Genomic DNA, 57153 nt, shown 5'->3' on the forward strand with positions numbered 1-57153 from the left:
GCGACAAGTACAAATCTCGCCCGCAATAGAGATTAACTGTGGGAGCTGTCGAGCCCCGGCGAGGCTGCGAAGGCGGCGGTACTGGCGATATCCAAGGTGCCTGACCCACCGCTTTCGCAGCCTCGCTGAAGCTCGACGGCTCCCACAGGGGATCGGGGTTGTTGGTCAGGGTCAGCTACCCGCCAGGCAACTTGGGGTGCCGGCGACCAGGGCATCGATTGCGCAACGCGTCTTCGCCGGCATGTGTGCGGCCGTGGGCCAAATCACATGGATCGGCGCAGGCTGGTCGCGGTGGCTCGGCAGGACCGCTTGCAGTTGGCCGCGCAGCACATAGTGCGCAATCAACCAACTCGGCAACCAGGCCAGGCCCACGCCGGCGATAGCGGCATCGGCCACGGCCTGGAGGTCGTCCAGCACCAACGGCGATGTCATCCCCGAGCGATACAAATTGTTGCAACGGTAGGCAATGCCTCGGTGGCTGGCGAGGTCATCAATACACTCAATTGGCCCCACACGTTGCAAGTACGCCGGTGAGGCGGCCAACCCCACGGACTGCTCGCCCAAACGGCGTGCGCTCAGGCGGTCGGTGTCCGGCAGCGGGCCAATGCGCACGGCCACGTCGAAGCCTTCCTGTGCCAGGTCTATCAGCCGGTCAGAGAACGAGATCTCGATCTCTAATTGTGGATAACGGTCCATCAAGCCCCACAAAGCAGGCGCCGCGTAGTGGTGACCAAACGCCAGCGGCAGGCTCGCCCTTAACCGCCCACGCGGCTGTTGCCGGCCACTCTCCAGCACCGACTCGGCGGCTTCCAACTCGGCCAGTGCGCGCAAGCAATGCTCGTAGTACGCCTGCCCGTCTTCGGTCAGACGCTGGCGGCGGGTGGAACGCTGCAACAGGCAGGTGCCCAGGCGGGCTTCCAGTCGCGCCAAGCCTTTACCCACCGCAGAGCGCGTGAGGTTGAGCCGTTCGGCGGCCTCGGTCAGGTTGCCGCTTTCGACGATCTGCAGAAAGAGTTCAACGCCATCAAAACGCGGAGTGGCCATGATTCTATTGTCGCTCTTGATTCCCTTATCAAAGGAAAACTTATCACGAATAAGGAAATCTGTTCCCGCGAGAATAGGGTTTCACTCAACCGTAAGGAACACCCCCATGCCGCCCGCCGCCGCTGTATCGGCCGTCAGCGCTCCGCGCACCGCCAGAGATAGCCTTGCCCTCACCGCCGTCTGCCTCGTCGCCCTGATGTTCGGCCTGGAAATCTCCAGCGTGCCGGTCATCCTTCCCACCCTGGAACAGCAACTGGGCACAGGTTTTCAGGATGCCCAATGGATCATGAATGCTTACACCCTGGCCTGCACCAGCGTGTTGATGGCAGCCGGCACACTGGCTGATCGCTTTGGCCGGCGACGCATGCTGGTGCTGTGCTTATGGGTGTTTGGCCTGGCCTCGCTGGCATGTGGCATGGCAAACAATGCTTCCACGCTGATCGCAGCGCGTTTTGTTCAGGGCGTGATCGCGGGCGTGGGACTTGGCTTCGGACCGATGGTAGGGGCGTTGATTCTGGCAATCGCGGACTGGCGCTGGGTGTTCCTGGTACACGCGCCGCTGACATTGTTGACCTTGGTACTGCTGCGTATCAGCGTGCAGGAGTCGCGCGACCCGGCCGGCCATCGTCTGGATATTGCGGGCATGCTGACCCTGACACTGTCGGTGTTCGCCCTGGTCTACTTCATCACTCAGGGCAGCGAGCATGGTTTCGGCTCACCGGCCATGCTGGGCTGGGCGGGCTTGTCGCTGATGGCGCTGCTGCTGTTCATCGCTGTCGAGCGCCGCAGCGCTCACCCGATGTTCGATTTCTCGGTGTTTCGTATTCAGCGCTTCAACGGCGCCTTGATGGGTTCGGTTGGCATGAACTTCAGCTTCTGGCCGTTCATGATCTACCTGCCGCTCTACTTCCAGGCGGGCCTGGGCTACGACACCATGACCACCGGCGGCGCCCTGCTCGCCTATACCTTGCCCACCTTGCTGGTGCCGCCGCTGGCTGAACGCCTGGCCCTGCGCTATGGCGCCGACCGCATCATCCCGTTGGGCCTGGGCATGATGGGTGCGGGTTTTATGGCCATGGCGGCGGCCAATGGCGCCGAACATCCGAGCGTCGTACTCGTGCTTTTCAGCTGCGTGACGGCTGGCGTGGGGCTGGCACTGACCAACTCACCGACCACCAACACCACCACCGGCTCCGTCTCGGCCGACCGCGCGGGCATGGCCTCGGGCATTGACCTGAGTGCGCGACTGATCACGCTGGCACTTAACATCGCGCTGATGGGCCTGGTGCTGTTGCTCGGCATCGGTCATCACCTCTCTGGCCTGTTGCCCCATACCACGGCCCTGGATTGGCCCGCGATCAGCCAGAACATCGCTGCAGGCAAGTTGGACACGCCGATGCTCGCACCCGCAGATGCCCAGGCGGCCCTGCGCCATGGCGCCGGTTGGGCGATGCTTTTTGCCGGCATAGGCGCTTGTGGATTGGCGTTGTTGAGCAGGTATTTCTTCCGACGCGGCAGCTAAACAAAAACGGGCCTGCAGATGCAGGCCCGTTTGATTGGATTGAAAAAACACTCAGCTATCAGCCGTTAAGCGCAGCCTGTTCGTTTTCCAGAAATTCCTCTTCGAGTTCGGCCTCATCGGCCTTGGTATCAGGCAGAGCTTGCCCAGCGGCGCGTGGTTTGCCGCGTAACTTTCCGTACAGATGCTCCAGCGCATGCTCAAGCTTGGTGGCTGCGCCATCAATTGCCTGTTCCAGGGTGTCCGCCTTGTGCAATACCGACAGTGGTTGATGGCCCTTTGGCCGTGCTTCCAGGCGGCAACTCAAATCGTGGGGACCAGGCTTATCGCCATTCTCGTCTTTCAGGTAGACCTCGACGCGGGTCAGGTCTTCTTCGTAACGTTCGAGCGTGCTCTCAATGGTAGTACGTACCCACTCCTCCAGTCGGATGCTGCTTTCAATATGGTTATCGCTATTGACTTGGATTTGCATAGTTCTTCCCTTATTTCAGCTAGCTCGCAGGAGGTCACAAACTGCAACACCGGGGTGGTGAAACCATGACCTCTTGTTTACACAATTGAGCACTCAGAAGAACAATTCAACCCCTTTGCAAAGATAAATTCCATATTACGAATTAAGCCTGACGACGAGCAAAAACGCTGTTAGGGTGGGGAGTTAGTTACATCTTCTTACGCTTAGCCAACCTTATAATTGCCCCTCTCCCAACGGGTGCAATCCGCGAAAAATCCCCGCTTCCTCCACCAGCCAGTCATGCACCGCGCGTACGCCCGGATGGCTCAGCGCGCCCGGCGCGTACAGCAGCACGTAGCGTTTGTGGTTTGGCACCGCGACGCCGAACGGCACGATCAAAGTGCCACGCTCCAGTTCGTCATTGAGCAAGGTTCGCCGTGCAATCGCCACGCCCATGCCGGCAATGGCGGCCTCGATGGTCAGGTGATTGCGGTTGAACGTGTGCCCACGCCGTACATCGGCGTGGTGGTAGCCGATGGCATTCAAGTAAAACTCCCACTCAGCGTATTCATAACTCCCACGCCAGGCGGTGATGTCGTGCAACAGCGGAAAATGCACCAGGTCGGCCGGGCCATGCAGTGGCGGACGCCCACGCAGCAAGCTGGGCGCGCACACCGGGAAAATCTGCTCATCGAGCAAGGCTGTGGATAACAGCCCGGGATAGCTGCCGTCGTTCAAGTCGATGGCCAAGTCGAAATCGCCCTCATGCAGGGCGACGCTGCTGTCTTCCGCGACCATGCGCAGTTGAATATCCGGAAACCGTTGCTGCAGACGCGGCAAACGCGGGGTCAGCCACTTACCGAGAAACGACGGAATGGAACGCAAGCGCAAGGTGCCGCTGATCATTCCCGCGTCCAGCCGCTGCAACTCGGCATCAATGCTGCCGTAGGCCTCGCCCACCGTCGCCGCCAGCCGCTGCCCCTCGGCGCTCAGCTCTACGCCGCGCGCGCGTCGGTGAAACAGACGAAACCCCAAACGCTCTTCCAACTGGCGGATCTGTTGGCTCACCGCCCCCGGTGTGATGTGCAGTTCTTCGGCGCATCGGGTGAACGACAAATGCCGCGCCGCACAGGAAAAAACGTGCAACCAGACATACGTCTGGCCATGAAGGGGCCGAGTCATAGGGTTTAGTCCTGCTAAAGGGTGTCTTAGGATAATTCGTTGGTCAGTGCCGTTCCAGAGGCTCAGTATCGCGCCAATTCCGCTCGTCCTACAAAACATGGCAGCGATTCCTACTCCATTGCTTGTAAGGCTTTAGCATGGCTATCAGCGTTTTCGATCTATTCAAGGTGGGCATCGGCCCGTCCAGCTCTCATACCGTCGGCCCGATGCGGGCGGCGGCGACCTTTGCCCAGGCCCTCACCGACCAACAATTGGTGAGCCAAACACGCCGTGTCGAGGTGCGCCTGTACGGTTCGCTGTCTGCCACCGGTGTCGGCCACGCCACCGACCGCGCCTGCGTGATGGGGCTGATGGGCGAATGGCCAGACAAAGTCGATCCCACCTCGATCAATGCACGTATCCAGCAACTGCGCGAAACCGGCCAACTGCTGCTCGCAGGTAAGCAGGCCATTGCCTTCAACTGGCACACCGACCTCCTGCTGCTGGAAGAAAGCCTGCCGTACCACCCCAACGCCATGTCCCTGCACGCCTATGGCGACAACGGCCCACTGAGCGAACAGACCTATTACTCGGTGGGCGGTGGTTTCATCATCGAAGCGGCCGAAGCCGCTTCCGGCATTGCGCCGACCAGCGATGTTGAATTGCCCTACGACTTTTCCAGCGCCGTCGAACTGCTGGCCTTGTGCAACAAGCACGGTCTGCGGGTTTCCGAACTGATGATGGCCAACGAACGCGCGTGGCGCAGCGATGAGGACATCCGCAGCGGCCTGCTGCACATCTGGTCAGTCATGCGCGAATGCGTGGAGCAAGGCCTGCGCGATGAAGGCATCTTGCCGGGTGGCCTGGACGTGCCACGCCGCGCGGCGAAATTGCACCGCAGCCTGTTGGAAATCGGCAAGCCGAATGTCATCACTTCAACATTGTCGGCAATGGAATGGGTCAACCTGTTTGCCCTCGCCGTCAACGAAGAAAACGCCGCTGGCGGGCGCATGGTCACTGCGCCAACCAATGGCGCGGCGGGGATCATCCCGGCGGTGCTGCATTACTACATGAAGTTCAACGCCGACGCGTCTGATGACGATGTAGTCAATTTCTTCCTGGCTGCCGCCGCCGTCGGCATCCTCTGCAAGAAAAACGCTTCGATCTCCGGCGCCGAAGTCGGCTGCCAGGGCGAAGTGGGTTCCGCCTGCGCGATGGCCGCTGCAGGTTTGGCCGATATCCTCGGCGCCACCCCGGAGCAGCTGGAAAACGCCGCCGAAATCGGCCTGGAACACAACCTCGGCCTGACCTGCGACCCGGTCGGCGGCCTGGTGCAAGTGCCGTGCATCGAGCGCAACGCCATCGCCGCGGTCACGGCAATCAATGCCACGCAAATGGCCCTGCGCGGTGACGGCAAACACTTCATTTCCCTCGACCGGGTGATCCGCACCATGCGCGACACCGGCGCCGACATGCATGACAAATACAAAGAAACTTCACGGGGCGGCCTGGCGGTCAGCTGGGTGGAGTGCTGATCGGAGCACTGCAACCCGTCCTAAACGTGAGCCCGCGCAAAAATAATAACGAGGCAATATCGATGACCGATGTACGTACACCTGCTGCTGAAAATCCCGCTGTCGCAATAGAGACCACCGCTACCAGAGGCTGGACCAAACACGACACCACCTGGATGCTGGGTCTCTACGGCACCGCCATCGGCGCGGGCACCTTGTTTCTGCCGATCAATGCTGGCGTCGGCGGCTTCTGGCCGCTGATCGTGCTGGCGCTGCTGGCTTTCCCGATGACCTTCTTCGCTCACCGTGGGCTGACGCGCTTTGTGCTGTCAGGCAAATCCGGCGACATCACCGACGTAGTCGAGGAACACTTCGGCGTCGGCGCCGGCAAGCTGATCACCTTGCTGTACTTCTTCGCCATCTTCCCGATTTTGCTGGTGTACAGCGTGGCGCTGACCAACACCCTGAGCAGCTTCATGGAACACCAGCTGCACATGGCCCCGCCGCCTCGGGCGATCCTCTCGCTGGTGCTGATCCTCGGCCTGATGGCCATTGTGCGCTGCGGCCAAGGCGTGATCGTCAAAGCCATGAGCGTGCTGGTGTACCCGTTCGTCGCTGCCCTGCTGTTGCTGGCCGTGAGCCTGATCCCCAACTGGAACGGCGCATTCTTCGCCTCCGCCAGCGAAGGCATGCCGCTGCCGATATTCTTTAAGACCCTATGGCTGGCGATCCCGGTGATGGTGTTTTCCTTCAACCATTCGCCGATCATTTCCGCCTTCGCTGTCGACCAGAAACGTGTGTACGGCGCCCAGGCCGAGCGCAAGAGCAGCGGCATCCTCGCCACTGCGCACGGCATGATGGTGCTGACCGTAATGTTTTTCTGCTTCAGTTGCGTGCTGGCCTTGTCGCCGGCTGACCTGGCGGCTGCCAAAGCGCAGAACATCTCGATCCTGTCGTACCTGGCAAACCATTTCCAGACGCCGGTGATCGCCTACGCCGCGCCGTTGATCGCGCTGGTGGCGATCACCAAATCATTCCTCGGCCATTACATCGGTGCCAGCGAAGGCTTCCAGGGCTTGATCGTCAAATCCCTGCGCGGGCGTAACCGTACGCTGTCGTCCAAAGGGCTGGAACGCTGCACCGCGCTGTTCATGGTGCTCACCTGCTGGGCCGTGGCCACGTTCAACCCGAGCATTTTGGGCATGATCGAAACCCTGGGCGGGCCAATCATCGCGTGCCTGCTGTTCCTGATGCCGATGTATGCGATCCGCCGCGTGCCTGCTCTGCGCCAGTATTCGGGCCAAGTGTCGAATGTGTTTGTGGTGGTGATCGGGCTGATTGCGCTGTCTGCGATCGTTTTCTCTGTGTTGCCCTGAAACAAAGCACTGACCTCAAGAACCACACAAAACAAATGTGGGAGCGGGCTTGCTCGCGAATGCGGCGTATCAGCCAATAGATACTTGGCTGGAGGACCGCATTCGCGAGCAAGCCCGCTCCCACATTGAGATTTCACTGGCTCTGGGCGCTATACGGCACGGCCCTTGCTGTACAGCTCTTGAGGAAAACGGACCTTGTGAAAACCTCAGCGACGGAGTGGCCGGTGGTCAGGCAACGCGAACTAATCCAGACACCGGTCGTCAATGACTGCATGTTCTTATCAGGCGGTAACGCACCATGGACAATCCTTTTCAGATCATCACCGACACCTTTACGCCCAAATACCGCGTCAACCTGAGCATCCAACGGCTGGATGGCAGCATCATGCTCACCCTCTCGAACGAGGATGGTGTGGTCGCCAAACGCATGATCAGCGCCGAACAGCGCAACGATCCGCAACGGCTCAAACGGCTGGTGCAAAGCATTCAATTCGGCATCGCCATCGAACAGGGCCACAGCGCCATGGAGATTCTGACGGTGATGACGGACGGCGACCATAAACTGCTGCAGCAACCGCCCGCTCGCGCCCTGCCCTTCAGCGTCGGGCTTTAAAGCTCGCCCTTCTCGGTTTCCAGGCTCGCCTCGCCTTTGCGACGCGGGCCTTCGACTTTCACCGAAGGAAATGCCGACGAGGCGTAGCGCACCACCAGAATCGAGAACGCCAACAGCAGAATCCCGCCGCACAGGTAGATGATGCCGATGTCCGGCGGGTTGTGGTGGGAAACGTTGGAGATCAGCAGGCGCGTGAGCGCGGTGATTGCCACGTAGATCAGGAAGCGCACCGGCATGTGGTTGGTCTTGAAATAAATCCCGACCATGGCACCTAATTCCAGGTAGATGAACAGCAGCAAAATGTCATCGATCTTGATGTGCCCGGTTTCCAGCATCCCCAGAAACTCCATCACCGCCGCCCAAGCGGTCACCGCACCAATGGCGAACAGCGCCAGGTAGTGGAATGTCTCGACAAACAAATTACCCAGCGACTCAGCCAGCCCATGGACGTTCTGGCGCAGTTTTTCGGCCCAGTTGATTTTCACGATGATGCTTCCTTAGGTCGGCTCGACCGGATAATGCGGTTTGGACGTGACGGTTGTTCTGCATGCAGAAAAAAGGCCAGACAGTAGAAGTTGAGATGGTGGCCGCGTGATATGAGACACAAGGTCGTCACAGGTAAGGCGCCAGCCTCGACTACGGGCGCCTCGCGGCAGTGCTCAATGCCTATTTCCCGACTACATTAAAAAACTGCTACCCAAACCCCGTGGTTTGGCTTACCCTTTTCGCTGTATATAAATACAGTAGTCGCAAAAGACAACTATCGTGAAGGCATGTGAGGTGGTGAATGGCCGTCGAAGTGGTATACCGCAGCAGCCGAGATCTGGAGCGTTTGTTCATGGATAAAGCCGAAGCTGACCGTCATGACAAAATGCTTGAACTCGCTGAGTTGCTGGCAGAAGTGTTGCAAAAAGCCGTGCCGTCCCTGAGCGAGCAGCAGGTGGAAGAAGCCGGGATCTATATGGCGAAGAATCGCGATGTATTTGCCAAGGCGTTCAAGAGCCAACCGGACGCATTGTCCGAGTTGCTGAACCCAACGGCGGAATAAAGCCCGAATTGAACAGGCCCTGAATCATTGATTCAGGGCCTTTTTAATGCCCGATTATGGGTAGAGCAAGCGTTCGGCCAGCTCATCTGCCACCCGGGCGGGCGAGCGTTTTTCGGCTTGGGCGTGGGCGAAGATTTCCGTCAGGCGCGTGCCGATGTTCGCCAGGTGCGCGGTGATGCTCGGCAGCTCGGCGCCGCTATGTTTAAGGGCGACGTAGATCAGGCCGCCGGAATTGATCACATAGTCCGGCGCGTAAAGGATGCCGCGCCCTTCCAACTGGTCGGCGATGTCCAGGGTGGTGAGTTGCGCGCTGGCCGAACCCGCCACGGCGGCGCAGCGTAACTGGCCAACGCTGTGTCGATTGAACACGGCGCCGACGCCGCAAGGCGCAAGAATGTCGCACGGCGTGCTGAGCAAGGCGTCATTGGCGATGGGGTGCGCGCCGAGCTGCTCCATGGCCAGTTGCACCTTGCCATTATCGATGTCGCTGACCAGCAGTTCGGCGCCGGCCGCGTGCAGTTGCTCGGCCAGTGCATAACCCACATTGCCCAGGCCCTGGACGGCCACGCGCAATCCTTCAAGGTTGTCGCTGCCCAGCCGGGCCATGGCGGCAGCGCGGATGCCGGTGAACACGCCCATGGCCGCATGCGGCGCCGGATCGCCCGCGGCAGTGGTGCTGGTGACGAAGCGGGTGTGCTGGGCGATGCAATCCATGTCTGCCACCGAGGTGCCGCTGTCGATGGAGGTGATGAAGCGGCCGTCGAGCTTTTCGATGCAACGGCCAAACGCTTCGAACAGCGCTGCGCGGCTTTCCACGTGTACGGGGCGGATGATGACCGCCGTGCCGCCGCCCACCGGCAAACCGGCCAGGGCAGCCTTGTAGCTCATGCCTTGAGCCAGGCGCGCGGCATCAGCCACGGCACTTTCATCGTCGGGGTATGAAAGGTAGCGACAACCGCCCAAGGCGGGGCCCAGGCGGCTGTTGTGAATGGCTATGACCGCCTTCAGCCCGGTCACCGGATCGACGCTCAGGTGCAGCGATTCAAGGCGGGTGCTGTGCATGAGAGCAAACATCGTCAAGCTCCCGAATCACTTCTGGTAGAGGCCCAAGTATAGGCTGACGGTAGGAAACTGCCGAAGTGCGCTGGAATAAGCCGAGCCAATTCACAGACCCCGCGACATAAGCAGGCCGGATATTTCTTAATCACTGGACGAAAATTCACAGCAAGGCTAAAACGGGGGCATCCGCCGGAGAACGCAATGAATCCCCGCACAGCCTTTTTCGCCTGCCTGGACCGTTCACCCCCAGCGCTGTTTGAAGCCGCGCTGTGGATTGCTGCCGAACACGACCCGGCCGTACAGCCGCTGTTGATCCTGCAAGAGCTGACCGTGCTGCAACAACAGGTCAGCGTGGGCATGCCCCTGTTGCCGGCGGATGAACTCGGCCAACCGCTGCTGCGGCGCCTGAATGACCTGGGCTTCGCTCAGGATGACTTCACCCCACTGCGCCCCGCCGCGGCCCTTCTCGACAAGGTGCTGCAACGTAAACGCGGGCAGCCGTTGGCGATGGGCCTGATTGCGCTGGAGATGGCCCGGCGCCTGGACATTCCGATGGTCGGTGTGAATTTTCCGGGGCATTTCCTGCTGCGCGTGCCCGGTGCCGATCACCTGCTGGACCCCTGCGGCGGGCGGCGTCTGTACCCCAATGATTGCCGTGAGTTGCTGCACCGCCAGTACGGCCCGAACCTCAAGTTACAGGCCGACCACTTGCTCTCCGCCGAGCCGCGCTCGATCCTGCAACGGTTGTCACGCAACCTGCGCCAACTGCACCTCTCCAACGACAACCCGCTGGCCGCCTTGATCGACGCCGAGCGCGTGCTGGAATTGGGCAACGCCAGCGCCGCCGATTATTTGGCTCGGGCCAGCCTGTACCAGCGCCTGGATTGCCCCAGCGCCGAGCGCTTCGACCTGGAGCACGCGTTGTTGCTCAGCGAAGACCCGATCCAGCGCCTGCGCCTGACCGAGCGGCTGGGGCACTTGCCGCCCAATTCAGTGGTGCATTGAACTGGTGATTGCGGCTTATATGGCTGGTCGTGGCGAGCGGGCTTGCCACAACACGCCATCACAACATCTACCCAGCCAACACCATCAGTGCTTGGCCGGTGCTTTGAGAATATCGCTGTGGAACGGCCCCTTCGCCGCAACTGATCCAGGCGAACGCACTTGAATGATCAACAGCGCTGCAATCACCGCCGGAATCGCGCAGAAGAAGAAAATCTGCTGCACCGGGATATGCATCGCCAACAGCATGCTGCCAAATAGCGGTCCCAGGATTGACCCGAATCGCCCCACGCCCAAAGCCCAGCCGGTGCCCGTGGCGCGCACATGCGCCGGGTAGAAATTGCTGGCGAAGGCATTGAGGGTCAGTTGCCCACCGATGATGCAGAACCCGGCCGCAAACACACAGGCCACCAGATAACGCGGGTTATCGTGATTCAAGCCGAGCAGAATGGTGCACACCGCAGCGGCGGCCAACACGCCGGACAACAGCCGCACTTTGCTTTTCAGGCGGTCTGCGAACCAGGCCATGCCGATTGCGCCCAAGGTGCCGGCGAACAGGAACATCGAGGTCACCAGGTTGGCTTCTTTCAACGCGAGGCCGCTTTCCAGCAACAGCGATGGCAACCAGCTGATCATGAAATACAGCAGGATCAGGCTGACAAAAAAGGTCGCCCAGATCAGCACGGTCGGGCGTGCGTAGCCGTTACGGAACAACTCCACCACCGTGAGCTTGCTGCCTTGCTCCTGGCGATTTTCTGCTTCATTCGAACGCGGCGCTTGCCAGTCGGGCAGCATGCGCGCCGTGACCTTTTGCAGGCGTGCGTACGGCGGTGCATCACGCAATAAACGTGGCAGCGATTCCGGCAGCAGCCACACAAGGAACGGGAACAGCAGCAATGGCGTCACACCACCCGCCAGGAAGACCGCCTGCCACCCGTAGCCTTCGATAAAGCCTGCCGCCACAAACCCGCCTGCTGCGCCGCCGAACGAGAAGCCACAGGCGGCCAAGGTCACCATCAAAGTGCGCATACGTGGCGGCGAATATTCCGACATCAACGCCATGGCACTCGGCATCGCTCCGCCCATACCGATGCCGCAGATAAACCGCGCAGCCATCAGCGTGGTCAGGGAGTTGGCGAACACCATCAGCACCGTGAGGCTGGCATAAATCAGCACACAGCCGAGCAAGATGCGGCGCACGCCAAAGCGGTCGGCCAGCGGCGTCACCAGCAACGAACCCAACGTCAGCCCAAGCAGGTTGGCGCTGAACACGGGACCGAAGGCGGCTTTTTCCAGGCTCCAATCCTTGGCCAAGGCCGGCACCACATAGCCCAGCACTTGGGCATCGTAGCCATCGGTCACCAGCAGCAGCGCCAGCAACAGAAGAATCAACCACTGATAGCGCGACACCGGACGGGCGTCGAGTGCCGCACGAAAGCTGGCAATCTGATTGTGCATCGCAAGGTACCTATTATTTTTATAAGAATGACGCCGAACAACTGTGGGAGCTGGCTTGCCTGCGATGCCGGAGTGTCAGTCAGAGAATAATCAACTGACAGACCGCTATCGCAGGCAAGCCAGCTCCCACAATGATTTAGGGTGTATCTGGGGTATCGGGTTGGTTGGCTGGGTGCGCCTGCACAAATGCCGGATGCTGCGCCGCCAGTGCCGCCACGCGCCCGATACGCGGGTAGGCGGTCAACGCCACCTTGAAGCGCTCCGCCGCGTACAGCTGCGGAATCAGAAACGCATCCGCCATCCCCGGCTGCTCGCCAAAGCAAAAACCTTTATCGCCAATCAACTGCTCGACCGCGCCCAAGCCCTGGCTGATCCAATGGCCGATCCACTCCAGCAATTGCGCCTCGTCATGCCCCCACTTGCGCAGCAGGTTCTGGGTGCTGGAGTTGTGCAGCGGATGAATATCGCAGCCGATGATCGACGCTACTGCACGCTCATGGGCACGGGTCGCCAAGTCCCTGGAAAGCAGCGGCGCCTGTGGATAACGCTCCTCCAGGTACTCGATGATTGCCGGCGACTGAATCAACAGTTCGCCTTCGTCCGTGCGCAACGCCGGCACGCGGCCCTGCGGGTTGATCGCCAGGTAGTCCGGCTGGCGATTGGCACCGCCCGGCGGCACCAGCAAATTGACCGGCACCGCGGTGACGTCCAGCCCCTTGAGCGCCAGGGCGATACGCACGCGGTATGACGAGGTGGAGCGGTAGTAAGTGTAGAGTTCCATCGCCCTGCCCTCTTAACGCGCCGCGACGACGATGCCACGGCACTCGCCGAACCCGATGGAGGCAAACCCTTCGCGGCTGCAACGCGCGCGCAGGATGATTTCGTCGCCGTCTTCGAGAAACTTACGGACCTCGCCCGAGGCCAGTTCAATCGGCTTTTTACCGCCTTCGGTAATCTCCAGCAGGCTGCCGAACTGCCCCGGCTGCGGCCCAGACAAGGTGCCCGAACCAAACAGATCACCGGCCTGCAATTGGCAGCCGTTGACGCTGTGGTGCGCAACCATTTGCGCCACAGTCCAGTACATGTGCTGGGTGTTGCTCAGGGTCAGGCGATGGGCCGGCAGGTTTTGCTCGCGCATCGCGGCGGTGGTCAGCAGCACTTCCAGTTCGATGTCGAAACCGCCTGCGGCCTGGTCACGCTTATCCAGCAGGTACGGCAGCGGTTGCGGATCGCCCTCGGGGCGTGCCGGTTGGGCTTTGCGGAACGGCTCCAAGGCTTCGGCCGTCACCACCCAGGGCGAAATGCTGGTGATGAAACTTTTCGACAGGAAAGGCCCCAGCGGCTGGTATTCCCAGGCCTGGATATCGCGCGCCGACCAGTCATTGAGCAGGCAGAAACCAGCGATGTGCTCAGCCGCATCGCCAATCGCGATCGCGTCGCCCATGGCATTGCCCTGGCCGATCCAGATGCCCAGTTCCAGTTCGTAATCCAGGCGCGCGCAAGGGCCAAACGTTGGCTCGGTTTGGCCGGCCGGCAGCGTCTGGCCTTTAGGCCGACGCACCTCGGTGCCCGACGGGCGGATGGTGGAGGCACGGCCGTGATAACCGATCGGCACGTATTTGTAGTTGGGCAGCAGAGGGTTGTCGGGACGGAACAATTTGCCGACGTTCTGCGCGTGTTCGATGCCGACGTAAAAGTCGGTGTAATCATTGATTTTTGCCGGCAAGTGCATCTGGCAATCAGCGGCGAAGTGCAGCACCTGCGCCTCACGGGTTTGCAGTTTGCTGCCTTCGGCAAGCAGCTCCAGCAGGCGTTCGCGCAAGGCCAAACGCGGGCCACGGCCAAGCTCGAAGAACGCATTCAACTGGCCGCCGACAGTCGCCTCGACCGCGCGGCGGGCTTCGCCGTCAAACTCATCCAGGGCCGCGTGCAGGTCGAGAATGCAGTCGCCAATCGCCACGCCGCTGCGCGGTGCCGAGCCATTGATACTGAACACGCCCAGCGGCAGGTTCTGCAGGGGAAAGTCCTGGTGACCGTTGGCGGAGGCCACCCAACTGCGGGCTAGGGTTGGTTGAGTCATGGGTTATCTCCGGTTCGGGTTGAAGGTGGCAGGCAGTGAGGCCCAGCACGCGTCGTAAGCGGGTTGCAGTTGCGGGCATTCCAGGGCGAACTGTGTGGGGCGCAGCACTTGGCTGGTCTCGAACATGAAGGCCATGGTGTTATCAATCTTGTGCGGCGCCAGCTCGACATTGATCGCCTTGGTGCAGGTTTCACCGTCCGGGCCGTGCGCGCTCATGCAGCTGTGCAGCGAGGCGCCGCCGGGCAGGAAGCCTTCGGCCTTGGCGTCGTAGGCGCCCTGGATCAGGCCCATGTATTCGTTCATCAGGTTGCGGTGGAACCACGGCGGCCGGAAGGTGTTCTCGGCCACCATCCAGCGCGGCGGGAAGATGACGAAGTCGAGGTTGGCCAGGCCGTGCACGCTGGTGGGCGAGGTCAATACGGTAAAAATCGACGGGTCCGGATGATCGAAGCTCACGGTACCCATGGTGTTGAAACGGCGCAGGTCGTATTTGTACGGCACGTTATTGCCGTGCCAGGCGACCACGTTGAGCGGTGAGTGATCGAGTTCGCAGCCCCACAGCTCGCCGAGAAATTTCTGCACCAGCGTTGTCGGCTTTTTGAGGTCTTCGTAGTGGGCAACCGGTGTGAGGAAGTCACGCGGGTTGGCCAGGCCGTTGCTGCCAATCGGGCCAAGGTCGGGCAGGCGCAGCGGCGCGCCGTGGTTTTCCGCGATGTAGCCGCGTGCTTGCGCGTCCAGCAGTTCGACGCGAAATTTCAGGCCCCGCGGCAGTACGACAATTTCCAGCGGCTCCACGTCCAGCACGCCCAACTCGGTGGCGATGCGCAGGCGACCCTGCTCGGGGACGATCAACAGTTCACCGTCGGCGTTGAAGAACACGCGCTCCATCGAGCGATTGGCGCGGTAGGTGTAGATGCTGATGCCAGACGGCTGTTGCGACCCGGCGTTGGCGACCATGCCCACCAGGCCGTCGATGAAATCGGTGGGCTCACTCGGAATATCCAGAGGGTTCCAGCGCAAGCGGTTGGGCGTCACTGTGCCCAACGGCCCACCGGCCAACTGCCGCTCAAGCTTGACGAACGCCGGGTGATTGGCCGACGGCTGAATGCGGTACAGCCAGGTGCGGCGGGCTTCGCTGCGCGCCATGGTAAAGGCTGTGCCGGAGAACAGTTCGGTGTACAGGCCGTACGGGGCTTTTTGCGGGGAGTTCTGGCCAATGGGCAGCGCGCCAGGCAGGGCTTCGCTGGCGAATTGATTGCCAAAGCCCGATATGTATTCGAGGTTCATGGAGCATCCTCTGAGCGGAAGTTGTTTTTATCGTAATCCAGTTACGCATAACGTAATTTGATCACTGTCGACCGTCAAGCTATAAAGACGCCCATTCCCCCTCTCGGATTCTCGCTCCTCCATGGAAAAGCCCCGCGACACCGGTAAACAGAAAGTCCGCTCGGCCGAAGTGGGCACCGATATTCTCAAGGCTCTCGCCGAACTGTCGCCGGCCACGTCGCTGTCGCGCCTGGCCGAGCATGTGCAGATGCCGGCGAGCAAGGTTCACCGTTATTTACAGGCGCTGATCGCCTCGGGTTTTGCTGAACAGAACACCGCCACCAACCATTACGGCCTGGGTCGCGAGGCGTTGCGTGTGGGGCTGGCCGCGCTGGGCAGCATGGATGTGCTGAAAGTCGGCGCCCTGCCCCTGGCGGAACTGCGCGATGAGTTGAATGAAACCTGCTTTCTGGCGGTGTGGGGCAACCAGGGCGCGACCGTGGTGCACATCGAGCCGGCGGTGCGCGCGATCACGGTGGTGACGCAGTTGGGTTCGGTGTTGCCACTGCTCAGCTCGTCCACCGGGCTGGTGTTCAGCGCTTACCTGCCATCGCGGGAAACCGTGGAATTGCGCGAGCGCGAGATCCAGGCGGGTATCGCCCATGCGTTGGCGGACGATCAGGCTTACGCCACCGCGTGCGAGCAGATCCGCAGCCGTGGCCTGCACTTTGTGCACGGTTTGCTGATGCCCGGCGTCGACGCGTTGTCGGCACCGGTGTTCAACGCGGTCGGCCAGGTGGCGGCGGTGATGACCGTGGTCGGCCCGACCTCACTGTTCCACGCCGATGAGGATGGCCCGGCGGCGCAGCGCTTGCTGGCGGCGACCCGGGCCGTGAGTTGGCGGATGGGCTATCAGCCCTGAATCAATCGTCCCAGCGAGACAGGGCCACGGCCACGCGGTTCTCCAGCGCCTTGACCTGCGCGCCGGCCACCACGTAGTTATTGCTCAGCATCGAGAACACCAACGTGCGCCCATGGGCGTCGTTGATGTAGCCGCTTAATGACGAGACGCCGCCCATGGAGCCGGTTTTGGCATGCAGGTTGTTTTCAGCCGGCGTGCCGCGCAGGCGATAGCTCAGGCTGCCGCCGGTCATGCGGTCAGTGTTGCCGGCAATCGGCAGCGCGTTGTACCAGGCGTTGAACCACGGCTGTTTGCGCGCGGCCAGCAGCAGGTCGGTGAGGGTTTGCGACGACACCAGGTTCTGCCGCGACAGCCCGGAGCCGTCGACCTGGCGCAGCGCCGTGGTGTCCAGGCCCTGGCGCTTGAGGAAACCGGCGACGGCCACCACACCCGCCGCCGCCGTGCCGCTATTGGCGGTCTGACGGCCCATGGCCTTGAGCAAGGCTTCGGACATGTTGTTGTTCGAGAGTTTGAGCAGCGGCGTGATCAATTCCTGTAACGGCGCCGATTGATGCTCGGCCAGCACGGTCGCCGCAACCGGGCTTGCACCGCCCATCACCCGCCGCCCGAGCACCGTGATGCCCTGCTGCGCCAATGCGTGTTCAAACAGGTTGGCCACCAGTTGCGTCGGCTCCCAGACACTGACCAGCTGCGGGCTCTGCCTGCCCGGCGCCACCGCGCCGCTGAGCTGCAGAAGATTGGTGCCATGGCGGCGGTTGATGCCATACGTATTGCCCGGCCCACTGACGGCGCGGTTGCTCAATTGCAGGTAGTCGGTGGGCGGAAAGATCTCGATACTCACCGGTTGGCCGACACGCGCCGGCGCCTTGGCCGTGACCAGCACGCTGCCCGCATCAAAATCCGCGTTGGGTGACACGGTCAGCGCCGAAATCTGCGCGCCATAGTAGGTGGTCTCATCATCGTGGGACCAATCGACACCGAGCCGCTCGGCGTCGAACCAGGTGTCGTCAAACACCAGATCGCCCTGGACCTGACGCACGCCCTGGCTGGCCAACTGCGCGGCCAGGGCCTGGTAGTCGGCGAATTGGATCGTCGGGTCGCCGAGGCCACGCAGGTACAGATTGCCAGTCAGGCGATCGCCCTGGCGTATGCCGTTGCTCAGCAGTTGCGTGGAGAACCGGTATTGCGGGCCCAGCACGTCCATCGCCGCCGCCGTGGTCAGCAGCTTGAGATTGGACGCGGGGACCAGACGCGTGCGCGGGTTGTGCTGATAAAGCGTGGCGCCACTGCGCGCGTCACGCACCGTCAGCGAAACCGTGGCGCCGTGCAGCGCCGGGTCGGCCAGCAGTTGGTTCAGGGTCGCCTGGGTGGAGGTCTGCGACACGCTCGCGCAGCCGCCCAGCAAGAAGCTCAAGCCAACCAGCATCGCGCTGGTGTGTATCCATCTGCCCAAGTGCATCAGTAGCGTTTTCCCGCGAAGTCTTCAGTGGCGGCAACGCTACCAGCTCAATGCCGTTGTGGCGAGCGGGGCTGTCGTGGCCAGTGGGCTTGCGGCGGCCACCGGGTTTGTTGTGGCGAGCGGGCTTGCCCCGCGCTGGGCCGCGAAGCGGCCCCTGGCAAGGCCACCGCGTATTTCCTGGCACACTGCAGTGCTTGGTTTTGGGGCTGCTTCGCAGCCCTACGCGGGGCAAGCCCGCTCGCCACAGCAGCCCGCCCGCGACTGAATGCCCGCCTGGCACGTTAAAACTGAAGCGTGCTGGACACCGACACCTGCCGCGCATCGCCGAGCGACACAAACACCCGGCTCGCGGCCGAGGTGTAGTACGTGCGGTCGAACAGGTTCTTCACATTGAACTGGAACTTGACCTTCTGGCCTTCGATCTTGGTGTCGTAGGTGGCAAACGCGTCGGCAACGGTGTAGCCCGGCAGGTTGAAATCGTTGGCGGCATCGCCTGCGCGCTCGCCGACATAGCGGGCACCTGCGCCCAACCGCAGCTGATCACCACCAAAAATAGCGCCGAAATCGTAGACCGCCGACAGCGAGCCCGTGTGCTTGGCCACGTTTTGCAGGCGGTTGCCCTCAAGCGTCGGGTCTTTGTCCTTGGTGTCGAGTGCATCGGTGTAGGCGTAGCTGCCGATCACGCTCCATTGGTCGGTCAACTGGCCGGTGGCGTCCAGTTCCAGGCCACGGGAGCGCACCTGACCGGCAATGCTGTAAACGGTGTTGGCCCCTGATCCCACCGAGACCAGCACGTTGCGTTTATCGATATTGAACAACGCCGCGCTGGCGGTGATACGCCCCGGGATGTCGAGCTTGGCCCCCAGTTCCCACGACTTGGATTCCTCAGGCGTGAGGTCGCCGGTCAAGGTGCTGCCGTCAGCCAAGGCGGCGATGGTGGAGTTGGGTTTGAACGACTCGGTGTAGCTGCCGTAGAACGACAACTCATCCGTGTAGCGGTACACCAGGCCGGCGCGCGGCACCCACGCCTGGCCATTGCCGTTGGTGTTGGCCGTGAACGGCACACCCTTACCGGCGTACTGATCGTACATCTGATAGCGCACACCGCCCACCAGGATCCACTGATCGGTCAGGTGAATGGCGTCCTGGAAAAACAGTGAGTCGCTGCGCAGCAGGTCCGTCTGGGCGCTATCCTTGGCACTGACGGTGGTGCCTTGCACGTCCTTGCCGTAGACCGGATCGAGGTAGCTGAAGGCGCTGCGTTGCGCCTGGCGGATCAAGTCGGCGCGGTAGATCTTGCGGTACTCATCGTCCAGGCCGAACACCAGGTCATGCTGCATGCCACCGACGTTGACGCTGCCTTCCAGGCTCATCGTGGCGAAGCGATCGGTGGTCAGCGCACCCCGCGTGCCGTCCATGCTGCGGGTCAGGGTGCCATTGGGATTGACCGAAACCGTGCGCACCTGGCTGGCATCATAGGTCTCGCGGTTCCAGCTGTAGCCGAAGTGCGCCTTCCAGTCGTCGTTCAAGTCGTGGTCGACTTCCAGGCGATACAGGTCGGAGCGGCCTTCCATAGTGTTGAACGGCTCATCCAGGCGACGGGTCGTGGGGATGTTCAGCGGGTGATTGGTCTTGGGGTCGATGGCGGTGCCCCGGTCGAACGGCGAGAGGAATTCGCGGTGCTCGTAGGCAAAGACCACTTTGGTGGTGTCGCCGTACCAGGCCAGGGACGGCGCTACCAGCGTCTCGCGGTGGGTGCCGAAATTGCGCCAGTAATCTTCGTCTTCACGGTCGACGATCAGTCGGTACGCCAGGCCGCTGTCGCCAATCGGGCCGGTGGTATCGAGGTTACCGCCACTGCCGTTCTTGCCGTCGCCGAAGGTCGAGCCACGGGCGGTCAGGGAGGTGGATTGGGTCAGTTCCGGCTTTTTGCTGACGATATTGACCACGCCGCCCGGGTCCTGAATACCGTACAACAATGAAGACGGCCCCTTGAGCACTTCAACGCGCTCAGCGGTGGAGTTCAGCGCACGCCCCTGCACCACGGGCATGCCGTCTTGCATGATCGAGCCATTACGGTTATCGCCAAACCCGCGCAGCATCACCGCGTCCTGGGTACTGGCCAAGGTGTTGGCCTGGGTGATGCCGCTGATATTGGCCAGAGCGTCGTCCAGGTTACGCGGGGTCTGGTCGCGCAGCACCTGGGCGGGCACCACGTTGACGGTTTGCGGGGTTTCCAGCAACAGGCCATGGGAGCGCATCACCGAACTGGTGGGCGGCGGCTGGTAACTGGTGCTGTCCTGGGCCTGGCCGGCGCCGCTGATGGTGGTGGCGCCGAGGTTGACCGCGCCGTCGGTGGGCACAGGTTCAAGGGCCAAGGTGCGGGCGTCGATCTGGCGGAAGGTAAAGCCTGAGTGGCCGAGCAGGCGTTGCAGGGCCTGGGTCGCGCTCATCTGCCCGCTGACGGCAGGGGCGCTGAGACCGTAGGGCGCTTCATCGGTATAGATCACGCTGATTCCGGTGACGCGGCTGAAATCACTCAGGGCCTGAGGCAGTGGCTTGGCTGCCAGCGCAAAATTGAACTGGGCGCTTTGCTGCTCCTGCGCCTGCGCAACGGCCAGGGGCAGCAACGCCAGCCCCGACACCGCCAGTACCGAGGCTCCCAGCCACCGTTTTACCCAACCGCCCGCCGTCGATTTCATGCTCTGAGAACCCGTGTAGAAAACGCTGTTAATGCGAATAGATCGCAGTTTCAAGCACTACACGGATGGGCGGTGGATTTACCTCACGTTGTTTTGAAAATAATTTGAGTTACTGCGCCTGAATGCGAAACCCCAACCGTGGGAAATGCACATGCACGGTGCCGCCGCGTTCGTCGGTACGCCGCAGGATCAATTCCTCACGCCCGGCGAACAGCAACTCGCCGGCCACCAGGTCGGTGCCGTAATCGGTGGCGCAAATGGTCACCTGCTGGCCAGGCTTGAAGCCGTTCAAGTCCTCGAACAGTTCATCCGGCAAGGCCGCAGGTGTCGCGTTACGCGCCACGTCCAAGGCCTGTTCGGCGCTTATCTCGCTGGCGGTGCCATGGCCAAAGCTCAGTACACGGTCCAGCCAGGCAGCGACGGCGGGATAGGCATCCACCAGCGGCGCCGTCACCGTGGAGCCCTTGAGGAACCACAACGGATGCGCCAGGGCGAAGTCGGCAATCGACGGCTCGCCGAACAGGAAATCCCCTGCCTGGTGCTGCAATTGCTGATCGATGCGGCTGATGATCGTCGGCCATTGGTGCTTGGCCCGATCCAATTGCACGCGGGTCGCAGTGCCGCCGCTGAACAGTTTGGCGCGGTCCGCCACCAGCACGTCAAGCATCTGCGGCGGCACCTTGGCGAACTTGACGGCCAGGGATTCGGGCTGGAACACCAGCGCAACGGCATGCGAGAACACCAACGAATCGGCCCACGCGGCGAAGCTTTGCGTGACCAGCTCCAGGCCTTGGGGAAACAGCGCCGGCGCGGACTTTTCCTGCTCCAGGCGGTGAGCGATCAAGGCAGTGTCGCAGTAGATATCGGCGCCGACTTGCAGCACCGGCGTCTTGCGATAACCGCCGGTGAGGGCCGTGAGGTCAGGCTTGGGCATCACCGGCGAGATAAACACCGAGCGCCAGGACAAGCCCTTGAAGCCCAGCATCAGGCGGGCTTTTTCAGCAAAGGGGGATTGCGGGTAGTGGTGCAGGATCAACTCAGACATGCCAGGCTCCGCTCAAGTAAGTGAGCCGCTAGCTTAGCCTGCAACACCCCACGTGCGGGCGATGGGAACCCATCAGTCAAATCAATGAACCGCTCGCCGCCAGGCACTCCTTGGCACTCTTTTTGAGCTTTTTGATCAGCCGCTCCTGGCGCAGCGCCTCGCCCTTGCTCGCGCATTGCTCGGTGTACACCAAAGCCACCGCGGGGCTGGACAAAAAGAACCGCGCGCCCTTGCCGCTTTGGTGAGAAGCAAAGCGGCGCACCGGGTCATTGCTGATGCCGCAATACAGCGAGCCATTGGCGGCGCGCACCAGGTAGACAAACCAGGGTTTGGGTTCAGGAAGATCAGTCACAGGTCGTTTCGGCAAACCAGAGGAGTGCCAATCTTATCAACGACCGGCCTGAAATGCCTTCAGGCCTTTAAGCGCCTGGGCGCGCACGGCGTTTTTCAACGCAGGCGACCAACCCAGCAACAACCCCTTGAGGCCCAGTGCCTGGCGCGACCAGCGCCACAGGTCGAAGTGATCGTGGTGCTCGCAGATCCTGCCATCGCGAAACACAAACCGCGCGCCAATGTCGTTGACTACCGTGTTGCCGGTGGCGCTGAACAGGTACGTCGCCACCCAATGCGCGCTGCCGGTGGTTTCATCGCTGCGCACATGGTCGAAGGTCAGGGAAAAATTCTTCGCGCGGGTGGTGAGCATGCGCCACATGTCACCTGCGTCACGCCCGCGCAGCTCGCCGAACGCGGGGTCGCTGAACACCACATCGTCGGTGTAGCAGGCGGCCATGGCTTCGGCATCCAGGCGCTGGAAGGCACTGTAGAACTCGGTGATCAGGGCGTTGTGGGCATCACTCATGGGCAGGCTCCGCAGGCGTCGAAAAGGTAGGCGCACGATAAGCCGCCAGCGCCGGTAAGGCTACCGACATTCGCCGCGCAAATGACCACGCTTACGGCACCATGCCACTGCTGCGGGCATAGGCGAACAAATCCACGTCGGTGGAGATGCACAACCGGCTCATGGCCGTGCTTTTTTGTTTGCTGATGGTCGAGATGCTGCGATTGACCCGGGCGGCAATCTGGCTGACGGTCATACCGCTGGCGAGCATGCGCACCACCTCGCGTTCTTTGCCGGACAACTGCGGCACGGCTTGCTGGTCGCCGGGGCCAGCTTCCACCAACTGCACCCGCAGGCTTTCACTGACGAAGGTATGGCCTTCGCTCACCGCCTTGATGGCCTGCGGCAACTCTCTGGCCGAGGCACTCTTGGCCACGATGGCCCGCGCGCCCTGTGCGAAGGAAGCGCGCAGCGTGGCGATGTTGGCGAACATGGTCACCAGAATCACAGGCAATCGCGGGTATTGACGTTGCATCAGGCTCAACAGGCCGTACCCATCAGCCTGCTGATTGCCCGGCATGGCAAAGTCGGTCACCAGCAGGTCACACGGCGTGCTGTCGAGCACCGCCAGCAGTTGATCGGGGCCGTCGGCCTCGCCGACCACCTTGCACTTTCCACTGGCCTCGATCACGACTTTTTGGCCGATACGCACAATCGGATGATCGTCAGCAATTATTACGCGAAGCATGAGACCCACCATGATGGCAACTTGACCTACGCAAAATAGCGCCGGATGTGGCCGGCAACAACCGCCAAGAAAAGCAGCCAGGGCGGCCCGTGCAGCATTCTTGGCTACCGAGATTTATACCTACAAAACAAACAGAGCAGGCCGTCAGAAAGGAGCTACAGCTCAGGGCGAAATCTTCCTTCACCCCGGATGAAAGCCTGCGTCTTCACAGTGCCGACAAGTACGCCAGGTAACGCATCAGGTCCTGGCGCAACCGGATCAAGTCGCGGGCATGCGTGGCTACGCCGTCGCCACTTACCCGTGTCATCAGTTGCAGGCCGCGTTTCTCCAGCGAGGTGACGCCCAGAAAGGCCACGCTGCCAATCAACCGGTGCAGGTGTTGAACGGTGTCGGCGCCATCGAGGCGCACCACCGCGCCCGAGAGCGCGCGCAGGTCTTGCCGGGCTTCATGGATCAGGCTGCCAAGCATGCTGTCCACCACTTCGCTGCGGCCAAACATCTGCACCAGCGTCGTACGGGTTGGCCAGCCTTTTTGCCCGACCAATGCCTGTGCCTTTGTGCCCTGCTCGAATGCGCCCACGTGGGCTTGGTCCAGCCAATAAACCAGGACGTGGTGCAGCTGCAAAAAAGTTAGCGGTTTGATCAGCCACGCGTCCATGCCGGCTTCCAGGCATAGGCGGACTTCGTCAGGGCCCAGGTTTGAGGTCAGGCCGATGATGGGCAGTCGCGTCGACAGCGCCTCACGTTCGCGGCGGCGGATTTCGCGCGTCATGGCATAGCCGTCCATGAGCGGCATCTGGCAGTCGGTCAGGATCAGATCAAAGTGCTGCACGTCCATCGCAGCCAGTGCGGCACGCCCATCCCTGCACGCTTTGTGGCCCAGGCCGAGGCGGTCGAGAATTCCGCTCATCAGCAGGCAGTAGGCCGGATGGTCGTCAACCACCAACACCTTGAGCCGTTGCCAGCAGGCAGGCGCGGCGGTCAACGCCCGCGGCTCATCCCCACCCATGCTGCCTGGGGGAGTGCCTGATGACATGACTACCTCAACTTACCGTATCGACGGACGATGATGGCACGCCATGCGTGCAGGAAACGGCCGCGCTCTGGCCGATCGGGCGCGGCATTCTGAAGCATCTTTTTGATGTTTTATGACGGTTCAGTGGCGCAAAACGTATTCGAATGACTGCGCCTGGACGATACAAAAACTACGAAACTTCACAATTCCACGTAAACAAAAGCCGGTTCTGACATGAGCGAATACGCCTTTGCCCTATCCGCTTACTCTCGTATTTGTTGTATTTCCCCAACTCGCCCCCCTCTATAAATTCGCCGCACCCCAACAAGGGGCGCGGCCTGTCCTCTCCATGGGTCGCAACACACATGGCTGTTTGCCCCAAGGCACAGTCAGCAATCCTTGCACCGGAACCTCACGACATGAATAAGTCCCTAGCAGCACTCGCCCTCTTTTTAGTGGCCGCTCATCAAGGCCAGGCTGTTGCCGCAAGCTCGGTGGAGTTGATCGTCAAAGGCCTGATCACCCCGAGTGCCTGCACACCGACCTTGTCCGCCAACGGCATCGTCGATCACGGCAAGCTTTCCGCCAAGGACCTCAATCAAGGCACCCCCACTGATCTGCCAGCCGTGACCTTGCAGATGAATGTGAACTGCGATGCCCAGACCTTGTTTGGCTTGAACGGCAACGACAACCGGGCGTCCTCAGCCATCGTCGCGACGGGCTATGGGCTGGGCTTGATCGATAACACGCAGAAAATCGGCACCTACCACCTTGAGCTTGTGAACCCGGTTGCGGACAACGTCGCCGTCATACCCCTGGAGTCCAACAACGGCGGGCAAACCTGGAGCGCGATTGATGGTGAATATTGGTACAGCGGCAACCTGGCCGGTTTCGGCGGTGTTTCCGGTGGCCTGTATGTACCCGTGCCGATTCAGGACCTGACCACTGACTTGGCCGTGATGACCCAGATCGCGCCTGCGCAAGACTTGAACCTGAGCAATGAAGTGTCCCTCGACGGCTCCGCCACGATCGAAGTGAAGTACCTGTAAACAAGGCTCGCTGACCCGGTGCCACAACGCATCGGATCAGCCTCGCGCGTATCGCCCTACTTGGAGGTTTTACATGATCCATCGCACCCTCGCCCCAGTGTTCATGGCGCTGATGGCCGTCATTCCCCAGGCATTTGCCTCCAGCGCCACTGACCTTAGGATCACCGGCCTGATCACGCCCAGCGCCTGCATGCCCAACCTGTCCAGTGGCGGTGTGGTCGATCATGGCAAGTTGACGGTGAAGGACCTCGATCCCCAACTGCCTACCCGCCTGGAGACCGTCAACCTGCAATTGGAGGTCACCTGCGAGGCAGAAACCCTGTTCACCCTGACCACCGTCGACAACCGCTCCGGCACCTCGGCCATCCACTCGGCGAGCCATGGCCTGGGCCGGGTCAATGACGACCAGATGCTGGGCAGCGTGGCGTTCAACGTACTGGATGCGGTTGCCGACAATGTGCCGGTGCGCACCCTCTTATCCAGCAACGGCGGTGCCGACTGGCGTCCTTCGACGTACCTGGGCCATGCCGGGCTGACCGCTTTCGCCGCCGCCGACAACCTCAACGTCCCGATTGCGGTGAAGGTGTTGACCGCCCGACTCAGCGCCTTCACCACCCTGGTAAAAGCCACCGACCTGACCCTGGTGGACGAAATGCCCATCGATGGTCATGCCACGCTGCAAGTGAAGTACTGGTAAGCCCGACCTTGCTCTTTTACCTGCCAAATCAGGAGTGGCCCGCACGATGAACAACCTGCGCAATGCCCTTGCTACCGCCCTGCTGCTGGGCACCAGCACCAGTACCTTCGCCGCCTCCACAATCGACCTGACGGTCAAGGGCCTGATCACCCCCAGCGCCTGCACACCCACTCTGTCGGCCGGAGGAACCGTCGATTACGGAAAACTCTCGGTCAACGATCTGCACCCGACCTACAGCACTGACCTGCCGCAGGTCACCCTCAACCTGCAGATTGCCTGCGAAGCCACCACGCCAATGGCCTTCAAACTCATCGATAACCGCCCTGGCACCCATACCATCGGCGCCAACATGGGGCTTGGCCTGACGGACGCGGGGGAAAAGATCGGCTCTGCCTGGCTTTACTTCCAGAACCCGGTGGCCGACGGCACCCCCGCCGACGTGAGCGTTTCGCTTACCAATGGCAGCAGCTGGATCAGGGCCATCAACCTGGATACGCGTGGCCTGTATGCCCCCAGCGCTGCCGCCGATTTCAGCGTGCCGATCGCCGTCAAGCACTTCGCCACTGAACTGCAAGTGGGCGGCGTCATTGCGCCCACCAGCAGCATGACGTTAACCCGCGAAGTGGTCATCGATGGCAATGCCACCGTTGAAGTGCTGTACCTGTAACTGGCGCCACCCAACCCCCACGGTGATAACGACGCAATGAACCCATCGACCATCACCCGGGCGCTCACGCTGTTCGCCTTGCACCTGACGCCGGCCTTCGCCGCGTCAACCGTGGACCTGAGCGTTACCGGCCGGATCACGCCCCAGGCCTGCACTGTGTCGCTGTCCGACAGCGGCCTGATCGATTACGGCAAGATCCCGGCGCGCACTTTGAGACCGAGTGAGTTCACGCCACTGCCCAGCCGGCAAATGGGCCTGGGCATCAACTGTGAAGGGCCGACGCTGTTTGCACTGGTGGGTATCGACAATCAGCCGGATTCCTCTGTGAACCCCGAGGTTCTGTACGGCTTGGGCATGAACATTCACGCGCCGAGCGAACGCCTGGGCTCGGTAGGTTTGTCATTGCGCGGGCCGGTGGGCGACGGCAGCGCCCTGCAGGTGATCAGCTCCGCGGACGGCGGAAGCACCTGGCACCCAGAGCCCAATGCACATCCCAGGCACTACATGGGTTTCGCCCGGCTCGACACGCTGCTGCCCATTCCCATCAGGCAACTGGTTGCCAGCCTGCGGGTGGACACCGCCATCAGCCCGGCCAATAGCCTGACGCTGAAACAAGAAGTGCCTTTGCAAGGTTCGATCACCCTGGACCTCAAGTACCTGTAACCCTTAGTGAATGAGTCCTCAGATGACGATGCATGTTTCCTGGATACGCGCCGGTTGTGCCGGCCTCGCTGTATGGTGCTCCGCCGCGGCGCTGGCCGATGGAATGGTGCCAGACACCTCGGTGGTGATCGTGCACGAGGCGGACGGCGAAGCGGCCGTGTCTGTGACCAATACCGACAGCAAGCTGGCCCTGTTGCACGTGACCCTCGAAGACGTTCCCGAAGACCGGGCCACCTTGCTGTTCGTCACTCCGCCGCTGTCACGGGTGGAGCCCGGCAAGCGTCAGCTGGTGCGGTTCATCCTGCAATCGGACGAGCCGCTTAAAACCCAGCGGCTCAAACGGGTGGTCTTCGAAGGCATGCCCCAGCAACGCACCGGCGCCGAAGCCGGGCGTGCCCAAGTGGGCGTCACGGTGCGCCAGAACCTGCCGGTGATCCTGCACCCCAAGGGTCTGGCACCCAACCGTGAGCCGTGGCTGGGCCTGACCTGGCACCTGGACGGCGACCGGCTCAGCGTGCGCAACCCCACACCGTACGTGGTGCGCCTTGCGCAGGCGTTGCGGCTGTTGCCCGGCAACGGCTCGACCTTGCTGCCGCGCACGTATGTGTTGCCGGGAGAAACCCTGACGGTCGCGGCCCAGGGGACGGGGGCGACGTCAGTGCGCCTGCAGCCGGCCACGGTGTATGGCTTTGCTGTCGCGCCCTACGAGGCTCCCATCACGCCTTGATCCAACCGCGTCGAACCCTGCCGACGCCTCTATAAAACGAAGTGACCCCTGCGAAGGTCACCGGGAAGGCCGCCTGGCGCGTCCGCAAACCTTGCCTCGGGCTTCCCTCAAAAGAGTGTAATTGTGTGAACACAGTCATGAATTACCGTGACGGCGAAGCCCTGTCCGGCGTTATGCCGCGCCCGTCACTCGTGCAACTGGGCGGCATCGCCTGGGCGCTCAGCCATCTGCTGCTGGCCGAAAAGGCCTGGGCAGACGACGCGCCGTCAACCGGTTCGTTCGACCACCAGACCCTGCACCAGCGTGGCATCGACCCGCAATTGGCCAGCCTGCTGCTGGAAACGCCACGCTTTACCCGCGGCCGCCACGCCGTCAACCTGGAGGTCAATGGCCAACGGCGCGGTCGGGTCGATGTCAGCTTCGATGACCACGGCGCGGTGTGCTTTGACGCTGCTTTATTGCAAGCCGGTCAGCTGGTCCCACCGCCACGCCGCGTCGACGCCTGCCACGCCTTTGTCGAGCACTACCCGCAAACGGTGATCGAACCCGACCCGGCCAGCCTGGCCCTGTCACTGGTAGTGCCTACACAGGCGCTGCGCATTGCGCCGCAGGACGTTTCCGGCTACACCACCGGCGGTTTCGCAGCCTTGCTCAACTACGATGTGACCGGCCTGCACAACGAATACGGCGACAGCAGCAGCCGGTTCGGCTCGGCCAACACCGAAGTCGGCTTTAATGCCGGCGACTGGATCGTGCGCAGCCGCCAGGTACAGACCTGGCAGGACGGCGTCTCGCGCAGCAACCACTTGGATGCCTACGCCCAACGGACCTTTGCCAGCCAGCAGGCGGTGTTGCAGGCCGGGCAGATCAACCTCTACAACCCGGTGCTGGCGGGAGCCCGGGAGCCCCGATCACCGGCGTGCAAGTGCTCACCGAGCAGTCGCTGCAAGACCAGGATCAGGGCGCGACGATCAATGGCATCGCCAACGGCCCGGCCCAGGTGGAGGTGCGGCAAAACGGTGCGTTGGTTCACTCCACAGTGGTCCCCGCGGGGCCGTTTTCCCTCAGCCAAGTGCCGCGCTTGAACGGGCGCTCCGATGTGGAAGTGACGGTCAAGGAAGCGTCCGGCGAAGAACGGCGCTTCAGCGTGCCGGCGGCAATGCTCGGGCTGGGTCTGCCGGCACCGGGTTACGCCGTGACCGCCGGCACAGTGCGCAACATCGGCGACAGCAATGGCGCCGACCCCTGGGTGGTCAGCGCCGGGGGGACGGCTGCAGTCCACCCACTGATCACCCTGGGCAGCGGCCTGCTGGTGGCCCAAGACTATCGCTCGGTCGGGGCCAACCTGGGTGTGCTGCCCTGGCAGGACAGCCAATTGCAATGGGCTGTGGTCGCCGCCGAGGCAACTCGCCAGGCGCAAGCGCGCGGCGTGCAGGTGGACCTCTCGTGGTCCCAGCAAATAGGTGAACGCTGGGCCATCAGCGCCGCCAACACGTGGCGCAGCGAAGGCTATCGCGACCTCACCGAATCGACCTACGCCGCCCATACCCGCGAGCAGCAGCGCTCACGCTACCGCGACCAGCAAAGCGCCACGGTCTCCTGGGCGCATCCATGGCTGGGAGCCTTCAGCGCCGGCGTGTCGCGCGCCGCCTCCTTTGCCGGCGACAGCAGCAGTCGCGCACTGGCGTCGTGGGGCACGCAAGTGGGCGGCGTATCGCTGTCCGCCACCGCCGAATGGCAAATGGGCGGCCGCCGTTACAACGATGACAGCCTGTACCTGAACCTCAGCCTGCCCTTGGGCGAAAACCGTCGAGGCCGCGCCTGGGTGCGAAACTCCGGGGGCGAGCACCGCATCGGCATCGGCGTCAACGAACCGCTCAACGATCAACTGGCCTATCGGGTGGGCGTTGAACATGACAGCCGCGACCGCGAGGTGGAGTCATCCCTCGGGGTTTCGGCCCTGCCGTTCTACAGTCAGCTGGACTTCAACTACAGCCGCTCCAGCGACGCGCGTTCCAGCTACCAGGGCGGCGCGCGCGGCGGTGTGGTGGTGCATGGCGACGGTGTGACCTTGTCGCCCTACCCGGTGCGCGACACCTTTGCGCTGCTGTCGGTGGGCCAGATGCCCGGCGTCAAGGTCAGTACGCCAAGCGGCCCGGTGTGGACCGACTGGCAAGGCCAGGCCGTGGTGCCGCAGGTCAACGCCTATGGCCGTAGCCCGGTGGAAGTGCAGACGCGCTCGTTGCCGCGCAATGCCGACATCAGCAATGGCCTGGCCGTGGTTTCGGCAGGGCGCGGCGCCGTCGACCGGCTGGCGTTCGGCGTCGCCCTCACACGTCGGGCCTTGCTGACCCTTGACCGGCCGGTGCCGCGCGGCGCGACGGTCACCACCGACGACGGCGAGTTCGTCACGCTGGTGCAAGAGGGCAACCAGGTATTCCTGCCCGATGTGCTCAACCCTCGGCCGCTATGGATCAAGGGCCCTGGGCAGCCGCGTTGCGCCCTGCGTTTTGACCTGCCGCAAAAGGCCGACCCCGACGTGTATTTCGAAGCCGCCCCCGCCCGTTGCCTGACCCTGTGAGGACTCTCTTGAAACGTCATTACTGCCTCGCCGCCCTGCTACTGACGGGCACCGCCCAGGCCCAGGACGATTGCCGACTGGACGTGAGTGAGTCGCTGCTGGATTTCGGCTCGATCCGCCGCGCCATTGACCCGGCACACGGCCCGGAACGACTGCTGGGTGAACGGCGCCTGAGCATGACCCTGGACTGCCCGCAGAGCAGCGACCTGAGCGTGTTCTACCGCGGCCTGGCCGCCAGCGCCGAGCGTTTGCGCTTCACCCAGGGCGGCAGCTACCGCGTGCACGTACACGGTGGCCTGCTGGACGGCCGCGCGGTAGCGCTGGGGTTGCTGGCGGCCAGCGGCCAGCCGCCGATTGCCAGCGCCCAGGCCCTGGACTGGCGCCCCGAGCATGGCATCGTACCGATGCTCAACGGCCTGCCGGCGCAAGGCCGCAGTTTCTCCCTGCAGCTGGCAGTCAGTGCCTATGCCGAGGAGCGCGCCACGCCTGTGCGCGATGCCGTTACCTGGGACACCACCGGGCGAATCGAGGCTGCCGGCTCCGGGCGCTCGCGGGCGCTGCGCCTTCAAGCGCACTTTGCGCCGGCGGCCTGCACGCCCGGGCTGTCCAACGGGGGGACGGTGAGCTTTGGCAAGCTGTCGATCAACGACTTGAGCCACGATCAGGACACACGCCTGCCGGCCCGGCCGCTGACGCTCACGGTGGCCTGTGACGGGCCGACGCCGTTTGCCCTGGTCATGAAGGACAACCGCGACGGCTCCGCCACCGGCGGCCTGGATGAAACCGCCTATGGCTTGGGCGTGGATGCACGCGGGCAGAAAATCGGGCGCTACTACCTGACGGTCGACCCTGCCCAGATCAGCGCCGACAACTTCTCCCAGGTGTATCGCACCGACTCCACCACGGGCGGCTCGGCCTGGAGCATTGCCAACAGCAGTCCCATCGACGTTGGCGCGCGCAGCCTTCTGGGGTTTACCCCGGCGGCCGGCAGCACCCAGGGCCCCGAGGCCCTGCAAAACCTGAGCGCTTTACTGAGCCTGAAGGCATTTATTGCACCACTCGACAGCCTGGACCTGAGCACTGAGGTTCGGCTCGACGGTTCGGCCACGCTCGAAATCACCTACCTGTAAGCGCTCCCGGAGCCCCCATGACCTTTCGATATCTGATTCTCGCGCCCTTTATCTTCTTCAACCCGCTGAGCCTCGCCGCTTCCAGCGTAGAGCTGAGGGTCGATGGGCTGATTACGCCGATGGCCTGCACGCCAACCCTGTCAGCCGCAGGGTTGGTCGACTTCGGCAAAATCTCCCAGCAAGACCTTAACCTCACAACCGGCACACGGCTGCCGCTCAAGTCCCTGAACCTGACCGTCACGTGCAACGGCGCCGCCCGCTACGCCTTGCGCATGCGCGACAACCGCGATGGCACGGCCCACGTCAACAGCGAGATTTACTACGGGTTGGGCCTGGACGGCAGCGGCAACAAGGTCGGCGTGTATTCGGTCAAGTTCGACCCCAAGCAGACCGTGGCCGATGCCGTGCCGTACATCTACGGCACCGAGTCCACCACCGGCGGCGTGGCCTGGCGCACCTCCAACCGCAACCCGATCGACATCGGCGCCAACAGCCTGCTGGGCTTTACCGACCTGGAAGGTAGCACCGCGGGCCCCTCCGGCATCCAGACCCTGAACAGCACACTGACCCTGGAAGCGGTGATCAACGCCAAGCAGAACCTGGACTTGAGCACCGACATTCGCATGGATGGCTCCGCCACCCTGGAAGTGACTTATCTGTAGCACCGACGTTTTCCAACCCAAGGAGTAACCGCTAAATGAACAAGCTTTTCCCTGTCTTGACCACTGCGCTATTACTGGCCACCGCCACTGGCGCTTCGGCGGCATCCACTGCCGAGCTGACCGTCAAGGGCCTGATCACGCCCAGCGCGTGTACGCCGAGCCTGTCCAATGGTGGGGTGATCGACCACGGCAAGATTTCCGCCAAGGACCTGAACCCGGCCCAATACACCATCATCGGCAACCATACGCTGAGCCTGACCGTCACCTGTGAGGCCGCAACGGCATTCGCCCTGTATGGCGTGGATAACCGCGTCGGCTCGACCAGCAACTCCAGCGACTACGGCCTGGGGTTGATCAATGGCGATCAGAAGCTTGGGCGTTACATTTTGACGCTGAGTAACCCGCTCGCCGACAATGTGCCGGTGCAGACCATTGGCTCTACTGACCAGGGAAGCTCGTGGAACAAGGAAAAGTTCCTCGATCCGGGCCTGTACATGTCCATCGCCGCCATGAACGACGCCAGCCAACCGCTGCCGACCAAGGACCTGGTCGCCGACCTGGAAGTGCAAACCATCATCGACCGCACAGACGGGATGGACCTGAGTAACGAAGTGCTCATCGACGGTTCGGCCACTCTGGAAATGCGCTACCTGTAACGCCTGAAAAGCGCAGGGCTTGGGGTGGCGCCCAAGCCTGCCTGGCACGGGAGCAGGTTTACGGCTCCTCACCTGCCATCTCGCTGAACCTTCTCGCTGCGCACGCCCACGTACACCGCACGGCCCGCGCCCAACCCGGCGACGATGGCGCCCACGCCGATCACGGCAAAAATCCAGCCTACGGCCGTCCAGCCGCCCGTCCAGTCATGCACCAGCCCGACCGCGAACGGCCCGAGGGATGCCAGGGTGTAGCCAAAGCCCTGGGCCATGCTCGACAGGTTGGCCGCGACATGTGAGTCGCGCGAGCGCAGCACGATCAAGGTCAGCGCCAGGCTGAAAGTGCCGCCCTGGCCTAGGCCCAGCAGGATCGCCCAGCCCCATAGACCATCAATGGGCGCGTACAGGCAGCCGAACAGGCCGCCGAGGGTCAACACCATCACCACCACAATCGCCAGCCGCTGGTCCTTGCCGCGCGTGGCCAGCCAAGGTGCGGCGAGGGAACTGGCCAACTGCACGATGACCGAGCCGGAAAGCACCAGGCCCGCCTGGGTCGCCGTAAGGCCGCGACCGATCAGAATCGACGGCAACCAACCGAACACGATATAGGCCAGCGACGATTGCAGGCCCATGTACAGCGTTACCTGCCAGGCCAGCGGATCACGCAGCAACCCCTTCACGCGATACGCAACTTGATGGGCGCCGTGTTTTTGCCCCACCTGTGGCAACCAGAACGCCGCCGCCACCAGCGCTGGCAGAATCCAGAAGCCCAGGCCGATGCTCCAGCTGTCACCGAAATGCTTGCTCAGTGGCACCGTCGAGCCGGCAGCCAAGGCGGCGCCCAGGCACAGCGCCATGGTGTACACGCCGGTCATGGTGCCGGCCTGTTTGGCGAAATCACGCTTGACGATGCCCGGCAACAACACGCCGATGATGCCGATACTTGCACCGGCAATCAGGCTACCGGCGAACAGCCCGACCTCGCCGAAGGCACTGCGCAAAATGATCCCGGCAGCCAACGTCAACAGAATCCCCAGCACCACGCGCTCAGCACCGAAGCGCCGCGCCAGGATCGGCGCCATCGGTGCGAACAGGCCCAGGCACAGCACCGGCAAGGTGGTCAGCAAACCGGCCTTGGCTGCCGACAACCCCAGGCTCTGGGAGACTTCAGCCAGCAACGGCGACATGCTCGACAATGCCGGGCGCAGGTTCAGCGCCACCAGAATCAGGCCCAGCAGTAACAGCCACGGCCGCGCAACGACCGGCGGGGTGTGCTGCACCAGGTCGTCATCGGCTTCGGCGTCGATTAATAACTCTTCGAGTTCAGTGAGTCGTTTGGTTTCAAGGTTCATTGATCAACTGCCGGCAGAGGGATTTGGCGCGTTCCGGATCTTGCTGTTCCACGGCGTCGAGCAGGGCGATGTGCAGATCAAACACGGCCTGGCGACGCGGTGAAATGTTCAGGGTCTGGCGCAACTGGGCGGCGACGACGGCAGAGAAGTACTGGTACAGCTCGCTCAAGGCCGGGTTGTGCGCCGCGTCCACCAAGTGCTTGTGGAACACCAGGTCGGCGCTGATATAAGCCTCCAGGTCGCCGTGATACAGCTCGGCGCTGGCCTTGAGTGCGTCACGCATCGCACTCAGATCAGCCTCGGTACGGCGCACCGCCGCAAGCCCGATGGCCTCCACTTCGAGAATCTGCCGGGTCTCCTGCGCCTGCTCCAGGGTGCAATGGGACAACGCCCGCATTGCGCCCAGCGGATCGGTCATCGAGCGCAAATAACTGCCGTCGCCCTGACGAATGTCGATCAAGCCGGAAAACGCCAATACGCGCATGGCCTCGCGCACGGTATTGCGGCTGATGCCCAGCTCGGCAGACAGCTCGGGCTCGGTGGGCAGGCGCTCGCCGATGGCCCATTTGCCTTCAGTGATGCGCCGACGCAACTGCTCCAGGGCCTGATCGACCAGCGAGCGTTTGATCAAGGGGGCGATGTCTGTCATGGATTTTGCGCTTTCGTCCAATCATAGGATGAATTTTCCTACAGCCTATTCGGACTTGCCTACAAAGGCAACGCACTAGGGTTTTGAGGCAGCAGAAGGAACTGAATTTTCGATTGGTAAAATTACCCTTAGAGGGTAATTATTGGACTTGGGTGTCTTATGGAAAAGTACACACCTCATTACGATCTGGCGGTGATAAAAGCGGATGTCATCAGGTTGGGCGAGAGAGCATTTACGGCCAGCGCGCGCGAGGGGGCACGACAACTTGAATTGAGCATCGGCCAGATGCGGCTTGTGATCTGCGCCCTTGAGCATCGTATGTTGTACAAATCGATGACGACCTATTCAGACCACCGGGTGTGGCAGGACGTCTATTTGATCAAAATTTACGGTACGGAGATTTACATCAAAGTGACTTACCGCCCTAGCGGTGGGGCTCCCGTAATCTCCTTTAAGGAGAACACCTTATGAAAACCCAGCAATGTATGAGCTGCGGATCTCATGACGCAATGCAGCATTTCGAAGGACGTACCTTCACGATCAACACTCGCGGCATGACCCGCGATATTCCAGGCATTGCGGGCTGGGAATGCCAGGCCTGCAAGGAAATCGAATTCGATCACGACGACGACAGCGCAGAGCGTTATTCCGACGCCAGTGACCAATTGTTGATCGACGCGAGGAAAATCATTGCCGCCGAAATGAAGCGGATCCGCCGAAAACTGCACCTGACGCAAAAGGAAGCGGTGAAAACATTGATCGGCCGCGGGCACAATGCATTTTCCCGCTATGAAAGGGCTGAGATTTTTCCGCCCGAGCCGCTGCTCACACTGATGCGCCTGCTGGATAAACATCCGCACCTGCTGGCCGAGATAGAAACCCTCAATGTCGGCGAAGACCTGAACCAATTGCTTATTGCACAAGACGCGCAACAGCTCGCAAACAAAGCCTCAGCATAAAACCAGCAGGCAAAAATAAACCCGGCACCAGGCCGGGTTTATCGTTTCAAACATCGATCAATGCAAAATCTGGCTCAAGAACAACTTGGTCCGATCATTCTGCGGGTTGTCGAAGAAGTCATTCGGCGCCGCCTGTTCGACGATCTCGCCCTTGTCCATGAAGATCACGCGGTTGGCCACGGTGCGGGCAAAGCCCATTTCGTGGGTCACGCACAACATGGTCATGCCGTCTTCGGCCAGACCGATCATGGTGTCCAGCACCTCTTTCACCATTTCCGGATCGAGTGCCGACGTCGGCTCATCGAACAGCATGATCTTGGGCTTCATGCACAGCGCACGGGCAATCGCCACGCGCTGTTGCTGGCCGCCGGAGAGTTGGCCTGGAAACTTGTGGGCCTGCTCCGGAATACGCACGCGCTCCAGGTAATGCATGGCAATTTCTTCAGCCTTGCGCTTGGGCATCTTGCGCACCCACATCGGCGCCAGCGTGCAGTTCTGCAGGATGGTCAGGTGCGGGAACAGGTTGAAGTGCTGGAACACCATGCCGACTTCGCGGCGGATCGCTTCGATCTGCTTGAGGTCGTTGGTCAGTTCCACGCCATCGACCACGATGCGGCCTTGCTGATGCTCTTCCAGACGGTTGAGGCAGCGGATGGTGGTGGACTTGCCCGAACCCGACGGGCCGCACAGCACGATACGCTCGCCCTGCTTGACGTTGAGGTTGATGTCTTTCAACACGTGGAACTGGCCGTACCACTTGTTGACGCCCTGCATCTGGATAATGCCTTCAGGGCTCACAGGCTGTTTGATCGCTTCGCTCATAACAACAACTCCTAACGCTTGTGGCCTGTGTCGAGCTTGTGTTCCAAATGAATGGAATAGCGCGACATACCAAAACAGAAAATCCAGAACACCAGGGCGGCGAACACGTAGCCTTCAGTGGCCATGCCCAACCATTTCGGGTCGGCGGCGGCTTGCTTGACGCTGTTGAGCAGGTCGAACAGGCCAATGATGATCACCAGACTGGTGTCCTTGAACAGCGCGATAAACGTGTTGACGATGCCGGGAATCACCAGCTTCAGGGCTTGCGGCAGAATCACCAGGCCCATGCTGCGCCAGTAACCCAGGCCCATCGCCGCAGCGGCTTCGTACTGCCCCTTGGGAATCGCCTGCAAACCACCACGCACCACTTCCGCCACGTAGGCCGACTGGAACAGGATCACGCCGATCAGCGCCCGCAGCAGTTTGTCGATGCCCATGCCTTCGGGCAGGAACAGCGGCAGCATCACCGAGGACATGAACAGCACGGTGATCAACGGCACGCCGCGCCAGAACTCGATGAAGGTCACGCACACCACTCGAATCGCCGGCATGTTCGAACGCCGCCCCAACGCCAGCACAATGCCCAGCGGCAACGCGCCGGCAATACCGACGGTGGCAATGACCAGGGTCAGCATCAGGCCGCCCCACTGGCTGGTGGCTACGTTGGTCAGGCCAAAGATGCCACCGTGCAGCAGGAAGTACGCAATGATCGGGTACAGCACCAGAAAGCTCAGGCCGTAGACCGCCTTGCGTTGAAAACGCGAGATGAACAACGGCGCCACGCCGACGATGGCCAGCCACACGGTCAGGTCCACACGCCAGCGCAGGTCGCCGGGGTAGTAGCCGTACATGAACTGCCCAAAACGCTGTTGGATAAACACCCAGCAGGCGCCCTCTTTGGTGCAGTCTGCGCGCGTGGTCCCGACCCAGTTCGCGTCCAGAATCGCCCAGTGCAGGATTGGCGGCACGATCAGGTAGATCAGGTAAAACGCCAACAAGGTCAGCAAGGTGTTCAGCCAGCTGGAAAACAGATTGGCGCGCATCCATGCCATCGGCCCGAAGACTTTGTTCGGCGGCGGCATATCAGGTTTGAAAGTATGCGAAGTCATGTGCGTTTCCTCACCGCTCGATCAGCGCAATGCGCTTGTTGTACCAGTTCATCAGCAGGGAAATGCTGATGCTGATCGCCAGGTACACGCTCATGGTGATGGCAATAACCTCGATGGCCTGGCCGGTCTGGTTGAGCACCGTACCGGCAAACAGCGACACCATTTCCGGGTAGCCGATACCGGCGGCCAACGACGAGTTCTTCGCCAGGTTCAGGTATTGGCTGGTCAGCGGCGGAATGATCACCCGCAGGGCTTGCGGAATGATGACCTTGCGCAGCGTCGGCCCAGGGCGCAGGCCCAGGGAGCGCGCGGCTTCGGTCTGGCCGTGGCTGACGGACTTGATGCCCGAACGCACGATCTCGGCAATAAACGCCGCCGTGTAGACGGTAAGCGCCAGGGTCAATGCCAGCAGTTCGGGGATCAGTACCCAGCCGCCCACGAAGTTGAAGCCTTGCAGCTTGGGCATTTCCCAATGCAGTGGCGCGCCGAAGATCAGGGCGCACAGCGCCGGGATCAGAATGAACAACGCCAGACCCGCCCAGAACTTATGGAAGGGTACGCCGGTGGCTTCAAAGCGCTTGTTGGCCCAGCGAGCCATCAGCACGATTGCCACGATGGCGACCACGACGCTGACCACAAACGGCCAGAAACCGTCGGCGGCAATCGCTGCCGGCATGTTCAGGCCACGGCTGCTGACAAAGAACGTGTCACCAAAGTTATGGCTGTTGCGCGGCCCCGGCATGGTCAGGAACACCGCGAAGTACCAGAACAGGATCTGCAACAGCGGTGGGATGTTGCGGAAGACTTCCACATACACCGTCGCCAGTTTGTTGATCATCCAGTTGGGCGACAAACGCGCCACGCCGATGATGAAGCCGAGCAGGGTCGCCAGGACCACACCGATCACGGTCACCAGCAAGGTGTTGAGCAGACCGATCACAAAGACGCGGGCATAGCTGTCCGATTCGGTGTAGTCGATCAAGTGCTGAGCGATGCCGAAGCCGGCACTGCGCTCAAGAAAGTCGAACCCCGAGGTAATGCCCCGGTGTTGAAGGTTGGTCTGTGTATTGTTGAAGAGGTACCAGCCCAGCGCGACGACCGCCACAATCGTGATGATCTGGAAGAGCCACGCACGCACTTTGGGATCGCTGAAGCTGAGCTTCTGCTTGGGTGCGCCGATTTGATTTTGCATGAAGTGCCCCGCAAATAATGGAACAGAACATCACCCGGTGGTTGGCCCACCGGGTGATAGAACCATCAGCGATCAGCGCACAGGGGGTGCGTATTGAATGCCACCGTTGGTCCACAGTGCGTTCAAGCCACGGTCGATTTCCAGTGGTGTGCTTTTGCCGAGGTTTTTCTCGAACACTTCACCGTAGTTACCGACCTGCTTGACGATCTGGACAACCCAATCTTTCTTCACTTTCAGGTCTTTGCCGTATTCGCCGTCAGCACCCAGCAGACGCGCAACGTCCGGGTTCTTGGTGGACTTGGCTTCAGCTTCGACGTTTTTCGAAGTGATACCGGCTTCTTCAGCGTTGAGCATGGCGTAGCCAACCCAGCGCACGATGGCCAGCCACTCGTCGTCGCCGTTACGCACGACCGGGCCCAGTGGCTCTTTGGAAATGGTTTCCGGCAGCACCACGTAGTCTTTCGGCGAGGCCAGCTTGCTGCGCTGTGCGTAGAGCTGGGACTTGTCGGAGGTCAGCACGTCGCAACGACCGGATTCCAGCGACTTGGCGCTTTCATCGGAGGTGTCGAAGGTGATCGGGGTGTATTTGAGGTTGTTGGCGCGGAAGTAGTCCGACACGTTCAGCTCAGTGGTGGTACCGGCCTGGATGCAGATGGTTGCACCGTCCAGTTCCTTGGCACTTTTCACGCCGAGCTTGTTGTTAACCAGGAAGCCAACACCGTCGTAGTAGGTGATGAAGCCCGGGAATTTCAGGCCCATGCCGGCATCGCGAGAGCTGGTCATGGTGGTGTTGCGCGACAGGATGTCGACTTCGCCGGATTGAAGCGCGGTGAAACGCTCCTTGGCGTTCAACTGGCTGAATTTGACCTTGGTCGCATCACCGAAAACGGCAGCGGCCACAGCGCGGCAAACGTCAGCGTCGATCCCCAGGATCTTGCCGCTGGCATCCGGCACCGAGAAACCCGGCAGGCCGTCACTCACGCCACATTGCACGAAGCCTTTCTTCTGCACAGCGTCCAGGGTTGCGCCGGCTTGGGCGAAACCACTGACACCCAATACGGCGGCCGCGCACACGATGGCCAGGGTGGATTTCAATACCTTCATTCAAACCTCCAGTTTTGCTCTTGTTGTGTCGGAGCTCGAACCTCAGCGCACCCTTATGAGGCGATATCGACCCGTGTTGGCTTTTTTTAGGGTCAAGCGGCATGAAGTTGTCGCAGTAATTCCAGTTGCTATCCCCCAAGCGGCAGTCACTGATAGTGTTACCGTCGTGAGTTAGTCCTGACATCGACCTACACATAGCAAGGCCCGTACCAGAGTGGTGGCTGAGTCGTTTCAGCCCATGGTCAATAGGAAAAGATTCAACCTTGCGACATTCTCTTAACAGATCAACCCGTCACGCACCGTTCCGACGCACCCAATCGGAGCGCACGCACATTAATGGAGCAGACATGACCGAACCCTTGATTCTTCAGCCCGCCAAGCCCGCAGACGCCTGCGTAATCTGGTTGCATGGCCTGGGTGCCGATCGCTACGACTTCCTGCCGGTGGCCGAGGCGCTGCAGGAAAAATTGTTGACCACCCGCTTTGTGTTGCCTCAGGCGCCGACGCGTGCGGTGACCATCAATGGCGGCTACGAGATGCCCAGTTGGTACGACATCAAGGCCATGAGCCCGGCCCGTTCGATCAGCCTGGAAGAGCTGGAAGCCTCCACCACCATGGTCACGGACTTGATCGAGGAGCAGAAGAGAACCGGAATAGACGCCTCGCGTATTTTCCTTGCCGGTTTTTCCCAGGGTGGCGCCGTGGTATTCCATACCGCTTTCCTGAAATGGCAGGGCCCGCTGGGCGGCGTCATTGCCCTCTCCACCTACGCGCCCACCTTTGGCGATGAGCTGCAATTGTCCGCCAGCCAACAACGCATTCCCGCGCTGTGCCTGCACGGCCAGTACGATGATGTGGTGCAGAACGCCATGGGCCGCAGCGCCTACGAGCATTTGAAGAGCCGTGGTGTCACCGTGACATGGCAGGAATACCCAATGGGGCACGAAGTGTTACCCCAGGAGATACACGACATCGGAACCTGGCTGACCGCTCGCCTGGGCTGAAAACCGCACATTATGTAGCCGTGTGACCAACGCACTACGCCGCGCCCGATTCTTGCATTACACTGGCCGGCGTACATTCCTTAACCAATTAATGAGATGACCGTGCTCAAAGCACTTAAGAAGATGTTCGGCAAAAGCGAGGCTGAGCCGCTCGCGCCTGTTCCCAGTGCTCCTGTCCCCTCATCCGGCAGCCGCAATGACGGTAAACAGCCAGACCGGACCGCACCTGTTGCCTCACCGAAGAAGCCACCGGTGATCGCGCCTGAACCGGCAAAATCCGCCGAGGCCGAGCCTGCACCTGCGCCCAAGGCACCCCGCCGCGAACGCGCGCCCAAAGCGCCCGTGATTGCGTGGAAACTTGAAGACTTCGTCGTCGAGCCACAGGAAGGCAAAACCCGCTTCCACGATTTCAAACTGGCGCCGGAACTGATGCACGCCATTCAGGACCTGGGGTTCCCGTACTGCACGCCGATCCAGGCGCAGGTGCTGGGTTTCACCCTCGCCGGCAAAGACGCCATCGGCCGCGCGCAGACCGGCACCGGCAAGACCGCCGCGTTCCTGATCTCGATCATCACCCAGCTGCTGCAAACGCCGCCGCCCAAAGAACGCTACATGGGTGAACCGCGCGCACTGATCATCGCGCCGACCCGCGAGCTGGTGGTACAGATCGCCAAGGACGCCGCCGACCTGACCAAGTACACCGGCCTCAACGTCATGACGTTCGTGGGCGGCATGGACTTCGACAAGCAGCTCAAGCACCTCGAAGCTCGCCATTGCGACATCCTGGTTGCCACCCCGGGCCGCCTGCTCGACTTCAACCAGCGTGGCGATGTGCACCTGGACATGGTCGAAGTGATGGTGCTGGACGAAGCCGACCGCATGCTCGACATGGGCTTCATCCCGCAAGTGCGTCAGATCATTCGCCAGACCCCGCCGAAAAACGAGCGCCAGACGCTGCTGTTCTCCGCGACCTTCACCGAAGACGTGATGAACCTCGCCAAGCAGTGGACCACCGACCCGTCCATCGTCGAGATCGAGGCACTGAACGTTGCCAGCGAAAACGTCGAACAGCACATCTACGCCGTGGCCGGCGCCGACAAGTACAAGCTGCTTTACAACCTGATCAATGACAACGGTTGGGAGCGCGTGATGGTGTTTGCCAACCGCAAGGACGAAGTGCGCCGCATCGAAGAACGCCTGGTACGCGATGGCGTCAACGCCGCGCAACTGTCGGGCGACGTGCCGCAGCACAAGCGCATCAAGACCCTGGAAGGCTTTCGCGAAGGCAAGATTCGCGTGCTGGTGGCCACCGACGTGGCCGGGCGCGGGATTCACATCGACGGCATCAGCCACGTGATCAACTTCACTCTGCCGGAAGTGCCGGACGACTACGTCCACCGCATTGGCCGTACCGGGCGTGCCGGGGCTGCGGGCGTGTCGATCAGCTTTGCAGGCGAGGATGACTCGTATCAGTTGCCTTCGATCGAGACGTTGCTGGGCCGCAAGATCAGCTGCGAGACGCCGCCAACGCATTTGCTGCGCGCTGTGGAACGTAAACGCCCTCAAGCCTGAAACGCGGTTAAAAATGTGGGAGCGGGCTTGCTCGCGAATGCGGTCTGTCAGTTAAAGATGTACTGACTGATACACCGCATTCGCGAGCAAGCCCGCTCCCACATTTGGATCTCCATCTATTTCCAGCGATCCGCCGCCGCGTGATCACTGCCCCGCCCTTCCACCCAGCGCGGCCCTTCAGGCGTGTTTTCCTTTTTCCAGAACGGCGCCCGCGTCTTCAGGTAGTCCATCACAAACGCACAGGCCTCAAACGCGGCCTGGCGATGCGCGCTGGCGGCAGCCACAAACACAATCGGCTCGCCCGGTTCAAGCGCGCCGATCCGGTGCAGCACTTCCAGCTTGAGCAATGGCCAACGCTGTTCGGCCTCGACCGTTATCTTGGCCAAGGCTTTTTCGGTCATGCCCGGATAGTGCTCAAGAAACATCCCCGACACGTCGCGACCATCATTGAAGTCGCGCACATAGCCGACAAAACTCACCACCGCGCCGACGCCGACATTGGCTGCGTGCATCGCATTGACTTCGAAGCCCGGATCAAACGCCTCGGCCTGTACGCGAATGGCCATGCTCAGCCTCCCGTCACGGGCGGGAAAAACGCCACTTCGTCGCCGGCCTGTACCGGCTCATCAAGGCCGCACAGTTCTTCGTTACGCGCGCACATCAAGCTGGACTCATTGAGCACGGCAAACTCCGGGTCATTGGCCAACGCGAGGCGCACCGCATCGACGGTGGCGAAATCGCCTTCCATCTCCAGCGAATCAAAGCCCACCGCTTCGGCGTAGCGGGCAAAAAACAATACGTTGATGCTCATGCCTGGTCCGCCTTGAAATGCCCGCTTTTGCCGCCAAGCTTTTCCAGCAGGCGAATACTTTCGATGGTCATGCCGCGGTCCACGGCCTTGCACATGTCGTAGATCGTCAGCGCCGCGACGCTGGCGGCGGTCAGCGCCTCCATCTCCACGCCGGTCTGGCCGCTGAGCTTGCAGCGCGCAAGGATATGCACGGCGTCTACGCCGTCGGCGCGCAGCTCAACCTTTACACCGGTCAACATCAGCGGGTGGCACAGCGGAATCAGATCACTGGTTTTTTTCGCCGCCTGGATCCCGGCAATACGGGCCACGGCAAACACGTCGCCCTTGGGGTGGGCGCCGTCGACAATCATTTTCAGGGTGTCGGGCAGCATGCGCACCCGCGCTTCGGCCACGGCCTCGCGGAACGTCACGGCTTTGTCAGTGACGTCGACCATGTGGGCGCGACCTTGGGAATCGAGATGAGTCAGCACAGGGATACTCCTGATCAGGAGCGGCAATTGTAAACCCGTGAGTCAAATTTGCGCAGGGCTGTTTATCCCATGAATAAAGGGGCGCAATGCGCCCCTTTATGCAGGACAACACCAGGTTAGAAGCGGAAGGTGAATCCGGCATTGATCCCGTTGTTGTTACCGCGGTTGGACAGCAAACCGCTGTAGTTCAAGGACACCAGCGTGTCCTTGGTCAAGGCCATTTCCGCGCTGGCCTTGATCACCGCGCCATCACGCGCCACGGGTACGCTGTTGACAGCGAAGGCGGTGTCGCTGCCGGCAAACTTCAGCGAGGCGTCACGATCGGTGTCGCCAAACTGATGCTCCCAACCCAGCTCGCCGCGCAAGGTGACGGCCGAGGTCGAGCTGACCGGCAATTGGGTATGCGCGCGCAGGCCCAGGGTGGACAGCGTGGCGTCCTGGCTTTGCTTGCTGGCATGCAAAGCGGCGGCGCCGCCCTTCTCCTTGAACGAATCACTCTGGTAGTTCAGGTACGTCAGGTTGGCGAAGGGTTCGAACAGGTTCCATTGGGTGTAGCCGATCTCGGCAAACACCTGGTCGGTCCGTGCGTTGTAGTCAGCCTTGTCGTAGTCCGACTGGTTGGCGTAAGCCACGCGGCGCGAAGTGTCCAGGCGATGCCAGGTGGTGGCGCCGCCCAAGCGCAGGGCAATCGCCTCGAAGCGTTTGCCGCCATAGACCGACAGGTGATAGTTGTCGCTGTCCGCCGAAGCCGACTCACCATTGAGATGGCTCTGGGTGTAGCCGGTCGCAGCGCCCACACGCCAGCCGTCGCCAACCTCGGTGTCCAGCCCCAGCAGCACACCACTGGTGGACGAGGAATAACCGCTGGCATTGTTGTCGCCGCTGACGTTGTTACGACCACCCAACAGTTGCACCCAGCCGCCATTGTCGCGAGCGTCGATCTGCGCGCTGGAGTCCAATGACTGAGCCTGTTGCAGCCGGCCGTTGACCGCCTCACGAAGGTAGCGGCTGTCAGCCATTTGCGCTGCCGCCACATCCGAATGCAGTTGCCCTGACAGCTGCTTGAACGCCGCCTGCGCCTGGGCTGCCGAGTCTGAAGCGAGCAGGCTTTCATACACTGGGCTACCCGCGCCCAATGCCTCGGCCGCCGTCGCCACGGCGCGCTCGTTACGGGTTTGCGCAACGCTGGCAAAGGTCGTCTGGTTGCGTTCTACGGCCAGGGTCAGCGCGTTAGGCTGGTAATTGAGTTGAGTCCCGATGAACAGATAATTAGGCGAGATCGCCGCAAACTGTCCGTTGATACCCTGGGTGGCGGTGAGGATGTTGAACGGCTGGCCCAACAGGCTACGCGCCTCGGTGGCGGACAACAGGTTAGGGCTGTTCTCCAGAGACACGGTCACAACACCGCCATTGAGGGTGGCGACGCCGCTGCTCTGGATCTGGTCGCTTCGCCCGTTGGGGCCGACTTCGACGGCATACACCGAGCCCGGGTTGAAGGTCACGTCGCCCGTGTGCAGCGTGCCAATCGAGTGACCCGGTGCCACACGGCCACCGCTGTTGACGGTCAAGGCACCCACCGTGCCGTTACCGGCCAGTGTGCCGCCCAGCGTGGTCATCACGCCGTTATCGGCATTGCGCGTGCCCACAGCGCTGCCATCCACGGTTACGGCGGACGTCAATGAACCGTCCACCGACAGCTTGCCGCCGCGCACCCACGTGCTGCCGGAGTAGGTGTTCTGGCCTTCCAGCACCAGTTCGCCGTCGCCGGACTTGGCCAGACTGCCGACATAGGTGGTGCCGGTGAGCAAGTCTTTGCCACGGGCCAGCGTTGCCTGTTCGCGCGCATGGCCGATTTCGTATTCAAACTGATCATCGTCAGAGGCATTCGCCGGCAAACCGTTGAGCCAACCTTTTTGTTGCTGGGTGGCCGCCCAGGTCGCCTGCTCGGTGGCGTCCTCTACACGGCGGGCGCGAATGGCTTCATCGGAAATCGGGTTAGCCCAGATATCGCGTGTGCCGGTAGGCAATGCCACCGCCACCGACCCCAGGAACTGCCCCGGCCCCTGCATGGCTTTTTGCAGGTTGGGCAAGCCCCAACCGCTGACCACGCCGGGCACTTGCGGGGTGCCTGGCGCGGCATCGTGCACCGGTTGCAGGTTGTCGTAGGTGCGACCGCCAGTCAGGGTGCCCACGGGCGTGTCCGGACCGTCCGGCGCTTGCAGGCTGGAGGTGGTCAGCAACACATCACGGGCCTGGCTGGCGGTCATGTAAGGGAAGCGCTGGATCACCAGCGCCAACGCCCCGGAGACGCTCGGTGCTGCGGCCGATGTACCGTTGGCATTCGGGATGATTTCACCTTCTGGCCCGGTGGACGGAATCCCCGAGACGCCCATCACGCACCACCACTTGGAGGTGCCGCAACGGTTGTAGACCTGCGCGCTGGTCTCGTCGTAACCGGTGATCGAGAGGAATTTTCCTTCGATGTCCGGCTTGAAAAACGGCAGGTTGGCGTTGGTGTCCGGGTTGGCGCCGTGGCTGTCGTTACCCGCCGAGATGATCTGGATAAAGGTGTTTTGCCGCGCCGCGTCGGCCATGGCGTCCATCCAGGTTTTCTGCCCGGCGTGGGCCTTGTCCCAGAACGGGCGATAGGCAGCCTTCATGTCGCGCAAATTGTCCGCCGCACTGTCGCCGACATCGCCGAAGTGGTTTTCTACGTCGTTGCGCGAGTTCTGCCCCCAGCTCTGGTTGACGATCGACACATTCTTCGCGGCCAGCGCGTTGTAGCTGGCCATGAACGCGTTGTAGTCCAGATCGTTGGAGCCCTGGAAGCGGTTGTCGTCGGTGCCGCCGGTATTGGCGACAAAAATATTCGCGTCAAACGCGATGCCGTGCATGCCGGTGCCATTGCGGCTGGCGCCGAGTACACCGGACATTTCCGTACCGTGGCCGTCGTTGATGGTGGGGTCGTACTCACCGGAAATACTGAAGTGCTCGCCTTTTTGAAACTCGCCGTCCGGGGTGTCGTGGAGATAGCGCGGGTGGGTGGCGTAGTAATCGCCGGTGGACGTCACCGCCTGCACGCGGTCCTGGCCCTGGGCATTCTTGCCCTGGAACTCGAAGTGCTCGGTGAGAATGCCCGAGTCCAGCACGCCCACGTTCACACCTTTGCCGGTCATGCCCAAGGCATAGGCGTAGTACGCGTTGGTGCGATCCAGGCCGGAGTTGACCAGGGCTTCGGGGGTTTTCCAGGTTTGCGCGTTGGCGCTCCAGTCACGGGTAGCGGCGGCCCAGGATTGGCCTGCGTTCAGCTGCGCGCTGAGGTTGCTGCTGACGCCCGGCTCTACATAGGTGTAGGGCTTGGCAGCCGGCAGGTTGGCGAGGATGGCCTTGGAAAAATCGAGAATATTGGTGGTGTAACGTCCGCTGTTGCTGAAGAGCCGGCTGCGGTAGTAATCCAACCGCGAGGCGTAGTCCAGCGGGCGCTTGGTGTCGCCGAGCATGGCGCCGATGGTCAGGTTTTCGGGTTGCAGCTCGTAGTTTTGCTTGAGAGCTGAATCGAACTTGCCGGACTGTGCGGCGAAGTCCTTGGCGGCCAGATCGACGATGTCCGCGTAACCAAAGCGCAGGTTCTTGTAGACATCGGTGTTGGGGCCAAACGATGCCACGGCTTTCCTGAAGGCCGACTCCAACACCTGGGCGGTGTAGGGGTTGCTGTCATCTGCCCAGGCCATTGGGCCCTGACCCAGCCATAAGGCCAGGCCGAGTGCGATGGGCGTGAGAGGTATCGACCTGAAACCTGAGGCGCGCTTACGTTGAGACAAAGTGGAGCCATTACCTGCTACTTCCATGTTCCTTTCCCTTTGGATATGTGCGTCGTCAATGAGCGATGTATCGGGCTTTTTGTAATAGGCAGGGTCACGCAGAAAACCCACACGGGTCTTCGAAACGTCGTCGAATCAATGAGGTGGATTTCCGACGGGGGTCACGCAATGTTCTTATGGTTTTTGCGGCGAGAAAAAATGTAACAAAATAATTACAAAGTCCACAAGCACCCACGGCGCTAAATCGCAGGCAAATGTCGCACATAACAAAAACCCCGGATTTCGTGAGAAATCCGGGGTGGTTCGTGGCATTTAGCCACCAACTACGACAGGGTCATGTTTTTACAGGTGGGACTCGGCGTACTCGGCCAGGATCGAACGAGGCACCCCTTGCAGCGCGATATGCACACCGTTCGGGAAGTCCTTGAACCGTTCCGTCAGGTAAGTCAGCCCGGAGCTGGTCGCGGACAGGTAAGGCGTGTCGATCTGTGCCAGGTTGCCCAGGCACACCACTTTGGAACCGGCGCCGGCGCGCGTGATGATGGTTTTCATCTGGTGCGGCGTAAGGTTCTGGCATTCATCGATCAAAATCAGGCTTTGCTGGAAGCTGCGACCTCGTATGTAGTTGAGGGATTTGAACTGCAACGGCACTTTGCTGAGGATGTAATCGACGCTGCCATGAGTGTTTTCGTCATCCATGTGCAAGGCTTCGAGGTTGTCGGTGATCGCGCCCAGCCACGGCTCCATTTTTTCTGCTTCGGTGCCGGGCAGGAAGCCAATTTCCTGGTCCAGGCCCTGCACACTGCGGGTGGCGATGATGCGGCGATAGCGCTTGGTCACCATGGTCTGCTCGATGGCGGCGGCCAGGGCGAGGATGGTTTTCCCCGAACCTGCGGCGCCGGTCAGGTTGACCAGGTGGATGTCCGGGTCGAGCAGCGCATACAGCGCCAGGCTCTGGTAAATGTCACGCGGTTTCAGGCCCCAGGCTTCCTGGTGCAACAGGGGTTCCTGATGCAGGTCGAGAATCAGCAGTTTGTCGACCTGGATTTCTTTGATCCAGCCCACAAACCCCTGTTCGTCGATGATGAATTCATTGATATGCACGGCCGGCAGGTTGTCGGTCAGCTGTACCTGGTGCCAGGTGCGGCCGTGGTCCTGACGGGTTTCAACTTTGCTGACGCGGTCCCAGAACGAGCCGGTCATGGTGTGATAACCGCGCGACAACATCGACACGTCGTCGACGAGTTGGTCGGTACTGTAGTCCTCGGCAGCGATCCCACACGCTCGTGCCTTGAGGCGCATATTGATGTCTTTGGTCACCAGCACCAGGCGCAAGTCCTTGTCACGCGCGTGCAGGTCGATCAATTGGTTGATGATTTTATTGTCGTTCAGGTTTTCCGGCAGCAGGCTGTTGGGCTCGCTGCGCTTGTTCATCAGGATCGACAACAAGCCCTTGGGCCCGCTTTTGCCACGCTGGATCGGCACGCCAACTTCAACGTCCTCGGGCGAGGCTTCGCCCAGGGTCTTGTCGATCAGGCGAATGGCTTGGCGGCATTCAGCGGCAACGCTGTGGTGGCCACTTTTGAGTTTGTCGAGCTCCTCAAGCACGATCATGGGGATGGCGACGTGGTGTTCTTCGAAGTTAAGCAGTGCGTTTGGATCGTGAATCAATACGTTGGTATCAAGCACATAAAGGATTGGCTGGTCGGAAGAAGGGTTACGTCCATGATCATCCATACTCGGTCACCTTTGTGGGAGCCAGTCGACGCAATACCACAACAGTGCTGCGCCTCGATTCGACCACCGACTGCACCGTAGTGACGTCAAGTGCAGTGCCCACATGAGGAGTCTTGGAAGACGCCACCTGTGTTGCAGGTTTCGGCGATCTGACTTCGTAATACCGCAAAAGCGATGACAGGAAAAAGCACTTTGACGCTTTTTTGAAGTTTATTTTTCAGGATGACGAATAGCACTAGCCGAGTGCCAGCCACCCCGTTAAAGTCGGAAGTCCGCCTGCATCGAAATGTCGCACAAAATCACCCCAAAAACGCCTCATCCCCAACAGGGCCGGGCACTTGCGCTTTTTCAGCGAAACGCCTCCCGGCAGTCCTGCCAACCCAGCCCACTTTGCGCCGTTGCCTGCAGCAACATCGGCAACGCGACCCGTGCCTTGTCCTGGGTGTCGTGAAACACAATTACGCCTTTGCGCCACAGCAACATCAATGTCAGCACCCGCTGCGCGGACTCATCAGCCTTGAGTTTGCCCGGTTCGTCCTGGGAATCGATGTCCCACAGCGCCACCTGTAAACCTTGCGCCTGGAAAAAGCCCTGGCTGTCGGCGCGACGCTGGCCATAGGGCGGGCGAAACAGCGGCACGTAGTTTTCCGGCATCAGGTTCTGCGCCAGCGCAGCACTGCGGGTGATCGAGCTTTGCCAGTCGACCCAATGGCTGTGGGACCGGTACTGCCAACCCTGGGTGCCTACGCACTGGCCTTGGTACAGCGCCTGCACATCGGCGGCGGAACTGCGCTCCATACGGGTTTGCAGGCTGCTGCCGAGGGCGAAGAAAGTGGCGTTCAACTTTTGCTTGCGCAGGTAGTCGGTGAGCCAGTCGGTATTGCCGCTGACCGGCGCAGGGCCGCCGTCGAAGGTCAGCAGGAACAGGCGGTCGTTGAGTTCATCGCCATTGCGTTCGTGGTCGCCGAAACGCAGGACTTCACTGCTGATTTGTGGGAACAGTGCGGCTTTGCGCAGCAGTTCGTCGAGGTAGCGTTCGTGGAAATTGTGGCTGGGGTTGGCCCAGCCTATATAGAAGGAGTTGTCGCTGACCTGGAATTTGCCGGCTTGCTCGCGCAGGTCGTCCATGCTGTCGACCAGGTAGCAGAATGAGGCGTCTTCTTCGCAGCTTTGTTGGGCAAAGGTGTAGTTTTCCAGCAGGCGCAGCCAGAGCTGGCGGCGCAGGTCGTCGATGGCGGCCAGGTTGATGATCTTCAGGCCCAGGCGTTGTTTGAGCGCGGCTTCGTCCTGGGCTTCGCTGGCGATTAAGCTGTGGGCGAACATCAGGATCTCGGCGCGTGAAGCGACATCGAACAGCGCGGGGCTGCTGAGCTTTTCGGGCCAGGTGGTGCGGTCCAGGCTGGCTACGTCAACCGGCGCCGCCTGGGCGCCCAGGCACAGCAAACAAGCTGACAGTAAAAACGCAATTCGCACACGGGGTCTCCCTTTCCAGAGTTGTCGGGCACTATAGCCGATCGCCTGGGCTGGGTTATTGGGTTGGTGGGTATATCCGTTATATGGGTGATGGCCGAGATGGAAGCCGAACTCAATCGAATGTGGGAGCGGGCTTGCCTGCGAGGGCATCAACCCGGTGTACCTGATTGACCGAGTTGTCTGCATCGCAGGCAAGCCAGCTCCCACAGAAAAGCCAAACACTGCGGTGCTGGCAGTTGAACTCGGTCAACGTGTGGGAGCCCAGGGCATCAGGTAGAGGTGTGTTGCTGTGCGCTTGATCCGCTTCTACCACTCAGGTCGGCTACCAAGTCGCCGTGCTCTGCTTTTGATCTGACAGGCCCCGTCAACCACGCTGGCCGAACGCAGGCGAGGCGCCGAGTGGTGAGTGGTTACTTTTGGCTGGGCCGGCATGCCGGGCGTTTGCCAAAAGCGACCCGCTGTAAGCGCGCAACCACCAGCCGCCGTTACCGCGGCAACGGATATACACACCCCCACAGCAGCCCCCTATCACCATCATAGGTGGAGTCAAACCCCGCGACCCCCTAGAATCCCCCCCACGATTACAGGAGCCAACTTCATGCTGATGGTGATTTCCCCCGCCAAAACCCTCGACTTCGAGTCCAAGCCGGTCACCCCGCGCTTCACCCAGCCGCAATACCTGGACCACTCCCAGGCGCTGATCGAACAACTGCGTGAACTGAGCCCTGCCCAAATCAGCGACCTGATGCACGTCTCCGACAAGATCGGCGGCCTCAACGCCGCGCGTTTCGGCAGCTGGACCCCAGCCTTCACGCCAGAAAACGCCAAGCAGGCCTTGCTGGCCTTCAAGGGCGACGTCTACACCGGCCTCAACGCCGAGACCTTCAGCGACGCCGATTTCACCTACGCCCAGGACCACCTGCGCATGCTCTCGGGCCTGTACGGCCTGCTGCGCCCGCTGGACCTGATGATGCCGTACCGCCTCGAGATGGGCACCAAGCTGGCCAACGCCCGCGGCAAGGACCTCTACGCCTTCTGGGGCACCCGCATCAGCGAGTGGCTCAACGAAGCGCTTGCCGAACAAGGCGATGACGTGCTGCTCAACCTGGCCTCCAACGAGTACTTCTCGGCGGTCAAACGCACGGCGCTGAACGCGCGGATCATCAACACCGAGTTCAAGGACCTGAAAAACGGCCAGTACAAGATCATCAGCTTCTATGCCAAAAAAGCCCGCGGCATGATGAGCCGCTTTGTGATCCAAGAGCGCATCAACGATCCGGCCAAGCTCAAGCAGTTCGATCTGCAGGGCTATCGCTTCAACGCCGAGCAGTCCAAGCCGGACAACCTGGTGTTCTTGCGCGATCACGCACCGGAATAAAGCCGTACCCGCTCTAAAAAACACTGAAATCCAACTGTGGGAGCGGGCTTGCTCGCGAAGGCTGGTCGAGTCAGAACATCGGTTACTGACAGACCGCCTTCGCGAGCAAGCCCGCTCCCACATTTTTTTGTGCGCATTTCAGGCCCACAATCGTCATTAATCTGGCGCCAAAAAATATCCTGTCGCATTCCTAACGAATCTTTCACTCGACATTTCTGAATTTTTTTCGTAGTGGCACCACTTTTTTAAATCACTAGTGGCACAAAACTATCCCTTCGTGCCAACTACCTGTAACTACTGGCCCAAATAGCAAGTGCTATCAATATAGTACCAGTGCCATCTTTTCTAATATTTCAAGAAATTTCCGAAAACAGGATGAGTGGCCAGGAACTTCACCCTAAAGCACCGCTCATACCACCGGTAACGAAATTCTCTGTTGCTGTAAGAGATCACTTACATGGCGACCAACGGAAGTAGCAAAGTTGTCACATTTAACTTTGACTCAGGGGTCATATTACAAACCGATTAGTTAAGCGCGGCGATAAGGATGCATTGCCACCCACTATAAGGCCAAGGCTCAGCTTCCCCTAATGGGTCAGTGAGACAACCCAAGGCATTGATACTTAAAGGCTTACAGCCTCTATCAAGGCTCTGCGGCACTGGCGCCAGGCCCTTCTCCCAGGAAGGCCGGCTGCATTACAGGGCAAGCCCCAATAACAAGGCCACGTTTCGCACAACTTGAGTGCAATAGTTAGTCACTCGTTATTCAACATGCCTGTACGCGGCAAGTCGGCGTCTATTCGCCCAACTTTCGCGGCATCAGTGACGCTTGCAAACATGAACTCCGGCCATCTAATTGGCATGATTAATATCGTCTTCAATGACAAAGAGGTAAATGCGATGCGCATCAGCATATTTGGTTTGGGTTACGTTGGCGCAGTGTGTGCCGGTTGCCTGTCTGCCCGTGGCCACGAAGTGGTCGGCGTGGACATCTCCAAGGAAAAGATTGACCTGATCAATGCGGGCAAATCGCCAATCGTTGAACCGGGTCTGGGCGAACTGCTGAGCCAGGGTATCGAGACCGGGCGGCTGCGCGGCACGACCAATTTCGCCGAGGCCATCCGCGATACCGACTTGTCGATGATCTGCGTGGGCACGCCCAGCAAGAAAAACGGCGACCTGGAACTCAACTACATCGAATCGGTATGCCGCGAGATCGGTTTTGTCCTGCGTGACAAAACCACCCGCCACACCATCGTGGTCCGCAGCACCGTATTGCCGGGCACCGTGGCCAATGTGGTGATCCCGATCCTCGAAGACTGCTCCGGCAAGAAAGCCGGCGTCGACTTCGGTGTTGCGGTCAACCCGGAATTCCTGCGTGAATCCACCGCCATCGCCGACTACGACCTGCCACCGATGACCGTCATCGGCGAGTTCGACAAAGCCTCCGGCGATGTCCTGCAGTCGCTGTACGAGGAACTCGACGCACCGATCATCCGCAAGGACATCGCCGTTGCCGAAATGATCAAGTACACCTGCAACGTGTGGCACGCCACCAAGGTGACCTTCGCCAACGAAATCGGCAACATCGCCAAGGCCGTCGGCGTCGATGGTCGCGAAGTGATGGAAGTGGTCTGCCAGGACAAAACCCTCAACCTGTCCCAGTACTACATGCGCCCAGGCTTCGCGTTCGGCGGTTCGTGCCTGCCCAAGGACGTACGCGCCCTGACCTACCGCGCAGGCTCCCTGGACGTGGAAGCACCGCTGCTCAACTCGCTGATGCGCAGCAACGAATCCCAGGTGCAGAACGCCTTCGACATCGTCGAAAGCCACGACAAGCGCAAAGTCGCCCTGCTGGGCCTGAGCTTCAAGGCCGGCACCGATGACCTGCGTGAAAGCCCACTGGTGGAACTGGCAGAAATGCTGATCGGCAAGGGCTACGACCTGAGCATCTACGACAGCAACGTCGAATACGCCCGTGTTCACGGCGCGAACAAAGACTACATCGAAGGCAAGATCCCGCACGTGTCGTCCCTGCTCAATTCGGACTTCGACGCGGTGATCAACAACTCCGACGTGATCATCCTTGGCAACCGCGACGAGAAATTCCGTGCCCTGGCGCATAACGCACCACACGGCAAGCAAGTGGTCGACCTGGTGGGCTTCATGTCCAAGGCCACCAGCGTGAGCGGCCGCACCGAAGGCATTTGCTGGTAACAGCAACAGCAAGTTCCGGGCTGCAAGCGTACCAATCCCCAGCGCTTGCAGCCTGGAGCCTTCTTCACCTTCGGATGACGCTTATGTCCAAGTTAAAACACGTACTGCTCCAATCCGCCGGCTGGCTGTTGTTTTTGAGCCTGCTGATGGGACTCGCCCTGCTGTTACCGGCGAGTACGTTCGACTCCGAGTCGAAGAATTTTATTTTCCTGATTGGCGCCGTCGGCATCTGGCGCTACTCGATGGGTGCTACGCATTTCTTTCGCGGCATGCTGTTCCTGTACGTGGTCTACCCACACCTGCGCCGCAAAGTGCGCAAGCTGGGCAAAGCCGCCGACCCCTCCCATGTATTCCTGATGGTCACAAGCTTTCGTATCGACGCGCTGACCACCGCCCAGGTGTACAGCTCGGTGATTCGCGAGGCCATCGAATGCGGCTTCCCGACCACCGTGGTCTGCTCGCTGGTGGAAATGAGCGATGAGCTGCTGGTGAAAAGCCTGTGGGAACGCATGAACCCGCCGGACCACGTGAAGCTTGATTTTGTGCGCATCGCCGGCACCGGCAAGCGCGACGGTCTGGCCTTTGGCTTTCGCGCCATCTCCCGCCACTTGCCGGATGACCGCGCCGTGGTTGCGGTGATCGATGGCGACACCGTGCTCGCCGAAGGTGTGGTTCGCAAGACCGTGCCGTGGTTCCAGCTGTTCGGCAATGTCGGCGGCCTGACCACCAACGAGTTCTGCGAAGTGCGCGGCGGCTACATCATGAGCGAATGGCACAAGCTGCGCTTCGCCCAACGCCACATCAACATGTGCTCCATGGCCCTGTCCAAGCGCGTGCTGACCATGACCGGGCGCATGTCGGTGTTCCGTGCCAGCGTGGTCACCGACCCGGGCTTTATCGCCGACGTTGAAAGCGACTCGCTGCAACACTGGCGCCTGGGCCGTTTCAAGTTTTTGACCGGCGATGACAAGTCCAGCTGGTTCAGCCTGATGCGCCTGGGCTACGACACGTTCTACGTGCCGGACGCCGCGATCAACACCGTGGAACACCCGCCGGAAAAGAGCTTTATCAAAGCCAGCCGCAAGCTGATGTTCCGCTGGTACGGCAACAACCTGCGCCAGAACTCCCGTGCCCTGGGCCTGGGTGTACGCCGGCTCGGCCTGTTCACCAGCGTGGTGCTGTTCGACCAGCGTGTGTCGATGTGGACCTCCCTGCTTGGCCTGACGGTGGCCTTTATCGCCACCTTCAAATACGGCGGCGCATTCATCCTCGCGTACCTGCTGTGGATCGGCATCACCCGCCTGATCCTGACCCTGCTGCTGTCGTGCTCCGGCCACAAGATCGGCCCGGCCTACCCGGTGATTCTCTATTACAACCAGATCATGGGCGCGCTGGTGAAGATCTACGTGTTCTTCCGCCTTGATCAACAGTCCTGGACCCGCCAGGACACCAAACTGACCCGCGATTTGGCCAGCTTTCAACGTTGGTTCAACACCTGGTCGTCTCGGACCATGACCTTCTCCGCCGGCAGCATTTTCGTCGCCGTGTTGCTGATGATGGTCTGACCCTGCCAAGCCTGAATTAACTAGGAACTACACACCATGAATAGCCAAGTAAACGCCAATGTTGTCCACGAATCCGAAGCCCAGCGCCAACATGCCCGGGTGAAAATCCCGGCCAAGCTGCGCTTCTTCAACACCGACCGCACCCAGACCGAAGCACGGGTGATCGACCTGTCCGCCGGCGGCCTGGCGTTCACCGCCACTCAGCCGTTGACCGTCGGTGAAGTGCACAAGGGCCGCCTGCAATTTGTCATCGATAACCTCGGCCTGGCGATGGACGTAGAGCTGCAGATTCGCTCCTATGACCGCCAGACCGGCCGCACCGGTTGCCAGTTCCAGAACCTGGACGCCCAGGATATTTCCACCCTGCGCCACCTGATCACCTCGCACTTGTCCGGTGACATCGTGACCATGGGCGACGTGCTGGCGACCCTGCAGCGCGACAACTTCACCAAGGCGCGCAAGGTCAAGGACGGCGGCAGCAACATGAGCGCCGCGGGCCGCCTGCGCGCCGTGGTGTTCAGCGCAGGTATCTTCATCGTCGGCCTGGCAGCGTTCGGTTTCATCTTCAAATCGGTGTACGGCATGTACTTCGTCAGCCACGCTCAGGCTGGCCTCGTCAGCGTGCCGGGCATGAACGTGACCATGCCGCGTGACGGCACCGTGCAAAGCCTGCTCAAAGGTGACGCGGTCGCCGCCAAAGGCGCGCCACTGGCGACCTTCAGCACCAGCATGCTCGATGTGCTCAAGGGCCATCTGGACGAAGACCAAC

51 protein-coding genes and 1 pseudogene (1 of these 52 running past the window's edge) are annotated in these 57153 nt (G+C 61.2%); 24 read left to right on the forward strand and 28 right to left on the reverse strand.

What is annotated here, in order from left to right:
• Positions 1–171: 171 nt before the first annotated feature.
• On the reverse strand, positions 172–1044 hold the full coding sequence (locus AACU78_RS01555) for a LysR family transcriptional regulator (RefSeq protein WP_106579485.1): 873 nt from the start codon (positions 1042–1044) through the stop codon (positions 172–174).
• 106 nt (positions 1045–1150) lie between these two features.
• Between AACU78_RS01555 and AACU78_RS01560 the strand changes: the two genes are divergently transcribed.
• A complete protein-coding gene (locus AACU78_RS01560) occupies positions 1151–2566 on the forward strand; it encodes an MFS transporter (RefSeq protein WP_106579486.1) in 1416 nt (471 codons plus the stop codon).
• Positions 2567–2624: 58 nt separating this feature from the next.
• On the opposite strand, the gene AACU78_RS01565 is transcribed toward AACU78_RS01560, so the two are convergent.
• Positions 2625–3035 carry an HPF/RaiA family ribosome-associated protein gene (locus AACU78_RS01565; protein ID WP_106579487.1) on the reverse strand — a complete coding sequence of 137 codons (411 nt, stop codon included), beginning with the start codon at positions 3033–3035 and terminating at the stop codon, positions 2625–2627.
• 213 nt (positions 3036–3248) lie between these two features.
• Positions 3249–4196 (reverse strand): LysR substrate-binding domain-containing protein, encoded by a 948-nt coding sequence (locus AACU78_RS01570; RefSeq protein ID WP_106579488.1) that lies wholly within the window; start codon positions 4194–4196, stop codon positions 3249–3251.
• 137 nt (positions 4197–4333) lie between these two features.
• On the opposite strand from AACU78_RS01570, the gene AACU78_RS01575 reads away from it, so the two are divergent.
• The 3 genes from AACU78_RS01575 (at position 4334) to AACU78_RS01585 (ending at position 7678) form a co-directional block, all read left to right on the forward strand.
• Entirely contained in the window at positions 4334–5710 is a 1377-nt protein-coding gene (locus AACU78_RS01575; RefSeq protein WP_106579489.1) for an L-serine ammonia-lyase, read from the forward strand.
• A 62-nt stretch (positions 5711–5772) separates the two neighbouring features.
• Complete coding sequence (locus AACU78_RS01580) at positions 5773–7065, forward strand: serine/threonine transporter (RefSeq protein ID WP_106579490.1); 1293 nt, start codon at positions 5773–5775, stop codon at positions 7063–7065.
• Between the two features lie 298 nt (positions 7066–7363).
• Complete coding sequence (locus tag AACU78_RS01585) at positions 7364–7678, forward strand: DUF3509 domain-containing protein (protein ID WP_106579491.1); 315 nt, start codon at positions 7364–7366, stop codon at positions 7676–7678.
• Here the strand turns inward: AACU78_RS01585 and AACU78_RS01590 are convergent.
• Entirely contained in the window at positions 7675–8163 is a 489-nt protein-coding gene (locus tag AACU78_RS01590; RefSeq protein WP_106579492.1) for a phosphate-starvation-inducible protein PsiE, read from the reverse strand. The two genes, AACU78_RS01585 and AACU78_RS01590, sit on opposite strands and share 4 nt — an antisense overlap.
• A 302-nt stretch (positions 8164–8465) precedes the next feature.
• Between AACU78_RS01590 and AACU78_RS01595 the strand changes: the two genes are divergently transcribed.
• Positions 8466–8726: a YebG family protein gene (locus AACU78_RS01595; protein ID WP_016974596.1), complete on the forward strand. Its 261-nt coding sequence runs from the start codon at positions 8466–8468 to the stop codon at positions 8724–8726.
• 54 nt (positions 8727–8780) lie between these two features.
• Here the strand turns inward: AACU78_RS01595 and AACU78_RS01600 are convergent, their stop codons facing one another.
• Entirely contained in the window at positions 8781–9800 is a 1020-nt protein-coding gene (locus AACU78_RS01600) for a Glu/Leu/Phe/Val dehydrogenase family protein (protein ID WP_106579493.1), read from the reverse strand.
• A gap of 186 nt (positions 9801–9986) precedes the next feature.
• On the opposite strand from AACU78_RS01600, the gene AACU78_RS01605 reads away from it, so the two are divergent.
• The gene (locus AACU78_RS01605) at positions 9987–10790 is read left to right on the forward strand and encodes a SirB1 family protein (RefSeq protein WP_106579494.1); all 804 of its coding nucleotides are present in this window, start codon (positions 9987–9989) and stop codon (positions 10788–10790) included.
• 84 nt (positions 10791–10874) lie between these two features.
• Here AACU78_RS01605 and AACU78_RS01610 read toward each other — a convergent pair whose 3' ends face one another.
• The 4 genes from AACU78_RS01610 to hmgA form a co-directional block, all read right to left on the reverse strand.
• The gene (locus AACU78_RS01610; RefSeq protein WP_106579495.1) at positions 10875–12245 is read right to left on the reverse strand and encodes an MFS transporter; all 1371 of its coding nucleotides are present in this window, start codon (positions 12243–12245) and stop codon (positions 10875–10877) included.
• Positions 12246–12381: 136 nt separating this feature from the next.
• Positions 12382–13026 (reverse strand): maleylacetoacetate isomerase, encoded by a 645-nt coding sequence (maiA, locus tag AACU78_RS01615; protein ID WP_106579496.1) that lies wholly within the window; start codon positions 13024–13026, stop codon positions 12382–12384.
• Positions 13027–13038: 12 nt separating this feature from the next.
• On the reverse strand, positions 13039–14325 hold the full coding sequence (gene fahA / locus AACU78_RS01620) for a fumarylacetoacetase (protein WP_106579497.1): 1287 nt from the start codon (positions 14323–14325) through the stop codon (positions 13039–13041).
• A 3-nt stretch (positions 14326–14328) separates the two neighbouring features.
• Complete coding sequence (hmgA, locus tag AACU78_RS01625; RefSeq protein WP_106579498.1) at positions 14329–15612, reverse strand: homogentisate 1,2-dioxygenase; 1284 nt, start codon at positions 15610–15612, stop codon at positions 14329–14331.
• A gap of 121 nt (positions 15613–15733) precedes the next feature.
• On the opposite strand from hmgA, the gene AACU78_RS01630 reads away from it, so the two are divergent.
• The gene (locus tag AACU78_RS01630; RefSeq protein WP_106579499.1) at positions 15734–16513 is read left to right on the forward strand and encodes an IclR family transcriptional regulator; all 780 of its coding nucleotides are present in this window, start codon (positions 15734–15736) and stop codon (positions 16511–16513) included.
• A 1-nt stretch (position 16514) separates the two neighbouring features.
• Here the strand turns inward: AACU78_RS01630 and dacB are convergent, their stop codons facing one another.
• The 7 genes from dacB to AACU78_RS01665 all read right to left on the reverse strand — a co-directional run bounded on the left by dacB (position 16515) and on the right by AACU78_RS01665 (position 24341).
• Entirely contained in the window at positions 16515–17972 is a 1458-nt protein-coding gene (gene dacB / locus AACU78_RS01635) for a D-alanyl-D-alanine carboxypeptidase/D-alanyl-D-alanine endopeptidase (RefSeq protein WP_106579500.1), read from the reverse strand.
• A 281-nt stretch (positions 17973–18253) separates the two neighbouring features.
• On the reverse strand, positions 18254–20674 hold the full coding sequence (locus AACU78_RS01640) for a TonB-dependent siderophore receptor (RefSeq protein ID WP_106579501.1): 2421 nt from the start codon (positions 20672–20674) through the stop codon (positions 18254–18256).
• A 109-nt stretch (positions 20675–20783) separates the two neighbouring features.
• Positions 20784–21719: a glutathione S-transferase family protein gene (locus tag AACU78_RS01645; RefSeq protein ID WP_106579502.1), complete on the reverse strand. Its 936-nt coding sequence runs from the start codon at positions 21717–21719 to the stop codon at positions 20784–20786.
• Between the two features lie 76 nt (positions 21720–21795).
• A complete protein-coding gene (locus tag AACU78_RS01650; RefSeq protein WP_025855645.1) occupies positions 21796–22071 on the reverse strand; it encodes a GIY-YIG nuclease family protein in 276 nt (91 codons plus the stop codon).
• Between the two features lie 36 nt (positions 22072–22107).
• A complete protein-coding gene (locus AACU78_RS01655; RefSeq protein ID WP_106579503.1) occupies positions 22108–22578 on the reverse strand; it encodes a nuclear transport factor 2 family protein in 471 nt (156 codons plus the stop codon).
• Positions 22579–22669: 91 nt separating this feature from the next.
• Positions 22670–23305, reverse strand: a complete 636-nt coding sequence (locus tag AACU78_RS01660; RefSeq protein ID WP_106579504.1) for a response regulator transcription factor — start codon at positions 23303–23305, stop codon at positions 22670–22672.
• A 205-nt stretch (positions 23306–23510) separates the two neighbouring features.
• Positions 23511–24341 carry a response regulator gene (locus AACU78_RS01665; protein ID WP_234452621.1) on the reverse strand — a complete coding sequence of 277 codons (831 nt, stop codon included), beginning with the start codon at positions 24339–24341 and terminating at the stop codon, positions 23511–23513.
• Positions 24342–24739: 398 nt separating this feature from the next.
• Between AACU78_RS01665 and AACU78_RS01670 the strand changes: the two genes are divergently transcribed.
• The 9 genes and pseudogenes from AACU78_RS01670 (at position 24740) to AACU78_RS01710 (ending at position 33152) form a co-directional block, all read left to right on the forward strand.
• The gene (locus tag AACU78_RS01670; RefSeq protein ID WP_106579505.1) at positions 24740–25369 is read left to right on the forward strand and encodes a DUF1120 domain-containing protein; all 630 of its coding nucleotides are present in this window, start codon (positions 24740–24742) and stop codon (positions 25367–25369) included.
• A gap of 73 nt (positions 25370–25442) precedes the next feature.
• Positions 25443–26066: a DUF1120 domain-containing protein gene (locus AACU78_RS01675; RefSeq protein WP_106579506.1), complete on the forward strand. Its 624-nt coding sequence runs from the start codon at positions 25443–25445 to the stop codon at positions 26064–26066.
• A 46-nt stretch (positions 26067–26112) separates the two neighbouring features.
• Entirely contained in the window at positions 26113–26733 is a 621-nt protein-coding gene (locus AACU78_RS01680; protein WP_106579507.1) for a DUF1120 domain-containing protein, read from the forward strand.
• A gap of 36 nt (positions 26734–26769) precedes the next feature.
• The gene (locus AACU78_RS01685) at positions 26770–27396 is read left to right on the forward strand and encodes a DUF1120 domain-containing protein (protein WP_106579508.1); all 627 of its coding nucleotides are present in this window, start codon (positions 26770–26772) and stop codon (positions 27394–27396) included.
• 28 nt (positions 27397–27424) lie between these two features.
• Positions 27425–28123 (forward strand): fimbria/pilus chaperone family protein, encoded by a 699-nt coding sequence (locus AACU78_RS01690; RefSeq protein WP_371924193.1) that lies wholly within the window; start codon positions 27425–27427, stop codon positions 28121–28123.
• 125 nt (positions 28124–28248) lie between these two features.
• Positions 28249–30704, forward strand: a pseudogene (locus AACU78_RS01695) (fimbria/pilus outer membrane usher protein).
• Positions 30705–30712: 8 nt separating this feature from the next.
• The gene (locus AACU78_RS01700) at positions 30713–31834 is read left to right on the forward strand and encodes a DUF1120 domain-containing protein (RefSeq protein ID WP_106579510.1); all 1122 of its coding nucleotides are present in this window, start codon (positions 30713–30715) and stop codon (positions 31832–31834) included.
• A 17-nt stretch (positions 31835–31851) separates the two neighbouring features.
• Positions 31852–32496 (forward strand): DUF1120 domain-containing protein, encoded by a 645-nt coding sequence (locus tag AACU78_RS01705; RefSeq protein ID WP_106579511.1) that lies wholly within the window; start codon positions 31852–31854, stop codon positions 32494–32496.
• Positions 32497–32531: 35 nt separating this feature from the next.
• Positions 32532–33152 carry a DUF1120 domain-containing protein gene (locus tag AACU78_RS01710; protein WP_106579512.1) on the forward strand — a complete coding sequence of 207 codons (621 nt, stop codon included), beginning with the start codon at positions 32532–32534 and terminating at the stop codon, positions 33150–33152.
• 68 nt (positions 33153–33220) lie between these two features.
• Here the strand turns inward: AACU78_RS01710 and AACU78_RS01715 are convergent, their stop codons facing one another.
• Both AACU78_RS01715 and AACU78_RS01720 read right to left on the reverse strand, forming a co-directional pair.
• The gene (locus AACU78_RS01715; RefSeq protein ID WP_106579513.1) at positions 33221–34501 is read right to left on the reverse strand and encodes a CynX/NimT family MFS transporter; all 1281 of its coding nucleotides are present in this window, start codon (positions 34499–34501) and stop codon (positions 33221–33223) included.
• On the reverse strand, positions 34491–35150 hold the full coding sequence (locus tag AACU78_RS01720; RefSeq protein ID WP_106579514.1) for a FadR/GntR family transcriptional regulator: 660 nt from the start codon (positions 35148–35150) through the stop codon (positions 34491–34493). Before AACU78_RS01720 ends, AACU78_RS01715 begins: the two co-directional genes overlap by 11 nt.
• Before the next feature lie 159 nt (positions 35151–35309).
• Between AACU78_RS01720 and AACU78_RS01725 the strand changes: the two genes are divergently transcribed.
• Entirely contained in the window at positions 35310–35621 is a 312-nt protein-coding gene (locus AACU78_RS01725) for a type II toxin-antitoxin system MqsR family toxin (RefSeq protein WP_106579515.1), read from the forward strand.
• The gene (locus AACU78_RS01730) at positions 35618–36109 is read left to right on the forward strand and encodes a type II toxin-antitoxin system MqsA family antitoxin (protein ID WP_106579516.1); all 492 of its coding nucleotides are present in this window, start codon (positions 35618–35620) and stop codon (positions 36107–36109) included. The genes AACU78_RS01725 and AACU78_RS01730 overlap by 4 nt, the downstream gene beginning before the upstream one ends.
• A 57-nt stretch (positions 36110–36166) precedes the next feature.
• Here the strand turns inward: AACU78_RS01730 and AACU78_RS01735 are convergent, their stop codons facing one another.
• The 4 genes from AACU78_RS01735 to AACU78_RS01750 form a co-directional block, all read right to left on the reverse strand.
• Positions 36167–36931 (reverse strand): amino acid ABC transporter ATP-binding protein, encoded by a 765-nt coding sequence (locus AACU78_RS01735; protein WP_003171943.1) that lies wholly within the window; start codon positions 36929–36931, stop codon positions 36167–36169.
• 11 nt (positions 36932–36942) lie between these two features.
• Positions 36943–38040, reverse strand: a complete 1098-nt coding sequence (locus AACU78_RS01740; RefSeq protein WP_106579517.1) for an amino acid ABC transporter permease — start codon at positions 38038–38040, stop codon at positions 36943–36945.
• A gap of 10 nt (positions 38041–38050) precedes the next feature.
• Complete coding sequence (locus tag AACU78_RS01745) at positions 38051–39232, reverse strand: amino acid ABC transporter permease (protein ID WP_106579518.1); 1182 nt, start codon at positions 39230–39232, stop codon at positions 38051–38053.
• A gap of 72 nt (positions 39233–39304) precedes the next feature.
• The gene (locus tag AACU78_RS01750) at positions 39305–40336 is read right to left on the reverse strand and encodes an amino acid ABC transporter substrate-binding protein (protein WP_106579519.1); all 1032 of its coding nucleotides are present in this window, start codon (positions 40334–40336) and stop codon (positions 39305–39307) included.
• Between the two features lie 347 nt (positions 40337–40683).
• On the opposite strand from AACU78_RS01750, the gene AACU78_RS01755 reads away from it, so the two are divergent.
• A complete protein-coding gene (locus tag AACU78_RS01755) occupies positions 40684–41340 on the forward strand; it encodes an alpha/beta hydrolase (RefSeq protein ID WP_106579520.1) in 657 nt (218 codons plus the stop codon).
• Positions 41341–41436: 96 nt separating this feature from the next.
• Positions 41437–42912, forward strand: a complete 1476-nt coding sequence (gene rhlB / locus AACU78_RS01760; protein WP_106579521.1) for an ATP-dependent RNA helicase RhlB — start codon at positions 41437–41439, stop codon at positions 42910–42912.
• Between the two features lie 116 nt (positions 42913–43028).
• Here rhlB and moaE read toward each other — a convergent pair whose 3' ends face one another.
• From moaE to AACU78_RS01790, 6 genes are all read right to left on the reverse strand, one after another.
• Entirely contained in the window at positions 43029–43478 is a 450-nt protein-coding gene (gene moaE / locus AACU78_RS01765) for a molybdopterin synthase catalytic subunit MoaE (protein ID WP_106579522.1), read from the reverse strand.
• Positions 43479–43480: 2 nt separating this feature from the next.
• Positions 43481–43723 carry a molybdopterin converting factor subunit 1 gene (gene moaD, locus AACU78_RS01770; protein WP_106579523.1) on the reverse strand — a complete coding sequence of 81 codons (243 nt, stop codon included), beginning with the start codon at positions 43721–43723 and terminating at the stop codon, positions 43481–43483.
• On the reverse strand, positions 43720–44193 hold the full coding sequence (gene moaC / locus AACU78_RS01775; RefSeq protein WP_056858942.1) for a cyclic pyranopterin monophosphate synthase MoaC: 474 nt from the start codon (positions 44191–44193) through the stop codon (positions 43720–43722). The genes moaD and moaC overlap by 4 nt, the downstream gene beginning before the upstream one ends.
• 116 nt (positions 44194–44309) lie before the next feature.
• Positions 44310–48041 (reverse strand): autotransporter domain-containing protein, encoded by a 3732-nt coding sequence (locus AACU78_RS01780; protein WP_106579524.1) that lies wholly within the window; start codon positions 48039–48041, stop codon positions 44310–44312.
• 315 nt (positions 48042–48356) lie between these two features.
• A complete protein-coding gene (locus AACU78_RS01785; protein ID WP_053254513.1) occupies positions 48357–49751 on the reverse strand; it encodes a PhoH family protein in 1395 nt (464 codons plus the stop codon).
• A 348-nt stretch (positions 49752–50099) separates the two neighbouring features.
• Entirely contained in the window at positions 50100–51224 is a 1125-nt protein-coding gene (locus AACU78_RS01790) for a polysaccharide deacetylase family protein (protein WP_106579525.1), read from the reverse strand.
• A 598-nt stretch (positions 51225–51822) separates the two neighbouring features.
• Here AACU78_RS01790 and yaaA point away from each other — a divergent pair.
• From yaaA to AACU78_RS01810, 4 genes are all read left to right on the forward strand, one after another.
• Positions 51823–52602: a peroxide stress protein YaaA gene (gene yaaA, locus AACU78_RS01795; RefSeq protein ID WP_106579528.1), complete on the forward strand. Its 780-nt coding sequence runs from the start codon at positions 51823–51825 to the stop codon at positions 52600–52602.
• Between the two features lie 900 nt (positions 52603–53502).
• A complete protein-coding gene (locus tag AACU78_RS01800) occupies positions 53503–54819 on the forward strand; it encodes a nucleotide sugar dehydrogenase (RefSeq protein WP_106579580.1) in 1317 nt (438 codons plus the stop codon).
• A gap of 83 nt (positions 54820–54902) precedes the next feature.
• Entirely contained in the window at positions 54903–56384 is a 1482-nt protein-coding gene (gene alg8, locus AACU78_RS01805; RefSeq protein ID WP_164487910.1) for a mannuronan synthase, read from the forward strand.
• A 36-nt stretch (positions 56385–56420) separates the two neighbouring features.
• On the forward strand, positions 56421–57153 hold the 5' portion of the coding sequence (locus AACU78_RS01810) for an alginate biosynthesis protein Alg44 (RefSeq protein ID WP_106579530.1). 434 nt of this gene lie beyond the right edge of the window; the window shows 733 of its 1167 coding nt (coding positions 1–733); it begins with the start codon at positions 56421–56423; its stop codon lies off the right edge, out of view.

Origin of the sequence: Pseudomonas sp. R9.37 (genome assembly GCF_963878885.1) — a bacterium.
In the GTDB taxonomy this organism is placed as follows: Bacteria; Pseudomonadota; Gammaproteobacteria; order Pseudomonadales; family Pseudomonadaceae; genus Aquipseudomonas.

What these genes read in the sequence shown, in the direction of transcription:
- AACU78_RS01555 (WP_106579485.1), bottom strand. Translation starts at nt 1,044, where the DNA reads ATGGCCACTCCGCGTTTTGATGGCGTTGAACTCTTTCTGCAGATCGTC.
- AACU78_RS01560 (WP_106579486.1), top strand. Translation starts at nt 1,151, where the DNA reads ATGCCGCCCGCCGCCGCTGTATCGGCCGTCAGCGCTCCGCGCACCGCC.
- AACU78_RS01565 (WP_106579487.1), bottom strand. Translation starts at nt 3,035, where the DNA reads ATGCAAATCCAAGTCAATAGCGATAACCATATTGAAAGCAGCATCCGA.
- AACU78_RS01570 (WP_106579488.1), bottom strand. Translation starts at nt 4,196, where the DNA reads ATGACTCGGCCCCTTCATGGCCAGACGTATGTCTGGTTGCACGTTTTT.
- AACU78_RS01575 (WP_106579489.1), top strand. Translation starts at nt 4,334, where the DNA reads ATGGCTATCAGCGTTTTCGATCTATTCAAGGTGGGCATCGGCCCGTCC.
- AACU78_RS01580 (WP_106579490.1), top strand. Translation starts at nt 5,773, where the DNA reads ATGACCGATGTACGTACACCTGCTGCTGAAAATCCCGCTGTCGCAATA.
- AACU78_RS01585 (WP_106579491.1), top strand. Translation starts at nt 7,364, where the DNA reads ATGGACAATCCTTTTCAGATCATCACCGACACCTTTACGCCCAAATAC.
- AACU78_RS01595 (WP_016974596.1), top strand. Translation starts at nt 8,466, where the DNA reads ATGGCCGTCGAAGTGGTATACCGCAGCAGCCGAGATCTGGAGCGTTTG.
- AACU78_RS01600 (WP_106579493.1), bottom strand. Translation starts at nt 9,800, where the DNA reads ATGTTTGCTCTCATGCACAGCACCCGCCTTGAATCGCTGCACCTGAGC.
- AACU78_RS01605 (WP_106579494.1), top strand. Translation starts at nt 9,987, where the DNA reads ATGAATCCCCGCACAGCCTTTTTCGCCTGCCTGGACCGTTCACCCCCA.
- AACU78_RS01610 (WP_106579495.1), bottom strand. Translation starts at nt 12,245, where the DNA reads ATGCACAATCAGATTGCCAGCTTTCGTGCGGCACTCGACGCCCGTCCG.
- maiA (WP_106579496.1), bottom strand. Translation starts at nt 13,026, where the DNA reads ATGGAACTCTACACTTACTACCGCTCCACCTCGTCATACCGCGTGCGT.
- fahA (WP_106579497.1), bottom strand. Translation starts at nt 14,325, where the DNA reads ATGACTCAACCAACCCTAGCCCGCAGTTGGGTGGCCTCCGCCAACGGT.
- hmgA (WP_106579498.1), bottom strand. Translation starts at nt 15,612, where the DNA reads ATGAACCTCGAATACATATCGGGCTTTGGCAATCAATTCGCCAGCGAA.
- AACU78_RS01630 (WP_106579499.1), top strand. Translation starts at nt 15,734, where the DNA reads ATGGAAAAGCCCCGCGACACCGGTAAACAGAAAGTCCGCTCGGCCGAA.
- dacB (WP_106579500.1), bottom strand. Translation starts at nt 17,972, where the DNA reads ATGCACTTGGGCAGATGGATACACACCAGCGCGATGCTGGTTGGCTTG.
- AACU78_RS01640 (WP_106579501.1), bottom strand. Translation starts at nt 20,674, where the DNA reads ATGAAATCGACGGCGGGCGGTTGGGTAAAACGGTGGCTGGGAGCCTCG.
- AACU78_RS01645 (WP_106579502.1), bottom strand. Translation starts at nt 21,719, where the DNA reads ATGTCTGAGTTGATCCTGCACCACTACCCGCAATCCCCCTTTGCTGAA.
- AACU78_RS01655 (WP_106579503.1), bottom strand. Translation starts at nt 22,578, where the DNA reads ATGAGTGATGCCCACAACGCCCTGATCACCGAGTTCTACAGTGCCTTC.
- AACU78_RS01660 (WP_106579504.1), bottom strand. Translation starts at nt 23,305, where the DNA reads ATGCTTCGCGTAATAATTGCTGACGATCATCCGATTGTGCGTATCGGC.
- AACU78_RS01665 (WP_234452621.1), bottom strand. Translation starts at nt 24,341, where the DNA reads ATGTCATCAGGCACTCCCCCAGGCAGCATGGGTGGGGATGAGCCGCGG.
- AACU78_RS01670 (WP_106579505.1), top strand. Translation starts at nt 24,740, where the DNA reads ATGAATAAGTCCCTAGCAGCACTCGCCCTCTTTTTAGTGGCCGCTCAT.
- AACU78_RS01675 (WP_106579506.1), top strand. Translation starts at nt 25,443, where the DNA reads ATGATCCATCGCACCCTCGCCCCAGTGTTCATGGCGCTGATGGCCGTC.
- AACU78_RS01680 (WP_106579507.1), top strand. Translation starts at nt 26,113, where the DNA reads ATGAACAACCTGCGCAATGCCCTTGCTACCGCCCTGCTGCTGGGCACC.
- AACU78_RS01685 (WP_106579508.1), top strand. Translation starts at nt 26,770, where the DNA reads ATGAACCCATCGACCATCACCCGGGCGCTCACGCTGTTCGCCTTGCAC.
- AACU78_RS01690 (WP_371924193.1), top strand. Translation starts at nt 27,425, where the DNA reads ATGCATGTTTCCTGGATACGCGCCGGTTGTGCCGGCCTCGCTGTATGG.
- AACU78_RS01705 (WP_106579511.1), top strand. Translation starts at nt 31,852, where the DNA reads ATGACCTTTCGATATCTGATTCTCGCGCCCTTTATCTTCTTCAACCCG.
- AACU78_RS01710 (WP_106579512.1), top strand. Translation starts at nt 32,532, where the DNA reads ATGAACAAGCTTTTCCCTGTCTTGACCACTGCGCTATTACTGGCCACC.
- AACU78_RS01715 (WP_106579513.1), bottom strand. Translation starts at nt 34,501, where the DNA reads ATGAACCTTGAAACCAAACGACTCACTGAACTCGAAGAGTTATTAATC.
- AACU78_RS01720 (WP_106579514.1), bottom strand. Translation starts at nt 35,150, where the DNA reads ATGACAGACATCGCCCCCTTGATCAAACGCTCGCTGGTCGATCAGGCC.
- AACU78_RS01725 (WP_106579515.1), top strand. Translation starts at nt 35,310, where the DNA reads ATGGAAAAGTACACACCTCATTACGATCTGGCGGTGATAAAAGCGGAT.
- AACU78_RS01730 (WP_106579516.1), top strand. Translation starts at nt 35,618, where the DNA reads ATGAAAACCCAGCAATGTATGAGCTGCGGATCTCATGACGCAATGCAG.
- AACU78_RS01735 (WP_003171943.1), bottom strand. Translation starts at nt 36,931, where the DNA reads ATGAGCGAAGCGATCAAACAGCCTGTGAGCCCTGAAGGCATTATCCAG.
- AACU78_RS01740 (WP_106579517.1), bottom strand. Translation starts at nt 38,040, where the DNA reads ATGACTTCGCATACTTTCAAACCTGATATGCCGCCGCCGAACAAAGTC.
- AACU78_RS01745 (WP_106579518.1), bottom strand. Translation starts at nt 39,232, where the DNA reads ATGCAAAATCAAATCGGCGCACCCAAGCAGAAGCTCAGCTTCAGCGAT.
- AACU78_RS01750 (WP_106579519.1), bottom strand. Translation starts at nt 40,336, where the DNA reads ATGAAGGTATTGAAATCCACCCTGGCCATCGTGTGCGCGGCCGCCGTA.
- AACU78_RS01755 (WP_106579520.1), top strand. Translation starts at nt 40,684, where the DNA reads ATGACCGAACCCTTGATTCTTCAGCCCGCCAAGCCCGCAGACGCCTGC.
- rhlB (WP_106579521.1), top strand. Translation starts at nt 41,437, where the DNA reads ATGACCGTGCTCAAAGCACTTAAGAAGATGTTCGGCAAAAGCGAGGCT.
- moaE (WP_106579522.1), bottom strand. Translation starts at nt 43,478, where the DNA reads ATGGCCATTCGCGTACAGGCCGAGGCGTTTGATCCGGGCTTCGAAGTC.
- moaD (WP_106579523.1), bottom strand. Translation starts at nt 43,723, where the DNA reads ATGAGCATCAACGTATTGTTTTTTGCCCGCTACGCCGAAGCGGTGGGC.
- AACU78_RS01780 (WP_106579524.1), bottom strand. Translation starts at nt 48,041, where the DNA reads ATGGAAGTAGCAGGTAATGGCTCCACTTTGTCTCAACGTAAGCGCGCC.
- AACU78_RS01785 (WP_053254513.1), bottom strand. Translation starts at nt 49,751, where the DNA reads ATGGATGATCATGGACGTAACCCTTCTTCCGACCAGCCAATCCTTTAT.
- yaaA (WP_106579528.1), top strand. Translation starts at nt 51,823, where the DNA reads ATGCTGATGGTGATTTCCCCCGCCAAAACCCTCGACTTCGAGTCCAAG.
- AACU78_RS01800 (WP_106579580.1), top strand. Translation starts at nt 53,503, where the DNA reads ATGCGCATCAGCATATTTGGTTTGGGTTACGTTGGCGCAGTGTGTGCC.
- alg8 (WP_164487910.1), top strand. Translation starts at nt 54,903, where the DNA reads ATGTCCAAGTTAAAACACGTACTGCTCCAATCCGCCGGCTGGCTGTTG.